The organism is Antrihabitans stalactiti, assembly GCF_012932915.1.
GTDB lineage: Bacteria > Actinomycetota > Actinomycetes > Mycobacteriales > Mycobacteriaceae > Antrihabitans > Antrihabitans stalactiti.
Window position 1 is genome coordinate 457,271 of sequence record NZ_VCQU01000003.1, and the last position, 57,671, is coordinate 514,941.

52 protein-coding genes (2 of these 52 running past the window's edge) are annotated in these 57,671 nt (G+C 64.0%); 18 read left to right on the forward strand and 34 right to left on the reverse strand.

Going from position 1 to position 57,671, the window contains the following annotated elements; translation table 11 throughout:
* Positions 1-1,210, forward strand: partial view of an ABC-F family ATP-binding cassette domain-containing protein gene (locus FGL95_RS11255; protein WP_169586614.1) — the 3' portion only. The gene continues 386 nt to the left of window position 1, outside the view; the window shows 1,210 of its 1,596 coding nt (coding positions 387-1,596); its start codon lies off the left edge, out of view; the stop codon is at positions 1,208-1,210.
* Here FGL95_RS11255 and dnaB read toward each other — a convergent pair whose 3' ends face one another.
* The 5 genes from dnaB to rpsF form a co-directional block, all read right to left on the reverse strand.
* Positions 1,211-3,475, reverse strand: a complete 2,265-nt coding sequence (gene dnaB, locus FGL95_RS11260; RefSeq protein WP_169586616.1) for a replicative DNA helicase — start codon at positions 3,473-3,475, stop codon at positions 1,211-1,213. It abuts the gene before it with no gap.
* Positions 3,476-4,111: 636 nt separating this feature from the next.
* Entirely contained in the window at positions 4,112-4,567 is a 456-nt protein-coding gene (rplI, locus tag FGL95_RS11265; RefSeq protein WP_169586618.1) for a 50S ribosomal protein L9, read from the reverse strand.
* Between the two features lie 17 nt (positions 4,568-4,584).
* Positions 4,585-4,842 carry a 30S ribosomal protein S18 gene (rpsR, locus tag FGL95_RS11270; protein WP_169586620.1) on the reverse strand — a complete coding sequence of 86 codons (258 nt, stop codon included), beginning with the start codon at positions 4,840-4,842 and terminating at the stop codon, positions 4,585-4,587.
* A 39-nt stretch (positions 4,843-4,881) separates the two neighbouring features.
* Complete coding sequence (locus tag FGL95_RS11275) at positions 4,882-5,403, reverse strand: single-stranded DNA-binding protein (RefSeq protein WP_169586622.1); 522 nt, start codon at positions 5,401-5,403, stop codon at positions 4,882-4,884.
* A 75-nt stretch (positions 5,404-5,478) separates the two neighbouring features.
* Positions 5,479-5,766, reverse strand: a complete 288-nt coding sequence (gene rpsF / locus FGL95_RS11280) for a 30S ribosomal protein S6 (protein WP_169586624.1) — start codon at positions 5,764-5,766, stop codon at positions 5,479-5,481.
* Between the two features lie 138 nt (positions 5,767-5,904).
* Between rpsF and FGL95_RS11285 the strand changes: the two genes are divergently transcribed.
* Positions 5,905-7,263 carry a glycosyltransferase 87 family protein gene (locus FGL95_RS11285; protein WP_169586627.1) on the forward strand — a complete coding sequence of 453 codons (1,359 nt, stop codon included), beginning with the start codon at positions 5,905-5,907 and terminating at the stop codon, positions 7,261-7,263.
* Between the two features lie 59 nt (positions 7,264-7,322).
* Here the strand turns inward: FGL95_RS11285 and FGL95_RS11290 are convergent, their stop codons facing one another.
* The 4 genes from FGL95_RS11290 to FGL95_RS11305 are packed head-to-tail and all read right to left on the reverse strand — an operon-like array spanning position 7,323 to position 11,772.
* Positions 7,323-8,447 (reverse strand): cation:proton antiporter, encoded by a 1,125-nt coding sequence (locus FGL95_RS11290; RefSeq protein WP_169586629.1) that lies wholly within the window; start codon positions 8,445-8,447, stop codon positions 7,323-7,325.
* Between the two features lie 10 nt (positions 8,448-8,457).
* Positions 8,458-8,835, reverse strand: a complete 378-nt coding sequence (locus FGL95_RS11295; RefSeq protein ID WP_169586631.1) for a hypothetical protein — start codon at positions 8,833-8,835, stop codon at positions 8,458-8,460.
* Between the two features lie 24 nt (positions 8,836-8,859).
* Positions 8,860-10,422: a TerD family protein gene (locus tag FGL95_RS11300; protein ID WP_169586633.1), complete on the reverse strand. Its 1,563-nt coding sequence runs from the start codon at positions 10,420-10,422 to the stop codon at positions 8,860-8,862.
* A gap of 9 nt (positions 10,423-10,431) precedes the next feature.
* Positions 10,432-11,772, reverse strand: coding sequence for a TerD family protein (locus FGL95_RS11305; protein WP_169586635.1), 1,341 nt, complete (start codon positions 11,770-11,772; stop codon positions 10,432-10,434).
* A 189-nt stretch (positions 11,773-11,961) separates the two neighbouring features.
* Between FGL95_RS11305 and FGL95_RS11310 the strand changes: the two genes are divergently transcribed.
* The 3 genes from FGL95_RS11310 to FGL95_RS11320 are packed head-to-tail and all read left to right on the forward strand — an operon-like array spanning position 11,962 to position 14,049.
* Entirely contained in the window at positions 11,962-12,585 is a 624-nt protein-coding gene (locus FGL95_RS11310) for an AIM24 family protein (protein ID WP_169586637.1), read from the forward strand.
* 7 nt (positions 12,586-12,592) lie between these two features.
* Positions 12,593-13,294, forward strand: coding sequence for an AIM24 family protein (locus FGL95_RS11315; protein WP_169586639.1), 702 nt, complete (start codon positions 12,593-12,595; stop codon positions 13,292-13,294).
* On the forward strand, positions 13,291-14,049 hold the full coding sequence (locus FGL95_RS11320; protein ID WP_169586641.1) for an AIM24 family protein: 759 nt from the start codon (positions 13,291-13,293) through the stop codon (positions 14,047-14,049). Before FGL95_RS11315 ends, FGL95_RS11320 begins: the two co-directional genes overlap by 4 nt.
* Positions 14,050-14,099: 50 nt before the next feature.
* Here the strand turns inward: FGL95_RS11320 and FGL95_RS11325 are convergent, their stop codons facing one another.
* The 10 genes from FGL95_RS11325 to FGL95_RS11370 all read right to left on the reverse strand — a co-directional run bounded on the left by FGL95_RS11325 (position 14,100) and on the right by FGL95_RS11370 (position 25,587).
* Positions 14,100-16,022 (reverse strand): glycoside hydrolase family 15 protein, encoded by a 1,923-nt coding sequence (locus FGL95_RS11325; RefSeq protein ID WP_240962954.1) that lies wholly within the window; start codon positions 16,020-16,022, stop codon positions 14,100-14,102.
* Positions 16,023-16,189: 167 nt separating this feature from the next.
* Positions 16,190-17,884: a hypothetical protein gene (locus FGL95_RS11330; protein ID WP_169586646.1), complete on the reverse strand. Its 1,695-nt coding sequence runs from the start codon at positions 17,882-17,884 to the stop codon at positions 16,190-16,192.
* A gap of 10 nt (positions 17,885-17,894) precedes the next feature.
* The gene (locus FGL95_RS11335; protein ID WP_169586648.1) at positions 17,895-18,308 is read right to left on the reverse strand and encodes a hypothetical protein; all 414 of its coding nucleotides are present in this window, start codon (positions 18,306-18,308) and stop codon (positions 17,895-17,897) included.
* Entirely contained in the window at positions 18,305-18,685 is a 381-nt protein-coding gene (locus FGL95_RS11340) for a cupin domain-containing protein (RefSeq protein ID WP_169586650.1), read from the reverse strand. Before FGL95_RS11340 ends, FGL95_RS11335 begins: the two co-directional genes overlap by 4 nt.
* Positions 18,686-18,771: 86 nt before the next feature.
* The gene (locus tag FGL95_RS11345; RefSeq protein WP_338079816.1) at positions 18,772-20,007 is read right to left on the reverse strand and encodes a vWA domain-containing protein; all 1,236 of its coding nucleotides are present in this window, start codon (positions 20,005-20,007) and stop codon (positions 18,772-18,774) included.
* Positions 20,000-20,812 (reverse strand): HAD family hydrolase, encoded by an 813-nt coding sequence (locus FGL95_RS11350; RefSeq protein ID WP_169586654.1) that lies wholly within the window; start codon positions 20,810-20,812, stop codon positions 20,000-20,002. The genes FGL95_RS11345 and FGL95_RS11350 overlap by 8 nt, the downstream gene beginning before the upstream one ends.
* Positions 20,809-21,921: a cysteine protease StiP family protein gene (locus tag FGL95_RS11355; protein ID WP_169586656.1), complete on the reverse strand. Its 1,113-nt coding sequence runs from the start codon at positions 21,919-21,921 to the stop codon at positions 20,809-20,811. Before FGL95_RS11355 ends, FGL95_RS11350 begins: the two co-directional genes overlap by 4 nt.
* Positions 21,918-23,189, reverse strand: a complete 1,272-nt coding sequence (locus tag FGL95_RS11360) for a phosphoribosyltransferase family protein (protein ID WP_169586658.1) — start codon at positions 23,187-23,189, stop codon at positions 21,918-21,920. The genes FGL95_RS11355 and FGL95_RS11360 overlap by 4 nt, the downstream gene beginning before the upstream one ends.
* Positions 23,186-24,343: an HpcH/HpaI aldolase/citrate lyase family protein gene (locus tag FGL95_RS11365; protein ID WP_169586660.1), complete on the reverse strand. Its 1,158-nt coding sequence runs from the start codon at positions 24,341-24,343 to the stop codon at positions 23,186-23,188. The genes FGL95_RS11360 and FGL95_RS11365 overlap by 4 nt, the downstream gene beginning before the upstream one ends.
* Before the next feature lie 44 nt (positions 24,344-24,387).
* Positions 24,388-25,587, reverse strand: coding sequence for a hypothetical protein (locus tag FGL95_RS11370; protein WP_338079817.1), 1,200 nt, complete (start codon positions 25,585-25,587; stop codon positions 24,388-24,390).
* A 156-nt stretch (positions 25,588-25,743) separates the two neighbouring features.
* On the opposite strand from FGL95_RS11370, the gene FGL95_RS11375 reads away from it, so the two are divergent.
* Positions 25,744-26,319 carry a TerD family protein gene (locus tag FGL95_RS11375; RefSeq protein ID WP_169586662.1) on the forward strand — a complete coding sequence of 192 codons (576 nt, stop codon included), beginning with the start codon at positions 25,744-25,746 and terminating at the stop codon, positions 26,317-26,319.
* A 101-nt stretch (positions 26,320-26,420) separates the two neighbouring features.
* A complete protein-coding gene (locus tag FGL95_RS11380) occupies positions 26,421-27,509 on the forward strand; it encodes a DUF475 domain-containing protein (protein WP_169586664.1) in 1,089 nt (362 codons plus the stop codon).
* Between the two features lie 49 nt (positions 27,510-27,558).
* On the opposite strand, the gene FGL95_RS11385 is transcribed toward FGL95_RS11380, so the two are convergent.
* The 3 genes from FGL95_RS11385 to FGL95_RS11395 all read right to left on the reverse strand — a co-directional run bounded on the left by FGL95_RS11385 (position 27,559) and on the right by FGL95_RS11395 (position 32,257).
* The gene (locus tag FGL95_RS11385; RefSeq protein ID WP_169586666.1) at positions 27,559-29,124 is read right to left on the reverse strand and encodes a glycosyltransferase 87 family protein; all 1,566 of its coding nucleotides are present in this window, start codon (positions 29,122-29,124) and stop codon (positions 27,559-27,561) included.
* Between the two features lie 9 nt (positions 29,125-29,133).
* Positions 29,134-31,650 (reverse strand): transglycosylase domain-containing protein, encoded by a 2,517-nt coding sequence (locus FGL95_RS11390; RefSeq protein WP_169587064.1) that lies wholly within the window; start codon positions 31,648-31,650, stop codon positions 29,134-29,136.
* A 178-nt stretch (positions 31,651-31,828) separates the two neighbouring features.
* The gene (locus FGL95_RS11395) at positions 31,829-32,257 is read right to left on the reverse strand and encodes a DUF5318 domain-containing protein (RefSeq protein ID WP_338079819.1); all 429 of its coding nucleotides are present in this window, start codon (positions 32,255-32,257) and stop codon (positions 31,829-31,831) included.
* 96 nt (positions 32,258-32,353) lie between these two features.
* Between FGL95_RS11395 and FGL95_RS11400 the strand changes: the two genes are divergently transcribed.
* The 4 genes from FGL95_RS11400 to FGL95_RS11415 all read left to right on the forward strand — a co-directional run bounded on the left by FGL95_RS11400 (position 32,354) and on the right by FGL95_RS11415 (position 35,764).
* Positions 32,354-33,139 carry a DUF1707 domain-containing protein gene (locus FGL95_RS11400; protein WP_169586668.1) on the forward strand — a complete coding sequence of 262 codons (786 nt, stop codon included), beginning with the start codon at positions 32,354-32,356 and terminating at the stop codon, positions 33,137-33,139.
* A 9-nt stretch (positions 33,140-33,148) separates the two neighbouring features.
* The gene (locus FGL95_RS11405) at positions 33,149-33,982 is read left to right on the forward strand and encodes a DUF1707 domain-containing protein (protein WP_169586670.1); all 834 of its coding nucleotides are present in this window, start codon (positions 33,149-33,151) and stop codon (positions 33,980-33,982) included.
* A 146-nt stretch (positions 33,983-34,128) separates the two neighbouring features.
* Positions 34,129-34,689, forward strand: a complete 561-nt coding sequence (locus tag FGL95_RS11410) for a helix-turn-helix transcriptional regulator (RefSeq protein WP_169586673.1) — start codon at positions 34,129-34,131, stop codon at positions 34,687-34,689.
* On the forward strand, positions 34,682-35,764 hold the full coding sequence (locus FGL95_RS11415) for an inositol-3-phosphate synthase (protein WP_169586675.1): 1,083 nt from the start codon (positions 34,682-34,684) through the stop codon (positions 35,762-35,764). Before FGL95_RS11410 ends, FGL95_RS11415 begins: the two co-directional genes overlap by 8 nt.
* 2 nt (positions 35,765-35,766) lie before the next feature.
* On the opposite strand, the gene FGL95_RS11420 is transcribed toward FGL95_RS11415, so the two are convergent.
* From FGL95_RS11420 to FGL95_RS11440, 5 genes are all read right to left on the reverse strand, one after another.
* Positions 35,767-36,831 carry an amidohydrolase family protein gene (locus FGL95_RS11420; RefSeq protein ID WP_169586677.1) on the reverse strand — a complete coding sequence of 355 codons (1,065 nt, stop codon included), beginning with the start codon at positions 36,829-36,831 and terminating at the stop codon, positions 35,767-35,769.
* Positions 36,828-38,972, reverse strand: coding sequence for a transglycosylase domain-containing protein (locus FGL95_RS11425; protein ID WP_420838037.1), 2,145 nt, complete (start codon positions 38,970-38,972; stop codon positions 36,828-36,830). The genes FGL95_RS11420 and FGL95_RS11425 overlap by 4 nt, the downstream gene beginning before the upstream one ends.
* A 202-nt stretch (positions 38,973-39,174) precedes the next feature.
* Entirely contained in the window at positions 39,175-40,050 is an 876-nt protein-coding gene (locus tag FGL95_RS11430; protein WP_169586679.1) for a carbohydrate ABC transporter permease, read from the reverse strand.
* Positions 40,047-41,102, reverse strand: a complete 1,056-nt coding sequence (locus tag FGL95_RS11435; RefSeq protein WP_169586681.1) for a carbohydrate ABC transporter permease — start codon at positions 41,100-41,102, stop codon at positions 40,047-40,049. Before FGL95_RS11435 ends, FGL95_RS11430 begins: the two co-directional genes overlap by 4 nt.
* 15 nt (positions 41,103-41,117) lie before the next feature.
* On the reverse strand, positions 41,118-42,404 hold the full coding sequence (locus tag FGL95_RS11440; RefSeq protein WP_169586683.1) for an ABC transporter substrate-binding protein: 1,287 nt from the start codon (positions 42,402-42,404) through the stop codon (positions 41,118-41,120).
* Positions 42,405-42,530: 126 nt separating this feature from the next.
* Here FGL95_RS11440 and FGL95_RS11445 point away from each other — a divergent pair, with 126 nt between their 5' ends.
* The 3 genes from FGL95_RS11445 (at position 42,531) to FGL95_RS11455 (ending at position 45,483) form a co-directional block, all read left to right on the forward strand.
* Positions 42,531-43,286: a DUF2786 domain-containing protein gene (locus tag FGL95_RS11445; protein WP_169586685.1), complete on the forward strand. Its 756-nt coding sequence runs from the start codon at positions 42,531-42,533 to the stop codon at positions 43,284-43,286.
* Positions 43,287-43,311: 25 nt separating this feature from the next.
* Positions 43,312-43,827: a TIGR04338 family metallohydrolase gene (locus FGL95_RS11450; protein ID WP_169586687.1), complete on the forward strand. Its 516-nt coding sequence runs from the start codon at positions 43,312-43,314 to the stop codon at positions 43,825-43,827.
* Positions 43,828-43,902: 75 nt separating this feature from the next.
* Entirely contained in the window at positions 43,903-45,483 is a 1,581-nt protein-coding gene (locus FGL95_RS11455; RefSeq protein WP_169586689.1) for a cation:proton antiporter family protein, read from the forward strand.
* 57 nt (positions 45,484-45,540) lie between these two features.
* Here FGL95_RS11455 and FGL95_RS11460 read toward each other — a convergent pair whose 3' ends face one another.
* Positions 45,541-46,560 (reverse strand): alpha/beta hydrolase, encoded by a 1,020-nt coding sequence (locus tag FGL95_RS11460; protein ID WP_169586691.1) that lies wholly within the window; start codon positions 46,558-46,560, stop codon positions 45,541-45,543.
* Between the two features lie 27 nt (positions 46,561-46,587).
* Entirely contained in the window at positions 46,588-47,664 is a 1,077-nt protein-coding gene (locus FGL95_RS11465; RefSeq protein WP_169586693.1) for an ABC transporter ATP-binding protein, read from the reverse strand.
* 124 nt (positions 47,665-47,788) lie between these two features.
* Between FGL95_RS11465 and FGL95_RS11470 the strand changes: the two genes are divergently transcribed.
* Positions 47,789-48,583 (forward strand): LLM class F420-dependent oxidoreductase, encoded by a 795-nt coding sequence (locus FGL95_RS11470; RefSeq protein ID WP_169586695.1) that lies wholly within the window; start codon positions 47,789-47,791, stop codon positions 48,581-48,583.
* Positions 48,584-48,606: 23 nt separating this feature from the next.
* Here the strand turns inward: FGL95_RS11470 and FGL95_RS11475 are convergent, their stop codons facing one another.
* Positions 48,607-49,572 carry a stage II sporulation protein M gene (locus tag FGL95_RS11475; RefSeq protein WP_169586697.1) on the reverse strand — a complete coding sequence of 322 codons (966 nt, stop codon included), beginning with the start codon at positions 49,570-49,572 and terminating at the stop codon, positions 48,607-48,609.
* A 100-nt stretch (positions 49,573-49,672) separates the two neighbouring features.
* On the opposite strand from FGL95_RS11475, the gene FGL95_RS11480 reads away from it, so the two are divergent.
* Entirely contained in the window at positions 49,673-50,419 is a 747-nt protein-coding gene (locus FGL95_RS11480; RefSeq protein WP_169586699.1) for an RDD family protein, read from the forward strand.
* A gap of 4 nt (positions 50,420-50,423) precedes the next feature.
* Here the strand turns inward: FGL95_RS11480 and FGL95_RS11485 are convergent, their stop codons facing one another.
* The 4 genes from FGL95_RS11485 to FGL95_RS11500 are packed head-to-tail and all read right to left on the reverse strand — an operon-like array spanning position 50,424 to position 54,608.
* Complete coding sequence (locus tag FGL95_RS11485; protein ID WP_338079821.1) at positions 50,424-51,731, reverse strand: DUF58 domain-containing protein; 1,308 nt, start codon at positions 51,729-51,731, stop codon at positions 50,424-50,426.
* Positions 51,731-52,717 carry an AAA family ATPase gene (locus FGL95_RS11490; RefSeq protein WP_169586701.1) on the reverse strand — a complete coding sequence of 329 codons (987 nt, stop codon included), beginning with the start codon at positions 52,715-52,717 and terminating at the stop codon, positions 51,731-51,733. Before FGL95_RS11490 ends, FGL95_RS11485 begins: the two co-directional genes overlap by 1 nt.
* Positions 52,714-53,751, reverse strand: a complete 1,038-nt coding sequence (locus FGL95_RS11495; protein WP_169586703.1) for a DUF4129 domain-containing protein — start codon at positions 53,749-53,751, stop codon at positions 52,714-52,716. Before FGL95_RS11495 ends, FGL95_RS11490 begins: the two co-directional genes overlap by 4 nt.
* Positions 53,748-54,608 (reverse strand): hypothetical protein, encoded by an 861-nt coding sequence (locus tag FGL95_RS11500; RefSeq protein ID WP_169586705.1) that lies wholly within the window; start codon positions 54,606-54,608, stop codon positions 53,748-53,750. The genes FGL95_RS11495 and FGL95_RS11500 overlap by 4 nt, the downstream gene beginning before the upstream one ends.
* Positions 54,609-54,702: 94 nt before the next feature.
* On the opposite strand from FGL95_RS11500, the gene FGL95_RS11505 reads away from it, so the two are divergent.
* Both FGL95_RS11505 and FGL95_RS11510 read left to right on the forward strand, forming a co-directional pair.
* Positions 54,703-56,799: a PhoX family protein gene (locus FGL95_RS11505; protein WP_169586707.1), complete on the forward strand. Its 2,097-nt coding sequence runs from the start codon at positions 54,703-54,705 to the stop codon at positions 56,797-56,799.
* 21 nt (positions 56,800-56,820) lie between these two features.
* A protein-coding gene (locus tag FGL95_RS11510; protein ID WP_169586709.1) for a phospholipase C crosses the window boundary here: on the forward strand, positions 56,821-57,671 show its 5' portion. The gene runs 694 nt beyond the window's last position; the window shows 851 of its 1,545 coding nt (coding positions 1-851); it begins with the start codon at positions 56,821-56,823; its stop codon lies beyond the right edge, outside the window.

Sequence of the window (57,671 nt, forward strand, 5' to 3'; positions counted from 1 at the left end):
CGGACTTGCCCACATCGTCGCCGAGCCAGCCCAGCTGGAGCGGACGATCGAAACACTCTCGGGCGGCGAGGCCGTATTGCTTGGACTCACCGCGGAACTGCTGCGCGATCCCGACGTCTTGCTGCTCGACGAACCGACGAACAATCTGGATCGCGTTGCGCGGGAACGCCTGTACGAGGTCGTCGCGCAGTTCCCCGGCACACTCGTCGTGGTCAGCCACGATCGCGAACTGCTCGATCGGATGGACATCATCGCGGAGTTGCGCGACGGCGGTGTGCGGCTGTTCGGCGGCAACTTCACCGTTTACGAGCAGACCGTTGCCGCCGAGCAGGAGGCAGCGCGTGCGGCGTTCCGGGACGCGAAGAACGACGTCCGCAAGCAGGGCCGCGAGCTCGTCGAGGCGCGCACGAAGCTCGACCGGCGAAAGCGCTACGGCAAGAAGATGTTCGAGCAGAAGCGCGAGCCCAAGATCGTGATGGGGTTGCGCAAGATGCAGGCCGAGGAATCGGCCGGCAAGTTGCGCAACAACCACATCGAGAAGCTCGAGGAAGCCAAGGCGACACTCGACGAGGCGGAGAAGGCGCTGCGTGACGACAGGGAGATACGAGTCGATCTTCCCGCGACGCGGCTGTATCCGGGCCAGGACGTCATCGACCTCGACGACTTCCCGCTCGCGTGCGGACCGGTGGTGACGTTGAAAGTCTCAGGGCCGGAACGGATTGCCCTGACCGGACGCAACGGCATCGGCAAGACGACGCTGCTCGACGCTATCGCTGCGCAAGGTCCGAAGGTGCCATCGCGGACGCTACCCCAGCGCCTCGACATCTTCGACGAGTCGCTGTCGGTATTCGAGAACGTGGCTCACCAAGCGCCGCATGCGCTGCCCGAGGAGATCCGTGCGCAACTCGCGCGCTTCCTCTTCCGCGGCGCCGACGCCGACGTCGCTGCCGCCGCCCTGTCCGGCGGCGAACGGCTGCGCGCCGCACTCGCGATGCTGTTGCTCGCCGAACCCGCGCCACGTCTGCTGATGCTGGACGAGCCGACGAACAACCTCGACCTACCGAGTCTTGCGCACCTGACGCAAGCTCTCGCGAGCTTTCAAGGCGCGCTGATCGTGGTCAGCCACGATCAGCCGTTCTTGCAGCAGATCGGGATCACACGGTGGGTCGAACTCACGGAGGAGGGGTTATCCACTGCGCCGGTCGGATAACTAGCCCCGCGCCATGTCGACGAAGCGGCTCAAATGCAGTTGGTGCGCAACGGTAATGGTGGCGGTGGGACCGTTGCGGTGCTTGCCGAGGATGAGGTCGGCCTCGCCACCGCGGGGGTCGTCGCGTTCGAAGGCGTCGGGGCGGTGGAGCAGGATCACCATGTCGGCGTCCTGCTCGAGCGAGCCGGATTCACGAAGGTCGGACACCATGGGGCGCTTGTCAGTGCGCTGCTCCGGACCACGGTTCAGCTGACTGATCGCCACAACCGGGACCTCGAGCTCTTTGGCCATCAGCTTCAGGCTTCGGGAGAATTCGGAGACTTCTTGCTGGCGTGATTCGACCTTCTTGCCGGAGGTCATCAGCTGAAGGTAGTCCACGACAATGAGTTTCAGGTCGTGCCGTTGCTTGAGCCGCCTTGCCTTGGCGCGGATTTCCATCATCGTCAAATTCGGCGAATCGTCGACGAAGAGCGGGGCTTCGCTGATCTCGCTCATACGGCGCGCGAGGCGAGTCCAGTCGTCGTCATTCATGCGGCCGGACCGCATATCGCCGAGCTTGATCTTCGCCTCGGCAGACAGCAGGCGCATGACGATCTCGGTGCGGCTCATTTCCAGCGAGAAGATGACGCTGGCGAGGCCGTGCTTGACCGAGCATGACCGCATGAAGTCCAGGCCCAACGTGGAGTTGTGGGTGGGCACCATGGCGCGGCTGGCGAGGTAGAGGTGGTCGGGGTTGTCGACCTCGACGCATCGAACGGGGACGCTCTCGATCCGGCGCACGGCGACGATGGTGCGTGACGTGGAACCGGCGCGGACCTTCGCGCGAGTTTCTTTGTGCACCAGCGCCTTTGCATGCAGGTGAAACACGTCGTCGTCGGCGGCGAACATGAGTGAGCCGGAGACGCGGCGGCAGCTGTAGCCGAGGCTGACAATCAGTTCGGCGACCGTGCGAGAGAGGGCCTCCGTCGTGCACGTCACGCAGACCATGCCGTTCTCGAGGACCTCGCCCTCGGCGTCGAGCAGGCCCGCGAGCAGGTCGCGGCGTTGCGCCTCGGAACCGCGCAGATATTCGGTGGGCACGTGCTTGTCGTCGAACACGCCGACCGCACGGAGGTAGCCGCTGCTCAGGATGCCCTCGGCCTCGATGCGGGCGAGGATCTGTTGGTCCGGCGCGGCGAGGTCGGCCGACAGCGGATCGCCACAACCCAGCCAGGCGCCCAATGTGTAGGGCGCGATGAGATATTCACGCGGACGCATATCGAGTGGCCGTACATTCGCGACCACGTGGTGGGCGGATACGGACACGGCGATGTCGCCGGTCGTGCGGACGTCAGGAGAGTCGTTGATTTCGGTGAGCCACTGGTGCTGCTCGTCGGCAACGATAACGGTGCCGTCGGAGAACTCGACCGAGTAGCACGGCCGGTCGGTGAGCACGCCCGTCACGGCTACGACGCGGGTGGGGCGACCTTCTGCATCGAGTAGTTCGTCGCCGACGGTGACTGCGCCCATCGTGGTCCAGCCGCGAGGCGTCGGCAGCGGCGTATCGAGACCGAGCGCTTTACCGACACCGGGACGCGCAGCAACGATGATCATCTGGCCGGGATGCAGACCGTTCGTCACCTCATCGAGCTCGGCGAAACCCGTTGGCACGCCCAGCGAAATGCCGCCGCGCGATGCGATCGAGTCGATTTCGTCCATCGTGGGCTGCAACAGCTCTTCGAGCGGTACGAAGTCCTCCGCAGTACGGCGCTCAGTGACCTCGTAGATCTCCGCCTGAGCCCTATCGACGACCTCGGCGACATCCTGGCCGTCGGCTCCTGCATAGCCGTACTGGACGATCCTGGTGCCTGCTTCGACGAGCCTGCGCAGAATCGCTTTCTCGCTGACGATCTCGGCGTAGAAGCCGGCGTTCGCGGCAGTCGGCACAGTCTGGGTGAGCGTGACGAGGTACGAGGGCCCGCCAATGCGGCGCAGCTGACCGCGACGGTCCAACTCTGCTGAGACGGTGACCGGGTCGGCAGGTTCGCCGCGCGCATACAGATCGAGAATCGCGTCGTAGACGTCCTGATGGGCGGGACGATAGAAATCGCCCGGGCGCAAACGCTCCAGGACGTCGGCGATTGCGTCCTTACTGAGCAACATGCCGCCGAGTACGGACTGTTCGGCAGCCATGTCTTGCGGCGGCTGACGACCGAAATCTTCGCCCGTCGGTGGCTCGGTCTGGTCCGAATAATCCGCGTGACCTCGGTCGTCGACTACCGCCATGCGATCGCCCACCTCTCCGTCAACGCATGCTGCGCACGCACTTGCTCATGCCGCACTACTCGGCAACTTTGCCTCGAACGTAAGTTCTACCCCGACGTACCGACACCATGCTTTGGCAACACTGGCAAAGCGGCCTTCCGGAGACGCTTGGATGACCCTAGGGAGGAACGGTCAGCGATTCAAACTGGCCTGTGTACACAGGTGTGGAGCAAATGTGGAATGTCGTGGACAGCCGTGTGCACATGGTGGGGACAACCTGGGGACAGACCCAAATCACACTGCCATTTATGCTGGAAGAGACCATTTTCCACGAATTTCAGCTGTGGATGGAAAAGGTTGCGGCGTGTCGTAAAAGTGGCGCCTTCGGGCGTGTTGAGTAAACGTGCCCTTAACTTCAATATGACATTCGACACATGATGGGCAGTATGTTTCTGAGTCGGCAAACAGACTCACCATTAGGGGCACGCCCCGAAACTAGTCGCCTAATGTGCGGGAGCAAACAGACGGCGAATGCCTCGCAAATGCACATCCACGCGCAAAATCGGAAACGCGAGTCCAGGGCGACATTGCTGCGGAATTGGCAGACGCGAAACAGCCCCGCGGACATCTGTCCGCGGGGCTGTTCCGAATTTGTGGCTATGCGCCTGCGACGTCCAAATCGAATGTCGCGGTCACGTCGGGATGCAGGTTCACGCTGACCGAATGCTTTCCGGTCGCCTTGATGTGAGCCTTCGGCAACACGATGCTGCGCTTGTCGACGATCGGACCGCCTGCAGCCTTGATGGCGGCGGCAACGTCGGCCGGTGTGACGGAGCCGAAGAGCTTGCCGGATCCACCTGACGTCTTCGCCTTCAGCGTCACCGAACCCAGATTCTGGATGGCCGTCTTGAGCTCGTTAGCGTGCTCGAGTCCACGGACCCGGCGTGCTTCCTGAGCGCGGCGGATGCCGGCGACCTGCTTCTCGGCGCCCTGTGAGGCGACGATCGCAAGACCACGCGGCAAGAGGAAGTTACGGCCGTAGCCGTCCTTCACCTCGACCGTATCGCCGGGCGCACCGAGGTTGTCGACATCAGCAGTGAGGATCAACTTCACGATTGTGTCTCCCTATCTCAGCGAGCCGTCGAAACGTAAGGAAGCAATGCGACCTCACGCGAATTCTTCACTGCGACAGCGACACGACTCTGGTGCTGCACGCAGTTGCCAGTGACTCGACGCGCGCGGATCTTGCCACGGTCGCTGACGTACTTACGCAGCATCGTCGTGTCCTTGTAATCGATCGGTGTGCCACCGGTCTTGGACTTTTCAGCCTTGCAGAACGGGCACGCCTTCTTCTTCAGTACCTTGTCGCGCGCGGGCGGCTTAGGCATGGTCTTTCTCCATAACGGTTGGTTGATCCCCTCCGGGGATCAGAAAGGTGGTTCGTCGTCTGTCCGAGAGCCGCCGAAGGAGCCGGACGCTTGCGGCGCACTGCCCCAAGGGTCGTCTCCTGCGGAACTCTGGGGGCGTCCGCCGGCAGGAGGAGCATTCGATGCTCCGTACCCGCCGCCCGCACCGCCACCACCGCGGCTGGCCTTGTTGACCTTGGCCGTGGCGTACTTCAGCGATGGGCCGATTTCGTCGACCTCGAGCTCCACGACAGTGCGCTTTTCGCCTTCTCGAGTTTCGTACGACCGCTGCTTGAGCCGACCGCTCACGATTACTCGTGAACCGCGGGTCAAGCTTTCCGCAACGTTCTCCGCTGCCTCGCGCCAGATGTTGCAGCGCATGAACAGTGCTTCGCCGTCTTTCCATTCGTTGGAATTACGGTCGAACGTGCGTGGTGTGGACGCGACGGTGAAGTTGGCTACCGCTGCGCCCGCGGGCGTGAATCGAAGCTCGGGATCAGCCGTCAAATTTCCGATGACGGTGATGACTGTGTCGCCTGCCATGTGGGTTCCTCCTGGTTTCGTGTCCTGTTGCGTTAGAGCCTAGGTTGTGTGACCGACAGCACGAACGCGAACAAGTCACTTGTCCTGGCGGATGACCTTCGTGCGCAGCACAGACTCGTTGAGGCTGAGCTGGCGATCCAGTTCGCTGACCGTGGCGGGCTCTGCACTGATATCGATCACTGCGTAGATGCCTTCGGTGTGCTTCAGGATTTCGTAAGCCAGACGACGCTTACCCCAGATGTCGACCTTGTCGACTTTGCCGCCATCCTGGCGAACAACATTGAGGAACGTATCCAGGGACGGGGCGACAGTGCGCTCGTCCAGGTTTGGATCGAGTATGACCATCAATTCGTAATGACGCACGGAACCTCTTCACCTCCTATGGACTAAGAACGGCCACGGACGATCCGTGACAGGAGAGTCGTTGCGTCAGCAACCTGAGATACGGTACACGACAGCCCCTTGACCTGCGAAATTGATGAGACCGCATAGGGTGGCCTGATGCGCCCCGGTCCCCGCGCCCGAAACGCGACACTTGCGGTCGTCGTGCTGCTGTGCGGACTCACGTTGCTGGCCGCATTCTTCAACAAGGCCCGCTGTTCCGGGGCGCCGTTCGACGGTGACGGTCGCAGTGTGGTCTTCGACGAACTCAAGGATCGCGACGCCTGCTACTCCGATATCCAGTTCCTCTGGCTGGGCCGCGACGTCGACAATCACGTCTTTCCCTATATCGACGGAGCGATCACCGACGGTGGTGCGCTCGTCGGCGGCGCAGTCGAATATCCAGTGCTGAGCGGAACTTTGATGTGGATCGGCGCGCTGGGCGCGCACAACGACGCCGAGTTCCTCCTGCATTCGGCCCTGCTGCTCGCGCCCTTCGCATTGCTGATCGCGTGGATGCTGGGGCGTTTGGCCGGCCGCGCGGCGATGCTGTGGTCGATCGGTCCGCCGCTGATTCTGTACGCCTTCCACAACTGGGAGCTGCCGGTCGTCGCCGCGTCGGTCGCGGCGGTGTTCGTCGTCGCGTCGTGGAATCGAGTGTCGTTGCGCCAACGGGCGACCGCAGCGGCAGTGTTGCTCGGGGTCGGTTTCTGCTTGAAGCTCTACCCCGGGCTGTTCGTCCTGCCGCTCATGGCCTACGTCCTCACTGGCGGCATCGGTGGGCGAGAATTCCCTGCCGATTTCCGACGTCGCTACGACGTGCGAGGCGCTATCGGAGTGGGTCTCGCCGCTGCGGGCACGGCCATCGCCATCAACTTGCCGTTCGCCCTCGCCGGGTTCGAGGGGTGGCGCGCGTCGTTCGAGTTCCAGCAGCAGCGGGAAGCCGACATCACGACCAACTCGATTTGGTTCTGGGGCGTTCGGCACCTGTTCGGCACCAGCGGCGCGGCAGAGGCGTCGTTTCAGCACACCGTGAGTGTCTTATCGCCGGTGATGGTGCTGGGGTCGTTCGCGCTCGCTCTGTGGCTGGGGTGGCGGCGCTACGGGGTCGACGGCACTTATCCGTGGGTGGCGGTCAGCGGTTCGATGCTGTGCGGATTCCTGCTTTTTCACAAGGTCCATTCGCCGCAGTACACGCTGTGGCTGATCCCGTTCTTCGTTCTGCTGACGGTGCCGTGGGGGACCGTGCTGTGGTATCTCGTCGCCGACCTCGCCGTCGGTATTGGTGTGTTCCAATACTTTTGGGCCCTGCAGACCGCCGGCGCCGTCGAGTGGACCGAGAACATCGTCCAGTTCGGTGTGTGGGGGCGCGCCGCGTTGCTTGTCTACTTCTTCTTCATGTTCCTCCGCGCGAAGCCGAGGGGTACTCCCGAACCCGTGCCCGTCGAGTCGCCAGGACGGGAACTGGTCGCCATCTGACCCTGTGCGTGAATTTAGCCCCCAGGAGGGCCAAACTCACTCACAGTTGGCGAGAGTGCTCAGCGCTTCTTCGCCGCCAGCGCGCCGGCGCCACCGGCGACGGCCATGGTGACGAGTGCGCCGAGGATCAGCGCGGCGGGTTCACCGGGTTCGAGCAGATGCAACTGGGTGCCGACCGTTACGGCAGCGACGGGGACGCCGAGCTGGGTGGCGGCCAGGGCGGTCAAGGGCAGTGGCTGACCGAGGAACCTCGTTGCCGCATGCGTTGCTACTGCTCCGAACCCGAGGGCCAAACCGAGCAGGATGTACACCGGGTGATCGCCGAACTCCCGCAGGTTGATCTTCGAACCGAGCCATACGAAGAACAGCGGTCCGAGGAAGCCGTCGTTGATGGCGAAGAGCTGTCTGGCAACTCGCCGCGGCTCGCCGATTCCGGCCACCGCTAGCCCGAAGGAGAAGCCCGCCAACATGATCGAGACGTGACTGCTCGTGGCGAGCGCGGCGAGGGCGAACAGCACTGCCAAGCTGACCCGCAATTCGATGGCGAACTTTCGCTCCTCGGACAGCTCGTGCACCTTGCGTCTCAGCCCGGACCCTTCGAGATAGCGCAGCACGAAGAACAACACTGCGGCACAGGCAGATACGGCAACGGCGCCGAGCGCGGCTTTGCCTGCGTTCGCCGAATCGATCACCAACGGCAGTGCGACAATGCATGCTGTATCGGCGATGGCGACTTGCGCCGTCAGCTCGAGAATCGACGTACCGCGCAGGCCGAGCGAGTCGACGATCGGCAATGCCAAGGCCGCCGACGACGATGCCAGCAACACGGCATACAGCGCTGCGTGACCGGTGTCGAAAGCTGTTGCGAGCAACCAACCGAGGACGGCAGCAAGCACCCCGACCGTCACCGCGCGTGCCGCGCCTTTGCCGATCGCACCACGGACAGCGGGATCACGAACGGGGACATGGGTTCCCGCAACGAACATCGTCAGCGCGAAACCGACGTCGCCGAGAAATGCGAATGTTGGCTCCGTCGCGTCGAGTACGGCGAACCCGGTGGCGCCGAACACCGCTCCAGCTGCCAGCTCGCCCAATACGACTGGGACGTGCCAGTTCTGGCGGATTGCCAGAAGCGGGCCGGCTAAGCCGATCACCATGACCAGCGCCAGAGTCGCGAAACTCATGGCGTGGCAATCACTTCCACGATGCGATCTTCGTGGGGATGTCGGTATTCTCGTCGGTGTGGTAACTCGCGCAGACCCGGTGGTATCCGTCTGCGATCTGCAGGGCGACATCGGATTCCAGGTCGCCGCGCACCAGCAGGATCGGTGCAAGCGCCTTGCCGTTCTCGATCTTGTCCAGGTCCGCTTGCACGTGCGGGTTGTCGGCGGGCAGCAATTGGAGCCGGGCTGCGCGGAGGATGTCCTTCGCCTTCTTGTGAAGAATCGGTGCCGACCGCAGTTGCGCGGTCAGGTGATCGACAGTCGCCCGGTCAGCCAGTAGCGCAAGGTAATCCGCTGCGGCCGGATAGTCGTGTTCGTCCGGTTCGTCTTTCCACTTGGTCTGCGGCATATCTCGGTGTACCACAACGGTCTCCTAGCGGCGGGCGAGAACGCCCATAACCTTGGCGAGGCGGTCGGTGTCGTTAGGGACCGCGTCGGGCGTGAATTCCCATTCGTTGTCTGTCCACGGGTCGAATATTTTGAGGTCCCCGACCGTCGGCAGGTGCTGACAATGCCGCGACAACGTCGAGAGTCCACCGTCGCTGGACTGAGACTCGTTGGAGCCCACGATGATCAACGACAAACGAACAGCGGGTCCAATTGCCGCAAGTCGGATGATCCGTTCGATATCGGCCGCCTGGTACCCGTGCGGGAAGTCCGACAGCACGATCACGGGCCCGGCGCCTTCGGGCGGCGCTCCTCGATCCGAGGCTGCCATCTCTTCCAGTTCGACCTCGTTGGTGATGCTTTCGAGCCAAGTCGAGATGTCCGCATGATTCCGAACGACCGGACCGAGCATGAGTCGACCCAATGGACCGGTGATGGCATCGAGCGAGCCGGTCAAGTCGACAGCGGCGAACGACGGCGTCGGCGACGACGCCGAAAGCAGACGCAACACGATCGACGAGACGACGCCCGATGCGGCACTGGGTGATTCGGTATCGATCCACAACGGTCGCAACAACGGCAGTCGGACGCAGAACGGGATGCGCAACGGACCGCGCTCGCTCACACCGACCTCGCCCAGCCGGATTCCATCACTCGGGTCGGGTGTATTGGTAAGCCACGCTGCCGAATTCCACGAAGCCAACGATCGGGGCAGCGCAGGATCTATGGTGACAAGTTCGCGGATCAAGTGGTCGGAGTCGTTGTTATGGCTCGCGGTCGCCTTGGCGACCAGCTCGTCGTAACGTTGTTGCGCGGTCGCGCGCAGCGCGTTGCCTGCGGGTGAGTTGCGGGTCGCAGGATCGGCCACTGCCGCCGAAAGCTCATCGTCGAGCCGCTTCTCAGCGTAATCGCGCGACGATTGCAGCGAGGCGGCCGACCGTGCGGCGTCCTCGAAGATCATCCACATGCGCTCGAACGCGTGGTTTCGGTCCAGCGGTTCGATGGGAATGGTCGACGTGCTGGGTGGGCGCATGACGGAATGCGTTGCGGCAGGCGCAGGTTGATCATCCACCTCGACGCCGTGGGTCGTGATGAGCTGCGCAAGCCCGCCTGCGTAACCCTGCCCGTTTGCGCGGACCTTCCACTCGTGGCCCTTGCGGTACAGCTCGAAGCACAGCACCGCCGATATGCCATTGCTCAACGGAACGTCGAATTCCGCTACGGCGGTGTTGTTTTCGTCGACCAAGCCCGCAGAGAGGCGACCGAACGTTCCGGCGCGGCTCGCAGCGGGATCGACACTCACGATGCAGAGCACCCCGGCCGCGTCGGGGGTGACCGCCGCGAGATCGATCTGCAGTCCGTCGGCTTGCAGCGCGACGCCGGGCGTGTGCGGCTTGTTGTAGAACACGAAGCCGTCAGCACTCAGCGATTCGAGATTCGGACCGACGACGAGCCCTGAAACGTCCAGCGGTGCATCACTGCTCGCGACGAATCGGAGCCGCCGTGCCCGTAGGGGCGCGTTCTGTCCGGGGACGAGGCGCTGAGTCATCTGCCGAGCCTAGGTGTGTTGCAGGAACCGGCCGAGCTGTGGCGCTGCCTCACCGGGGTGCTTGGCCTGCATGCCTTCGCCGATGGCCTGGAGCTTCCACTCGCCGCCTACCCGGTAGATCTTCGTCATGACGATGCCGGTGAACGGCATTCCGCCACCGAGGGTGTAGCGGGCCAGTTCGGAATTCGTGGTGCCGTCGACCAGGCGGCAGAACGCGTTCTGCACCTGCTCGAACGTCTGCCCCTTGTAGGACGTGACAATCAAGATGATCGTCGACACGTGCGCTGGCACGCGCGTCAGATCGATGAGGATCACCTCGTCGTCGCCCTCGCCCGCGCCGGTCAGGTTGTCGCCCTGGTGCCGGACCGAACCGTCCTTGGATGTGAGCTGGCCGTAGTAGGCGACGTCGACAATCCTGTCGTCAGCGCAGAGCACCGCCGAGGCATCGAGATCGATGTCGGGCGTGCGGTTGCCGAACATGCCCTTGGTCTTGACCGGGTCCCAACCGAGGCCCATCGTGAGCAGCGTCAGGGCGACGTTTCCCTCCTTGCGGAGCGTGACCTTCTGCCCCTTCTGGAGGCTGACCGGGCGACCCTTCTGCAGGTTGACCTCGCCGCTGCGCGCCGCCGGTGGCTGTTGCTGAGCCGGGGGCTGCTGATAGGCAGGCGGTTGCTGCGGTGGCGGCGGCTGTTGGTAGGCAGGCGGCGGGGGAACGTAGACGGGGTTCGGCGGCGGTGGGGCGTTGTACGCCGGTGGCGGCGGTTGGTAGGCAGGCGGCTGGGGCGGCGTGTACGCCGGTGGGGCGGGCGGCGGCGGAGTGTAGGCCGGGGGCGGCGGCGCTGGGGCGTCGTCGACGGAGACTCCGTGATCGGTGACCAGCGCAGCGAAACCGCCCGCATAGCCCTGCCCGACCGCGCGGACCTTCCATGCCCCGCCACGGCGATACAGCTCGATGGCGATGACGATCGACTCCGTCGTCAGGCCGTCGATTCGGTAGTCGTACAACGCATTTCCAGCACCGTCACTGACCCTTGCGGATGGTGGAGCGGAGCGGCCGAAGCTGCTCGACGCGTCCTCGAGGGTGATGACGGCACGAATCTGATCGATATCTGCGGGAACCTGGTTCAGCGAGATCGCCAGTGATGCAGGCTGACCAGGCGCACCTGGCTGAAGCCGAACGCCAGGACCGGTCGGCTGGTTGAAGAAGACGAAATCGGCATCGGACCGAACCTTGCCGTTCTCCTTCACCAGGAGCGCCGAGAGGTCGGCGGGGGCCGTCAGTTGGACGGAGACGACGACGTCGTTGACGGCGATCGGACCGTTCTGACCTTTGGTGAGCGGTGCTGACAAGGTGATGACCCTTCACTATGTGGGCGCGGCCGTTCCAAACCAAGGATGGTGCTTCCTGCCACTGTACGAGAGGCGGCCGCGGGGAGGCGAGAGCAGCCGCGTTAACTACACCGCCTTCGCGCGCGATGATCGGTTAAGGTTTCCGCGAGCGAGCAGGTCCGGGACCCGCCTCAACCCGAAAGAGCAGGTATGGGACAACTACTCGAGAAGTCGAAAAAGGTCGTCGAAGCCCAATTATCCGGAACGACGATCCGTGCAATCAGCGGTTCGATGGTGGCCTACGAAGGCAACGTCACCTTCAAGTCGGCAGGGTTCGGCGGCGGCGCCGGCATCCTCGCCGGGCTCAAGCAGAAGGCGACGGGCGAGTCCCTGACTCTGATGGAATGTACCGGCAACGGCCGGGTCTACCTCGCGGTCCAGGGCCAGCACGTCACCGTCATCAATCTGAACAACGAGACGCTGCAAGTCGAGTCGAGGCAGTTACTCGCACTGAACGGCAACCTGCAGACGAATGTGACGTTCGCCGGGCTTCGTGGAGCATCGGCGGGTCAAGGCCTGTTCACGACAACGGTGACGGGGCACGGTCAGGTCGCGTTGCTCTCGGCTGGCGGACCGCTGATCCATCTCGAAGTGTCGCCGCAGTACCCGTTGGTCGTCGACCCGGACGCTTTCGTCTGCGCGAAAGGCAATTTGCAGCAATCGTTCATCACCGATGTGTCCTGGCGAACCGTCGTAGGGCAAGGCAGCGGCGAAGCGTTCTCCTTGCGCTACGAAGGCCAAGGCGTGGTGTCCATTCAACCGGCAGAACGGTAGCGGTCGGATGTCTTTTCAGAAGGTCAATTCGAAGGTCGTCAAGGTCAACGTCGGGCAGGTGGGCGGCGTCGTCGCACGTACCGGCGCGATGCTTTTTTACACCGGCCAAGTCGGGTTCTCGCCCCACCAGGTACCCGGTGCTGCCCAGATGGGCGGCATGGGTGGCCTCGCCCGGATGGCGGGCCGCATGATGCAAGGCGAGCACGAAGCCACGATGATCGCCCAAGGCAACGGCGAGGTGCACTACGGCTTCGCCGGTCTCGAGGTCCATATCGTCGAGCTTCAGCAGGGCGCGTCCTTGAAGGTGGAAGCCTCACGGCTGCTTGCCAATACCGCGGGACTGCAGAGCTCGGTCGTTTCGGTGATGAGTCAGAGCGGTGGCGGACGCGGTGGCGGCTTGATGGGCAGCCTGCGCGGTGCCGCGAGCGGTGCGCTGACCGGTCAGGGCATGTTCACCACACAGCTGTCGGGTTTCGGCGCAGCAGTCTTGCTCGCACACGGTGGGCTGATCGAGTTGCAGGTCGGCGGTCCGGCGCCGGTGGTCGTCGACCCGCAGGCGTTCGTCGCGGCGTACGGAAACGTGACGACCGAGTTGAAGACTGCATTGAGCTGGCGTGACGCGGTCGGCCGCGGAGCAGGCGAGGCTATGCAATTGCAGTGTGTCGGACAGGGAGTCGTGTTCGTGCAGGCCTCGGAGGAGAAGCTATGAGTGTGATTCTGAATCCGCAGACGCTCGTCGGGGACGACAATATTCCCGACAACAGCTACGCCTACAACATCGACCTCCAGTCGCCGTGGTTCATCCGCAAGGGCGCGATGATCGCGTACTACGGCCAGATGGAGTTCCGATCGCTGACCCACGGACTGCAGGGCGGCGTGCTGCAGATGGTCTCGCAGCAGTTCTCCGCTCCGCTGTATACCGGTGACTACGCGGTCGCGGAAGGCTTCGGCAAGCTGATCATCGGCGACCGTGGCTACGACATCAACTCCTACGACCTCGACGATGGCAACCTGACCATCCGGGCCGCGAATCTCCTTGCGTTCCAACCAGGTCTGTCGTTGAACCAGTCGATCGTTCCCGGCTTCCTGACGCTCATCGGGACGGGGAAGTTCCTGGCGTCGTCGAACGGTCCGGTCATGTTCGCCGAGCCACCGCTGCGCGTCGACCCGGAAGCATTGGTCGGCTGGGCGGATTGCCCGTCGCCGAGCCATCACTACGACCAGGGCTGGATCACCACCTTCCTCGCCGCCGGTGCCGCGCGCTTCGGCGTCAACTCCGGGGAGGAGCGCCAGTTCGACTTCACCGGTGCCGGAACGGTTTTGATTCAGTCGAGCGAGAAGATCCTCGACGACAGCATGGTCGTTCGGACCATCGAGGGCCAGCTCCACGGCATCACACCCGTTGGGCTGCAACGCCTGAGTTCGGTCATCGCCAGTCAGATGGGCCAGCAGCAACGCTACTGAGTCGTGAGTCTTTTCGGAGTCCATAGACTCCGAAAAGACTCACGAGGGTGTTAGTGGGCCGGCTTGAATTCGCCCAAGTCAGCGCCTTGTTCCGCGCGGATCACATGCACGACCGCGTTGATCAGGGCGAGGTGCGTGAACGCCTGCGGGAAGTTGCCGAGGTGGCGGCCCGTCTTCGTGTCGATCTCCTCGGCATAGAGCTTCAGTGGGCTGGCGAAGCTGAGCAGCCGTTCGCACAGTTGCTTCGCGCGGACCACCTCGCCGATCTCGACGAGCGCCGACACCAACCAGAACGAGCAGATGGTGAATGTGCCCTCTTCGCCGACGAGACCGTCGTCGGTCTCCTCGACCTTGTAGCGCAACACAAGTCCGTCGACCGTCAGTTCGTCGGCGATCGCCAGGACGGTCGCCCGGACCCGCGGATCGTCGGGCGGCAGGAAGCGAACCAACGGAATCATCAGGTTCGCCGCGTCCAGCGCGTCCGTGCCGTAGTACTGCGTGAAGACGCCACGCTTGTCGAGACCGTTGGCCAGAATGTCGGCCTTGATCTCGTCTGCGATGGCGGCCCACTGCTTGGCGTATTCCTTCTCGCCGTGCATCACTGCGAGCTTGGTGCCACGGTCGAGCGCGACCCAGCACATCATCTTCGAGTTGGTGAAGTGTTTCGGCTCGCCACGGACCTCCCAGATGCCGCGATCAGGCTCCTTCCAATGCGTGATCGCCTTCTCGACCTGCTTTTTCAAGATCGGCCACAACGCCTCCGGCACATGCTCGCGAGAGCGCACGTGCAGGTACACCGAGTCGAGCATCGCGCCCCACACGTCGTGCTGCTTCTGGTTGTAGGCACCGTTGCCGATGCGGACCGGTCGGGCGTCCTCGTAGCCGCGGAGGTGGTCGAGCTCGCTCTCCTCCAACTCCATTTCGCCGCCGAGGCTGTACATGACTTGGAGGTCCGCGTCCTGGGTGACGTCGGAAATGAAGTGGAAGAAGTTGTTGGCCTCACGGTCCAGGCCGAGGGTGTACAGACCCCACAGGGCGAACGTGGAGTCGCGCACCCATGCGTAGCGGTAGTCCCAGTTGCGCACGCCGCCAGGGGTTTCCGGCAGCGATGTCGTCGACGCCGCCATCAGCGCGCCGGTCGGGGCGTAGGTGAGGCCCTTCAGAGCGAGGGCACTCTGCTGCAGGTAGCTCCGCCACGGGTGGTCCGGGAATTTGCCGACTGTGATCCATTGGCGCCAGAACTCGGAGGTCTGCCACATCTTGTCGTCGGCGTCCTGCTGCGACGTCGGCGACGGATTCGGCGACCAGCTCAGCGCGACGAACGCCTCCTGACCTTCGGTCATCCGCGTCCGTGCGAGCGCCGCGCGGCCTTCGATGCCGAGCCGCAGATTCGTGTTCAGTCGCAGCGTCGGGTGGACCGACCCGAGCGGCGTCTCTTTGTTGATCCGGACCCGGTCGACGCTGCCTTCACACGTTGCGGTGGCCTCCTCGTAGGCCTCGCCGGTGTACTCCCACTTCGTCGGTTTGCGGGCGTAATCGAACGCAGGCTCACAGGTGACTTCGACCTCGACGACTCCGCTCACACATTTGATGGTGCGGAGCAGGGTGTGCTCGGCATCCCAGTCGGTGGGTGCACGGCGATGGGTCTTCGACCTGCGATCGGAGTTGTGCCACCGGCCCATGACCAGCGCGTCTGTGACCACCAGCCAGCCGGTCTCGGTCTGCCACGTGGTCTCGACGATCAGCCCGCCGGGTTGGTAATGGCGAGCCGAAGGAACGAATTGCCCGTACGGACCGACGCGGAAGTGCCCGGCACCGCGGTCGAGGATCGCGGCGAAGATGCTCGGTGTGTCCGGACGCGGAATACACATCCATTCGACGGCGCCGCTCGGAGCGATGAGGCAGGTCGTTTCGCAGTCGGAGAGGAATGCGTAATCGTCGATTGGAGGGAACGGGCTGCGAATCGATTGCATCGCTCCGAATGAGCGGGGTGCCGCCGCGAGGTCGGCTCCCTGGCCGTTGTCGGATACCGAGGCGACAGCGGGTTCTTTGTCGGTCGTCGTCATCCACACATCATTGCGGTCGGAGCGTATCGGTGTCCGGCGATTCGCTGGCAAACCGGAGTTCTTCGAGCTGCCGGCTACGACAACCGCCATTCGATCGGTCGGCTCGGGTCCGGCTCGAAACTGCAGACCCGTCCGGTCCGGACGGCGTCCCGCAGCAGTCGTGCGAAGGTCGGGTCTTGCTGGGCAATGCGGTCGAGAGCGGCTGAGATCGCTTTGCGTACGGCGACTCTCGCGCGTTCGGAGTTCGACAGTGCCACGCGGCCTCGCCCGCCGAGCCCAGCGGCGGCCGCGAGCTGGTCGAGCAAGGCGTCGCGCTCCAGTTCCAGCCTCGCCGCGCGTTCGGTATCCGACCACGCTGACGCCTCGGCGATCTCCTCGTCGAGGTCCGCCAGTCGTCGCCGATATGCGCTCTTGGCGGCTGCGTCGAGGACTTCACCGGCGTCCGAGTCGACGAGGGCAGTGCCGCTGTGGCCCTCGACCACCGCTGTCAGGTCCAGTGCCGAAATTTCCTTGCCCGCGTTGCCGACAAGTTCGCGCAGGTAACGAAGTCCCTTCGAATCGCGTAGGACGCAAGACGATCCGTCGTAGCCGACGATCCAGAGGTCGCCGCCGGTCGCACGGAGGTGCACCACCCGCGACAGCGCTGACCGTTGGACGGTCGGTTCGCCGAGTCGCTCGAGCCACCACACGGCGCCGAGGCGTCGATACTCGTCGGCGGCCGCTGCACGATACCGGGCGGCGTCGTCGGTACGGCCCAAGGCGGCACTGGCTCGATAGAGCACGTCCGACACGACTCCATGGAACATGACCGCACCTGCGTCGATAATTGCGCGTCCGGAATACGGTGCGAGCAGCCCGATTCCACGGTCGAGCAGGTCGGTCCGGCCGACTTTGGTTGCAGTCCAGACGAGTAACGCAACGGTCGGCAGCCAATCGACATCACGTGCAAGGTCAGGAATCGTATCCGTCGTGAGACGATCGAGAACCGTGCCTGCTCGAGCGAGATCGCCTGCGTAGCAGAACAAGTTGGAGCCAACTGCTGCGATGATCGGGACCCCGGTAGCCAGGCCGTGTTCGCAGTGCTGGGCAGCTTCGTCCGCGAGCGCAGCGGTGTCGCTCGTCTGCACCGCCAAACCTGCATGCAAACAATGAGTTACGGCCTCCAGATCGACAACTTCGGCGGCCGCGCCGGACCGAAGGGCGGTCTCTGCGAGTCGCCTGGCCGTGTCGACATCCCCGGTGACCAAGGCGTGCACTGCGCCGCGGGAATCGGCGAAAAACCGTACGAGAGGCGAATCCGTTTCGATAGCAAGGGAATCGAGCACGCGAAGCTGGCGGGCGACCGCGAGTCCGTCGAGTGATTCCAACGACACGGTCAGGCGCCACATGCTCGCCATCATCCGCGCATGAACGTCGTCGAGATGGGCTGCCACATCGGACAGTCGTTCGGTGATAGCCCGGCGCTCGGCGAGCTGGTCAGGACCCCACGTCGCGAGGAGGGCGGCCTCCAGTGCGTCGGCCAGAATGGCGGGGTCGGCGATCCGCTCGGCCAGGTCCACCGCTTCCGCAGCAAACCTGGTCGCGCGGTCCGCCTCGCCGCCGTACACCCAGGACCGGACCAGTGCGGCGGCAACGCGGGCGCGCGTTCGATCGTCGGTCGCGGTCGCGTAGACGGTATGCAGTTGCGCGGCGACGCGGCCGGGGTGGGCACCCCACTGCTGCTCACGGACTCGCCGCAGTAGCTCCTCGACGTCGACAGAATCTGCCACGTCGATGATCCTATGGCCGGATCAGCGTCACCGCCCGTGCATGTTCGGCCCGCCGCGCGCGGTCCCAGTCGCCGGTGCAATACACCGAGAGGTCCGTGATCTCGCCGTCGACGACGACTGCCCACATGAGCTCGCGGCATGTCCAATCCTCGCCGCCGCTGGACCAGCTTTCGGTCAACTCGAGGACGAAGCCGCTCGGCGTCGGCTCCCACCTCGTGGCCCGCGCGCTGCCGAGATCGGGGTGGGTGGTGGTGCGGAGGGCGACGACATCGTCATGACCACGAGCTTGAATGCGCCACAAGGGAATAGTGAGGTCGCAGAACGCGTCTGCGGCGAACAATCCGTCGGCCGCCTCGCCGGTCTCGAGAAACGCGATCACGTCGTGCACGAGTTGTTCGTTCGTCTTCACGGCTGCAGTGGTCATGACGCACTCTCCATCATGCTCATGTTCTGCGCGAGAACAGCGTTCGTCTTCGCCAGCTCGTCGGTCGGGCTGAATTCGACGACCTCGGTGCCCGCCGTGACGATCGGGGTGTGGCCGGGACGACCGTAGAACGCGTCGCCCGCGTTGTAGACCTCGTCGTGGTCGGCGTATCTGAAGGTCACGCTGCCGGTGAGGACCACGCCCCAATGCGGGCATTGGCAACGATCGTCAGGCAGACCGCGGAACAACGGCGCTGGATCGGCGTCGGCGTGAAAATTTGCGAAGCTGACCGTGTACTCGCCCAGTTCGGCTTCGCGGCTCGTGATCTGGGGCGCGTCCATCGTGACCGGCGCTTCCGACTTGCTTACCCGTGGCATTGCTCTCGTCCAATCCGTTCGTGGGGCTCGCGGCGTGCGTGCCCTTCACAAAGAAGGCGTGAGTTTCGACGGAACAATGTGACGTTTCACCCTGTGACGCCGGCACCTCGCGCAGCACGGAGCCAATCGGGGAATTCGCTGAGCAGGCGACGGTAGAGCTCGGTGTCGTCGATACGGTCGATGTCGTCGACTGCGAAGAAGCCCGCATTGTCGACCACTCTGCCGTCCATCTCGTCGAGTTGGATGAGTACGCCGTAGTTGGCATTCCCGAGCCCGATGAACTGCCAGAACGCCGGGAGCGACGACGCCTGTTGGATCAGGCGGGTGATCTCGGCGCGCTTGCTGAAGCCGCCGTCGGTGAAGAACAGCACCAGCGTCGGGTTTGCATCACCGCGTCGCACAGTCGAGATGATGTGATCCATGATCGGGATTTCGTCGTTCAACCCGCCGATGCTGCGGTAATCGATACCCTCGTGCACCCCGTTCAGGTGCAGGTACGTGTCCGACCACTGCTCCACCTCGTGGACCGCGATGTCGGGCAGCCGCGCAAAGCTCTTGGCGTAGAGGTACGGCTCGATCTGGCCGTCGTCGTCGATCTGGGTCGCGACCGGAACCATGCGCTCGACGACTCGATGCACCACGCGCTGCTTGTACAGGCGATTCATACTGCCGGTCTTGTCGATGACGACGATGACGCGGGCGCGAACGCCCGCCGCTCCGCCTTTGTGCAGAACCTCGGCAACGACTCGCTTACGCAGATTCAGCTTCTGCCGCTTCTCGAGCGACAGCTTCGCCTCGTCCGGAACCGTTCTTACAGTCGGGGTTTCGGCGGGCTCGTCGTCGACCGAAACGCCATGATCAGTGACGAGGGCTGCGAATCCACCTGCGTAACCCTGGCCGACGGCCCGCACCTTCCAGGCGTCGCCGCGGCGGTAGATCTCGACGGCGATCACAATGGATTCGCTGCTCAATCCGTCGATTCGATACTCGTACAACAGATTTCCCGCCGCATCGGCGACGCGAGCGGTCGGCGCTGCCGAGCCGCCGAAAGTAGCTGCCGTGTCGGCGAGGGTGATGACGGTCCGTACCTGATCGATGTCGCCGGGTACCTGGTCGAGTGCCAGCGATAGTGCGCCGTCGTGCAGGCGCGCACCCGGGGCCGTCGGCTGGTTGAAGAACACGAAGTCGTTGTCGGAGCGGACTTTTCCGTCCGCCTTGACCAGAAGGGCGGAGAGGTCGGCAGCTGCGGTCAACGCGACGGTCACGATGATGTCGTTGGTGGCGAGGGCACCGTTCTGGCCCTTGGTGAGCGAGCTAGGCACGGTCGGCGAACCACCGGACGATCTCTTCGCCCGCATCGACGCCGCTGCGATCGGTCAGGGCGACGGTCGGGTATTGCCAGTTCAGTGCCTCGAGTTCGCCGTGCCGTGGGCGGATACCGGCATCCGCGGCCATCAACATCTCGGCGTCCAATGCTCCGTCGCCCGCTGCCACGACTGTCGCGCTGGCGTCGAGCCGTCCTTCGGCGATCAATCGCTTTCGAACCTCGGCGACGGCACGGCTCTTGCACACCGTCGACGGCATCGAGTAGATCTTGCGACCTTGCTGCGAGGCGGCCCAGCCGTGGTCGGCGCACCAGGTTCCCCACTCGGTGAGGAAGCTCGGTGGCAATCGGTCGAGTTGGACGACGAGGTAGCAGAACAGGTCGTCGGCGATGCGGAACTTGTCGACCCACTCGTCGCTGATGCGCGACTGCAGTTCGGCGGCGACCTCGGCGAGCGAGGCACCGGCTGCACGGGTGGCATCGATAACGGCACCGAGCCACTCGGGATCCGGCGTCCCATCGACGAGGATATTGCCGCCGTTGCTCGTGATCGCGTAGCGCCACGGCTCACCGGGAAGATGAATTCGCTTGAACTGAGCGATGGTTCGGGTGGTCGTCGGAATGAGCGGGGTCTGTGCGGACACCTCTGCGAGCAGATCCGCCGCTGCGACGGTCATGAAGGAGACCGGCTTGTGCTTGGCGAGTTCGACGCAACGCAGGTCGGCCGTAGAGGGTGCGGCCTTCAGGGCTGCCTTCGAATAGATCATGGTGCGATCGAGGTCGGTCGCGATCAGCGTCTTCATTCGAGAATGTCCTTCACGAGGCCCATGCACGAGTAGGCGAGGTCCGGGACCTCGTCGACAGGAACACCGCGCGCCTGCGCCAGCATTCGAATGTGTGCGTGTTCTGGCGCGTCGGCGTCTCGGACGAGAACGCGCCACGGTACGCGACGCAACAGCACTCGCGTGGTTTCGCCGACGCCGGGCTTGACGAAGTTGACGGTCGAGATGCCGTACTCCGCGCGGACCTTCTCGACCGAGCGCCAACCGGCCCAGGTCGGCGTGCGGTCTGTGGCGAGGAGGGTGGCGAGTTCGGTCGGAACCTGTTTGCGCACAGCAGGAAATGCGGCGGTGACGGTGTCGAGCAAGTAGTTCGAGACGTCGTCACCGGCGAGTTCGCGATAGAACTTTGCGCCATGGAACTCGCCCGGACCGATCACGGTGTCGTTGAGCACCGTGCGTGAAACCAGCCCGGACACAGTGGAATTGAGGCATGCAGACGCGATGAGGAAGTCGTCGCGGGTTCCGTAGGTGGTCACGCAATAGCCCGGATCGGCCAGCACGGCGAGGTCGTCGTTGAACGACGCACCGCCGGCGGCTCGGTATTCTTCCAGCGCCGCTGTGAGTTCCTTGGCGATGGCGCCCTTGCCGGTCCAGCCGTCGACGAACACAATGGTCGACGGATCATGATGGCGAGCAAGGTAATCCAACGCGGCGGCGTCGATTCCGCGGTCGCGGACGATGGACACGGCGTAGTGGGGGAGGGTCAAGCCGCGTTCGGCCTGTGCCCAGCGCCGCATGAGCACCCCGATGGGAGTGCCCGCGCGAGCCAAGGAGACGAGGACGACGTCGTGGCCGCGCTCGCGCAGAACCAGTTCGGTCACCACCCCGACCGCCAGCGCCAGTCGCTCGGCGCTGGTCTGCAACACCGTGTCGAACAGCTCACGATATGCCGCATCGGGCTGGAACTCGATCGGCAGTGACTCCGCGTAATGCGCCTCGCCGGACTGAATCCGCTTCTCGCGGTAAGTGATATCGGCTTCGAGCTGATAGTCCGAGAGGTCCTTGAGCAACCACGTCACTTCATCGGGTGCATACGAGCCGAACTGTGGACCGTTGAGCGGCTGCGTCATTGGGCAATCCTTCGCGAATCATGCAACGCCACGACATCGGCGCCGGTAACCACGGCGACCACGACATCGCCGCCTGAGGCGGTGAGCACATCGACCAGCCCGCCGTCGGCGGTCAGCGCCGGGGTGTCGGCTGGCTCGTCGATCACCACGACGATCAGCGGATCGACTTCCGACGTGTGCGCGTTGTACAGGAACCTTGGTGCATCCGGATCGAGTTCCGGTGCGGTGAAACGGAATCCGCGCCGCAGCGGATAGCCCGGCACGTCACGAACGTAGGCCGGCGAGCGCGTCGTCGTCTGAAATGTGACTTCGTGCCCGGATTTCGAGAGAGCGTCCGCCAGTCGTAGCGGGAGGTACATCAACTCTTCGTGACCGACGACCACAAGCGGACGGGCCGGCAAGTATTTCGCGAGTTCTACTGCGGCGGAATCGATTGCGCGGTCGAACGCGTCGCTGTCTGATCGCAGGAAGCCGTGGCGTCCGCCGTCGGGAACTGTCGAGGGCCAACTCAATTCGACCCGCGAAATCGTTCCTCGGACCTCGGCGCGCGGGTTCAGCACCGGATCGGGCAGCGCGGCGACGGCGTCGGTCAGGCCATCCGGCAAGACTGCGTGACCGGTTGCCAGGCTGACGAATTCGATGACGGTGCCGAGCTCGTCCGCGGCAGCGGCGGTGGCCTCGCGGTGGCGCTCTGTCCGCATATCGACCAACGATGCGACAACGTAGCGACTACGCCGGTCGTGTGCGTGCAACGACCGTATCGCATCGATTGCCGTTGCGCCGGTCGATATTTCGTCGTCGACCAGCACAAGCGGGTGATCGTTTGCGAACAGGTCCGGCGACGTCGGCATCAGCAGATGGCTCGTCGCGTGCGAGTGCCCTTCCTCGAACGCAGCATGCACCGATGCGTCGGCAACCGCGCGTCGCGTCGAATGCAGATAGCACTGCGCGCCGATGCGAGCAGCGACACAATGGCCGAGTCCTGTTGCCGTTTCCGCGAATCCGAGGACGACGACATCACCCACATCCGGTCCGAGTGCGTCGACGACGAGGTCGCCCAATGCATTGCCTGCGCCGATCACCGCATCGGGCGGGGTCGGAATGTGTTTCCCGAGCACCGTCGAGACGAGCAGGTGCGCGCGTTTCGGGTTGCGTCGCAGCCCGGGAAGGACCAACTCTGGGACCGTGGCGCTGATCGATGATCCGGAGTCGACCAGTTCGAAGCCGAGTTCGCTGGTCGCCCAGGGTGTTGTGGCCGAACGCGTCACCGGTCGACCAGTGCAGTCAGCAGATCGACGAACGTCACACCCTTGTTGGTCACGCCGAAAACCCTGGCGCGCAACAGTGTTTGTTCGGCCCAGCTGCGGTGCGGCTTCGTTTCGTTCATCTTGTTGCGATAGCCCGACGCTTGAGCTCCGCCGGAAGCGGCGCCGACGATGTCCTGCGCGTCGTGAAACTCCTCGTGCGTGACTGCAGACAACGCGTTCACAGCTGCGACGTGCGACGGATGGATGACCGTCTTGCCCTGGATACCGTTGGCGCGGTCCAGCGCGATCTCGCGAAGCAAACCGTCGAGGTCGCGGCTCACCAAGTGCTGCCGGAAGCGGACGGCATCGTGCTCGACGAACGGCGTCGCACGCAGCATGGGCCGGAACATGCGCTCGTGGTCGGCGAAGTACTCCCAGACCGGTCCGGTGATGACGAAGCCAGTGCCGTCGGACCGGCCGAGGTAGTTGACGATGCCGGCGATCACGTCCGCCACGACGCGCACGTCGTAGATCGTGAGGTCGCGGTCGCGGCGGATACCGAAGGTTCCGCACATGTCGGTCGCGCCGATACGGACCGCCAACACGCGGTCGCGGTGCTCGGCGAGCAGTAGCGCGATCTCACGAAGTTCGTGATCCCGCGTCTCGCGGTGCACGAGTTCCGGTGACTCGAGGACCGGCATCGCGTACAGATGCTTACCCAGCAATTCGGAAGCTGACGCGATCTCCTGAAGGAACTTGCCGCCTGTTTCGCTGTTGAACTTGGGGATGACGAACCCGGTCAGCGCGCCGACGCCCGTCGTCAGGCGCTCGGCGATCGATCGAATTGCGTCGGCGGTCCGCACGCGGACGAACAGCAGAACCTCGGCAGCGTCGGTCCCTGCGAGCGTGTCCAGCGATGCGATCGCATTCGTCATCGCGTCGTCGACCTGATGATCGGCGACGGCGTCCTCGAGGTCGATCACCATCGAGCACACGCCTTCGGCCGCGCGTTTGCGCACCGCGTCGACAAGGTCCGGCCGGGTCGCCGGAACATAGAGCGTCGCGCCGAGTGCGACCGCTAGCAGCCGACGATCGGTACGGTCGTCGAATTGTTCAGGCACGTGCAGAAACAGTTCCTGCTTGCGCGCTGCTTCGAGTTGTCGAAAATGTTTCAAGCTGCGCTCTTTCCTACGGCCGCGTGTGCGGTGCTCCGCGCGTTCTACTGTGACCCGGTTTGCTTCTTCATCCGTTGGACCACACCCGAAATGAATGTCTTGACGGCATCGAGGCCGGTAACGTACGCCCAATAATCGGGGTGCCTACCGTTAAGCCCACCGGCGATGCGGTCTATTCGATCGAGCTGTGCGTCGAGTACTGACCCCCATTCCGACGTCAACCCTCGACTTACTGCAAGCATCTGCGCGTCACGCAGCCGGAAGCGGACCTCGTTCTCTTTCGCTTTCGGGTTGTCGCGGACCTCCCGGAGCAACACAAGTCTATCCGTGACTGCGTCGACGTGCTGTTCGGCGCTGCTCAGATGCGCACGAACCGACGCCGTGAGTTCGAGGGCAAGATCCGGATTTCCTGAGGTCAGAGCAGTGGTCGCCTGCTCGAGCTTGGCTTCGGCCGCCGCGATCTCCCGACGGCTGGCAGCCTCGTTCCCTGACACGTCCGACGAACTCGCCGCGTTGAACTCCCGCAGCAACGCCGAGTACGCGGGGGCGAGTCCCTCGGCGCGAGTTCGGGCAGCAGCCATTCGGGTCTGCACCGAACTCAGTGCCTTCTTCGCGTCCTGCGCCCGCGTGGGCGCCGCCGAAATTGCGTCGTCGAGGGCGGTGACCGCCGACCGAACTCGAGCAGCAGCCTCCCGTTTGGCATTGGCGCTGCCTGCTGTTTCGAGAGCGACGACGGCATCGACGAGCGCGCTCCTCTTCGACTGCACCGACGGGTACTCGAGGTAAGCCGAAGCTTCCCCAGCGAGACGCGCCATCACTGTGTCGGCGGCGGTGTGAGCTTGCGCGACCACTGCGGGGACTGCAGCCAGAGTCGATGAAGCGTTGTCGAGCTGGGGGCGATGAGCGTCGTAGAACTGGTCGACCGCATGTGCGGCGTCGGCCAGTTGCCGAATCGTCAGATCGAGTTCACCGGGCGGCCGTCGCGTCGGGGTCGGCGTTTGAGCTTGCTCGGTCACGGCTAGATACGCCGCGGACGCCCGATAGCAGAGCTGCGCAACGGGGTCCCAGAGTTGACGCATCCTGCGCTCGGGAAACAGCTGATCGGACGCCTGCACCGCGGACTCGACCGCCGATTGCCGTTTGTCCATGTCGAGGAAGGCCGCCGTCAGCGCATCCAGTGCGCTGCGGTCCGGCGCTAGGTTGCGGGACCGTCGAAACAGTCGGCCCGGCCATTTGCTCGTCACCGCAAAATCGTACTTGCACGTCCGTCGTGCAGCCGTTCTGAACTTGTTTCGACCACTCCGGCGAAACCGGCATTAGAGTCGGTGGTGTCGACAGGGGTACGGAGTACGCCGGTCGTCCAGGCTTCATAACAACCATCTCCAACGAAAGGGCCCCAAATGGGTGTCAGCTTGAGCAAGGGCGGCAACGTTTCACTGACGAAGGCAGCGCCGAACCTCACCGCGGTCGCAGTCGGACTCGGATGGGACATCCGTTCGACGACCGGGACCGACTTCGACCTCGACGCGAGCGCCATCGCAACCGGCGAGGACAAGAAGGTGCTCTCCGACCAGCACTTCGTGTTCTTCAACAACCTCAAGTCACCCGACGGCGCGATCGAGCACACGGGCGACAACACCACCGGTGAAGGTGAAGGCGACGACGAGGTCATCAACGTCGACCTCGCTGCAGCACCGCCGACCATCACCAGCATCTTCTTCCCCGTCTCGATCTACGACGCCGACACCCGCGCGCAGTCGTTCGGTCAGGTCCGCAACGCGTACATCCGCGTCGTCGATCGTGCGAACGGAAGCGAGCTCGCTCGCTACGACCTGAGCGAGGACGCGTCGACCGAAACCGCCATGGTGTTCGGTGAGCTCTACCGCAACGGCGCCGAGTGGAAGTTCCGCGCAATCGGTCAGGGCTATGCCTCCGGTCTCGCCGGAATCGCACGCGACTACGGTGTGAACGTCTAGTTTGTCTGTTTCGATACGTAGGTCCTGACATTGTTGCGGGACCTACGTATCGTCACGTCATGTCGAACACCACGTTCTGCCCATAGAAAGGCCACGATTCCGTGTTGCGCATATTCGGCGCGTCCATCGTCGTCACCGTCATATCGCTGATAGTCGCGTTCCTGTACGGCGGACCCGAGGCGCTGGCGCTCTGCGCAATCCTCGGCATCCTCGAGGTCTCGCTCTCCTTCGACAACGCGGTCATCAATGCGACCGTCCTGCAACGGATGAGCGAGTTCTGGCAGAGAATCTTCCTTACTGTCGGCATCCTCATCGCCGTCTTCGGTATGCGGCTCGTCTTCCCGCTCGCAATCGTCTGGGTCACCGCTGGTCTGGACCCGTTCAGGGCCTTCGACCTGGCGCTGAACCCGCCGGCCAACGATGCTGCGAACTTCCCGAACGGCGATCCGAGTTACGAGACCCTGTTGACCGACGCGCATCCGCAGATCGCGGCGTTCGGTGGAGCGTTCCTGTTGATGCTGTTCCTCAACTTCATCTTCGAAGAGCGTGACATCACCTGGTTGTCGTGGCTGGAGAAGCCGCTCGCCAAGGTCGGCAAGCTGGACATGATCCCGGTTGTCGTCACCGGTATTGCACTGATCCTGGCTGCCGAATTGCTCGCCGCCGACGACAAGGTCGCGACCGTTATGGTCAGCGGCATTCTCGGCATGGTCGTCTACATCACGGTCGACGGACTCGGCTCGATGTTCCACCCCGAAGACCACCAAGGTCCGTCGGGTGCGGCGCTCGCGACCGGCAAGGCAGGGTTCTTCCTGTTCCTGTACCTCGAAGTGCTCGATGCATCGTTCTCGTTCGATGGCGTCATCGGCGCATTCGCGATCACCGCAGATCCGATCCTCATCGCCCTGGGCCTCGGCTTCATCGGCGCGATGTTCGTCCGGTCGATCACCGTGTACCTCGTTCGCAAGGGCACGCTGTCGGAGTACGTCTACCTGGAGCACGGTGCACATTGGGCGATCGGCGCGCTGGCCGTCATCCTGATCATCACCGTCGGAAATATCCACATCCCGGAGGTAGTCACCGGTCTGGTCGGTGTGTTCCTGATCGGCGCAGCATTCATCACCAGCGTCATCCGCAACCGACGCGAAGATGCCCGCGAGGTTGAGTTGGAGAAGTCGTCGGCTAGCTAGCTCGAACGGTTCGAAACAGCCGCACCCATCTCGATGGGTGCGGCTGTTGCTATCTGGCGGTCGCCATGTCGAGGTCGACGCGGGGCCGGAGCCACGCGGGTAGCCAGGTCGGCGGGTTGTCGGGAGCCTGGTCGAGATCGCCGCCGGCGGGGTCGTCGATGAATCCGTACCGCACGAGGTCTTCCTGTGGGCGGTAGATCTGGCGGATCACCAAGGCGCAGAGGGCAATAACAGCGAGGTCGCGAATGACGACGGTGCCGGTGAACCACTGCTCGGGCAGCCCTTTGTTGCTTTCGCCGAGGTAGTAATACATCCGCGGCGCCCATAACACGGCGTCGATGCCCATCCAGGCCAACAGAATTCGGCGATGGGGGAGAGCCAGCACGGCGAGCGGCACCAACCACAGCGAATACTGCGGGCTCCACACCTTGTTGGTCAGCAGGAAGCCGGCGACGACGAGTAGACAGAGTTGCGCGACGCGAGGTCGGCGCGGAGCGGTCAGTGCGATCCAGACGACGACCGCGCACACCGCTACGAACGCCACGAGCGAGACCAGGTTGAGTAGGACAGGCTTTTCGCCGTCAGCCAACTGACCGTCGAAGCCGGCCCAGCCGGTGAACGAGGTGACCACGTTGTAGAGGGAATCGGGATCGGCGTGGCGGTCGGTGTTGAATCGGAAGAACTCGGACCAGCCTGTCGGAAACAGTGCAGCGATCGGCAGATTCACGAGCACCCATGCGCCGATCGCTGCCCCGAATGCCGGTAGCCAGGACCGTATCTTGCCCGCGCGTAAGCACAGCACGAGTAGCGGTCCGAGCAGAAGTAATGGATACAGCTTCGTGGCTCCGCCGATGCCCAGCAAGACGCCTGCGAGTACCGGTTGCCGTCGTGCCCAGGCCAACATTCCCCCGGCGGCGAACGCCGTGGCCAGGGGATCGAAATTGGTGAAGGCGTGGACGATGACAAGCGGCGAACACGCAACCAACGCTGCATCCCACACCCGTCGACCTGCCAAAAGCGCAGTCGCCCACACGGTTACGAGCCAGGCCATTGCGAGGCCGAAGGCCACGATGTTGAAGTAGATCGCAACTTCGATCGCACCGGGCAACCATGATGCGGATCGCCACGCCTTCGTGAGCCCCATCGACGCGTACTGGTAGAGCCCGGAAACGACGGGGTACTCCATGTACCGCACCTGGGGCTGACCGCCGGGCCCGTCTTCGGTCCATGACTTCTTGTACGGAAATGCGCCCTCGATCAAGCGCTCGGCGCCATAGAGCGGCACCGTGTCGGAATAGCACAACGCCGTGTACTGCCGGTTTCCACTCCAGTCGAGGCCGAGTTCACCGTGCGGACCGTTCGGCGCCTGCTGAATACACCCTGCTTTGGTGAACCAGCCGAGGCTGAGGAACACGACGGCAAGCAGCATCAACACCCGCATCGGCGTGAAGAACCGGGTACGGCCGACGAGCGCGTGCGCACCCACCGGACCGCCGACGACCTTGGACAGCTCGCTTGTCAGTGGGTCGGTGCGGCCGGGAAGATCACGCCACTCGGCCGACCGCAGGTCACCGGCGATCGGTGCAGGACCGATCCACGTCCGTTCGTCTGTCACCGGTCGAGGCTACCGTTGCGGCTGCAACTGCCCGCCGTTGTAGTTGTACTGCGGCACGTTGTTCGGGGCCACGTTGTTGGGTGCCACGTAGTTCGGTGCAACTCGGTTGGGCGCCACGTTGTTCGGTACGACGGGTTGACCAGGCAGCGGCCCAGGTTGTGTCGTCGTCGCAGCTGGTGGCTGTGTCGTCGGCTGTGGTTGCGTCGTCTGCGGTTGCCCACCGGGGACCGGAATCGTGATGCCCGGGAGGATCTCGATCGACGGTGGCAGGTTCAAGGTCGGCGGTGCCTGCGTCGTCACCGTCGGCGTGGTCGTCTTCGGCGGAACATACGGCGCGGTGTAGTCGGGAACACCTGCCTGACCGGCGATCTCACCGGGCACGGGGAAGCTCTCGATGTCGGTGCCCTCCAGCGCGCCGTTCATCGTTTCCTGCCAGATGTCGGACGGCAGGCCGGAGCCGTAGATGGGTCCGCCACCCTTGTTGCGGAGCGGCAGTCCTTGCGGAGTACCGACCCAGACCGCGGTCGACAGTGACGGCGTGTAGCCGACCATCCACGCGTCCTTGTTCTCGCCGGTGTCGCCGAGCTGGCTGGTGCCTGTCTTGGCGGCTGACGGCCGTCCGTTGGCGAGCTGGTGGCGGTTCGAGTACGCGGCGATGGGCTTCATCGCCGACGTGACGTTGTCCGCGACAGCGGCGTCTATCCGCTTCTCACCCGACGGATTGCCGCGGTCGAGCAGGACGTTGCCGTCTGCGGTCACGACCTTCTGGACGAAGTGCGGCGTGTGATAGGTGCCGGACGCGGCAAGCGTGGCGTACGCAGATGCCATGTCGATCACGCGAGATTGGTACTGACCGAGCACGATTCCGTTGTTGGGACCGGCGCCGTCGGGTTCGGTGAGCGTCTTGCCGACACCGGGAATCTCCTCCGGAATGCCCGCACGGTGGGCGACGTCGGCGATCTTTGCCGGTCCGTCGGTCAGCGCGATTTCCATCCGGTAGAAGCTGGTGTTGAGCGATCGCTTCAAGGCCTCGGCGATCGTGCAGGTGCCGCAGGATTCACCTTCGACGTTGCCGATGCTGATGCCGTTGACCGTCAACGGCGAGCTGTCGTACATCTTCGACAGCGGAATGCCGGCCTCGAGGTTTGCGGCCAGACCGAAGACCTTGAAGGACGAGCCGGTCTGCAGGCCGGAGTTCGCGAAGTCGAAGCCCTTGCCGTCGGCGCCGCCGTAATACGCGCGGACCGCACCGGTCTTGGGGTCGATCGACACGACAGCAGTGCGAAGATCTTCCGGCTGGTTCTCCATGGTCGACGTCGCCGCGTCGACAGCTGCGGTCTGTGCCTTCGGATCGATCGTCGTGGTGATCTGCAGTCCCTCGGTGTTGAGGGCCTGCTCGCTGATGCCAGCGTCGGTGAGCTCACGCAACACCTGCGCCTTGATCAAGCCCTCTGGACCGTTGTCCTGATTAGGGTTCGGCAAGCTCGCGAGTGGGACCGGCATCGGGTAGTTGGCGATCTTGCCGTCCACCTTTGCGACCAGCGTGTCTCGTTCGGCCGAAGGGAGCGTGCCGCTCTCGACCATGCCGTCGAGTACGTAGAGCCAGCGAGCCTGCGCTTCGGCCAGGTTGGTTTCCGGGTCGAGCTGCGACGGCCGCTGAATCGACGACGCCAGGACCGCGCCTTCTGCGACGGTGAGCGCCTCGACCGGCTTGTCGAAGTACGCCTTCGACGCTGCCGCAATTCCGTAGGCGCCGCGACCGAAGTAGATGGTGTTGAGGTAGGCAGCGAGGATCTCGTCCTTGCTCCACTCCCTGGTCATCTTCGATGAGATGACGAGCTCGTGCATCTTTCGCGTGATGGTCCGGTCGTTGCCGACCAGCGCGTTCTTGACATACTGCTGCGTGATGGTGGAGCCACCGCCGGCGCTTTCCTTGCCGAGGATGTTGTCGCGGGCAGCGCGGGCGAATCCGGAGATCGAGAAGCCCGGGTTCGAGTAGAAGTCGCGGTCTTCGGCGGAGATGACGGCATTGCGAACGTGAACGGGTACCTGATCGATGTTCACGTCGGTGCGGTTGCCCTCGGGCGGCACGACCTTGCTGATGACTGAGGTGCCGTCGTCGGCGTAGATGGTCGCCACCTGGTTGGTCTTGATGTCGCGAGGTACGTCGACGATCACGTAGGCGACGAGGAACGCGACCATCGGCAGCACGAGGAACAGGGCGACGAGGGTGTAGAGCACGCGCCGTACGGTCCGCCAGCGGGACTTCTTGTTGCGGGGCGGTTTGCCGCCTCCCGACCCGCCGTTCTTCGACACTCCTAGCGGACCGCGCGGCGGCGGTGGGGTCGAAGCGGTGCGTGGGCGTTCCGGCGTCTTGCGGACCACGGGAGCAGGCTCCTGGCGCGGACCGTCGGAGATTGCGCCGAACTGAACCGTCGCAGCTTCCGAATCAGGTCGCTGGGGCGGCAAGGGCGGGATTCTTTCGCTCGCGTGACGCGCCGGACCGGCTGTGCGCGGGAGCGGCATGTTCGGCGGCGGAGTCACGTTGCGCCCAGAGCCCCGAGGCGGTCCGGACGGTCGGCGGGGTTGCCCGCTGTTTTCCGGCAGGTCGTCGTGGGGAAAAGTCACTGAGCAAACTCCCGTGGTCGTGAACGGTCTTCGGCCCGGTTCAGGACAAAGTCCTGGAACCGCCGATGTATGTGGGCTATTCGATCGCGGTGCGCCGGCTCGCTTCGTGGGCTTGCGACGAGCGGCGTGTGCGCTTTGGCGCGGGGGCGACCCCGAGGACGTACGACTGAACCAAATGGTTCCAGCTGCATGTCCTGCACACTTCGACGACGTGCACGGAGAATTCTTCGTGCGTAGCCGCGAGTCGGACCAATTCTTCGGACGTTCGAGCCGATCCGGAGACCGGTCCGAGCCTGTCGCCGAACACCCAGGATACGAGAGTCAGCTGTTCTTTTCGGCAAATGGGACACACGACACTGCTGGCCCGGCCGTGGAACTTGGCGGCACGAAGCAGGTACGGACCCGCGTCACACACCTCGGATACACCCGTTCGTCCGGCGTATACCTCGGCCAGCAGGGACCGACGCTGAAGCGCGTAGTCCACGACCTGCCGCTGTATTCGCACGAGAACCAGAGTACGTCCGTTGCCTTTCGGTGGGGGCCGTTGGGCCTTCTGCCGTGTCGGTTCCCAGGGCGTGTCCGGAAAAACTAAGCTGTGCGCGTGCCGCCCTCGCTCTCCCCGAAGAAGCGCGCGAACGACAACGATCGCGCAGATACCGCCAGGCGCCTGGACGAGGCGTATGCCGACGGTCAGCTTTCTCCGGGCGAACACGAAGAGCGGCTGACCACCGCGTTGCACGCCACCACCTTGGGCCAGCTGGCGGCACTCACCGTGGACCTGCAGTCCGGGACCGTGCTGCCGTCGATGACGAAGCCACGTGCCCGCAAACAGCACAACATCGTTCGTTTTCTGGTTCCAGCCATCGTGACGTTGCTGGTCATGGGTCTACTCATCTGGGCTGCCGGCGGCAGAAACGAATCCGACGACGAGGTGAATACCGCTGGTGAGCAATACAGCTATCTGACCCCGCGCGGACTGGCCGAGGTGATCGCGGCGATTCGCGCCAAGTTCGGCAACGCAACGGTCGACGATCTGACCGTTTACCCCGGGTACGCGGTGGTTTTCCGTGCAGCTGAAGATGCTCCGCTGCAGCAACTGAGCTACTACTACAACGGCGAGTTCCGCGAGCCGACCGACTCGGGCACGCGCAAGGACCTTCCGATGGTCGATCTGAAGACGGTGGACATCATGAAGGTCGCGTCCGTTATCGCTGGTGCCGGCACCAGCCTGAACCTGAGCCGAGTCGACCAGAGCTACCTCGTCATCAGGGCGGGCGAGGAGGAACCTGAAGTGCTGGTCTTTGCGAGCAACGACAAAAAGGAGAGCGGCCACCTCGCGCTCGACATCCACGGCTCGTTCCTGGCCGTGTACCCATCCGGACAATAGGAGCGGACCGTGGCATACAGAGCTGAGCCGCAAGTCCGGGCGCGCGACCTCGATCGGTCGACGACGATTGCCGTATTGGACAACGCTCGCGCAGACGGTCAGCTCGATTACGGCGAGCACCAGTCGCGCGTCGAACGTGCGAGGAACGCGGTCACATTGACGCAGCTGGATGCGTTGGTAACCGATCTGCAAACAGCGCCAGGCTCAATGGCGCCGCCCGTTGCGGCGCCGCGTGCATCGCAATTCCCGTGGTTTCTCGTCGTGCTGATCGCCGTCGGCATCGCCCTCGCTGCGTGGTTGGTGCTCTCCGGGAAGCCACCGAAGGCGGATGTCACCGACACCGCGACCACGTCGACCGCGCCGACGACGCTGCTCCCCACCGAGGCCGTACCCATCGTCGCGCCGAAGGTGAACCTGACAACAGCAGACGGTCTGCGGACCTTCACCGAGCTGTACCGGGCGAAGTTCGGCGACACCTTGGGCGATCAATGGCTGTTCTACCCCGATGGGCCGTATGCGATCGTCACTCGCGCTGAGCAGGCGAACCGGGACCGCGACTACACCTTCCGCGGTGGCTTCGAGCCAGGCTCACTCGACTCCAGAGACCCGAATACCCAGGTCATCGACTTCGGCGCGGTCAACGTCGACGCGATGGCAGGCCTGATGGCGAGTGCTCCGCAGCTGCTCGGCGTGCCCGACGCGAAGGTGGGTCACGTGGCGGTCCGCACAGAACGTGGCGGTCCCGCGATCTACGTCTTTGCCGACAACGAGGTGCACGAAGGCGGCTATATCAAGGCCGCGCTGGCCGGTGACATCATTTCGCTGCAGAAGAGCGGTCGGTAGTAAGCCCAACTTCGCTCGACCAGCCAGTCTCGGCACACTATGTCCGTCGACTGTGTTGAGCAGCACTATGTGAAACTATATCGGTGCGATATAGTTAGCCATCGCATCAAGTAGTTATGGTTGTCGACTCGAAAGGGGTGTGGTCCGTGCTTGAACTGGCAATTCTCGGGCTACTCCTGGAGTCGCCAATGCACGGTTATGAATTGCGGAAACGATTGACCGGTCTCCTCGGGGCCTTCCGCGCTTTCTCTTATGGGTCGCTCTATCCGACGCTGCGCCGTATGCAGGCCGACGGATTGATCGCCGATGAGGAAGGCGTTGTGGGTCCGATCAAACGCCGTGCGCGGCGTGTGTACGAGTTGACTCCGCTCGGCAGGAAACGCTTTGCCGAGCTTGTTGCCGACACCGGTCCGCAGAACTACACCGACGATGGCTTCGGCGTTCACCTCGCCTTCTTCAGCCGCACGCCCGCCGAGGCGCGCATGCGGATTCTCGAAGGCAGGCGACGTCAGGTCGAGGAGCGCCGCGAAGGGCTCCGTGAGGCCGTCGGGCGCGCCAGTGGCTCGCTCGATCGCTACACCAAGCAGCTCCACCAGCTCGGCCTCGAATCCAGCGAGCGCGAAGTGCGTTGGCTCAACGAACTGATTGCCGCCGAGCAATCAACGACATCAGCATTACCTAAAGAAGGAGAGCCCGACCATGGGTGAGAACAGCAGCACGGTGCGCGTAGCCATTGTGGGCGTGGGTAACTGCGCTTCCTCCCTGGTGCAGGGCGTGCAGTACTACAAGGACGCCGACGAGACCGCCACGGTCCCCGGTCTGATGCACGTGAAGTTCGGTCAGTACCACGTTCGCGACGTCAAGTTCGTTGCGGCCTTCGATGTGGACGCGAAGAAGGTCGGCTTCGACCTCTCCGAGGCGATCTTCGCGAGCGAGAACAACACGATCAAGATCTCCGACGTGCCGCCGGCCAACGTCGTCGTCCAGCGTGGCCCGACGCTCGACGGCATCGGCAAGTACTACGCCGAGACCATCGAGCTGTCCGACGCCGAGCCGGTCGACATGGTCAAGGCGCTCAAGGATGCCAAGGTCGACGTGCTCGTCTCCTACCTGCCCGTCGGTTCGGAGCAGGCTGACAAGTTCTACGCACAGGCGTGCATCGACGCCGGCGTCGCGTTCGTCAACGCGCTCCCCGTCTTCATCGCTTCGGACCCGGTCTGGGCCCAGAAGTTCAAGGACGCGGGCGTCCCGATCGTCGGCGACGACATCAAGAGCCAGGTCGGCGCCACCATCACCCACCGCGTGATGGCGAAGCTGTTCGAAGACCGCGGCGTGCTCCTCGAGCGCACCATGCAGCTCAACGTCGGCGGAAACATGGACTTCAAAAACATGCTCGAGCGCGAGCGCTTGGAGTCGAAGAAGATCTCCAAGACTCAGGCCGTCACGTCGAACCTGACGCGCGAGCTCGGTGCAGGCAACGTCCACATCGGTCCGTCCGATCACGTCGGCTGGCTCGACGACCGCAAGTGGGCCTACGTCCGCCTCGAAGGCCGTGCCTTCGGTGACGTTCCGTTGAACCTCGAGTACAAGCTCGAAGTGTGGGACTCGCCGAACTCGGCAGGCATCATCATCGACGCGGTCCGTGCGGCGAAGATCGCGCTCGACCGTGGCGTCGGCGGACCGGTGTACCCGGCCTCGGCGTACCTGATGAAGTCGCCTCCGATCCAGATGGCCGACGACAAGGCACGCGCCGAGCTCGAAGCCTTCATCATCGACGCATAGCCCTAAGGCGCGATGCGGTAGATCCGTTCGGCGGTCGCAGCGAATATGTCTGCGACCGCGGCGGAACCGCGATCCCGTACCAACTCGACCATGGTCGCGACATTTGCGGCCATGGTCGATACTGGTTTCTCCAGCGGTGAGTTCGAGCCCCACATGCTGCGGCCGCTGCCGAACACGTCGATGACGTGGTCCGCAAGTGGCTGCAGGCGTGCCACGAGTTCGGGGACTGCGACCGACTGGCCCCGCAGCGGAAGCTGATGGCCGAGCACCGGCAGCGTCAGGCCGGACACCTTCACGACCACGTTCGAGTGTTGCGCTACGGCGGAGAGGTCGTCACGCCAGGCGTCGAAGAGCCCGCGTCGTTCGGCTTCGGACCGTCCCGTGCTCCGACCCACTGGCCCGAGCACGCCTGCGGGTGTGCCGAAGTGGTCGAGCACGATCGTCGTGTCGGGGAACCTTCGTGCAAGCTCGGTGACATCCGGTAGATCGTGCGAATAGACCCAGGTCTCGAACACCAGGTCGCGCTCGGCGAGTTGTCCGAAGCCGTCCAAGAATCGCGGTTGCATCAGCAGCCGGTTTCTCGTCGTCCAGGAACGAACGCCCTTGTCCTGGTGATGTGCTGCCAGACAACGGATTCCACGAAACAACGGTGACGCGTCCGCGTGCGCATCCAGCACGCTTCCGAAGCGCGGCGAGGACGGGTCGGCGGCGCCGATGATCGCCCCCAGCCTCGGCGCGCCGTCGCCGAACGGCAATCCTGCAATCCATCTCGTCTCGTCCACGGGTGCCAGCTCGCCACGACCGTGCCAACCCGAGTCGACGTGAACGACAGTGTCGATCGGCAGATCGCCTGCGTCGAATCCGTATTCGTCGAGCAGATACGGGTTGACCAGATATGCCGGATCGGCGATGGATTCCCGGTCCGAGCGCGAGACGAACTTGAATGCGAGATCCAGCAGCGGCGGCACGTAGACCAGCGGGTTCAGGGTCAATCGCCAGTCACGTGGGGTCGTACGCGGATCCCACTGATGCATGTGCGCATCAACGATCCGAGTCGGTGCGGTCATCCTGGAAGAGGTATCACGATGCCTGGGAAGATCTCGACATTTCGCAGCGGCGGCAGCTGCGGTATGACGATCGGCGGAACGTCTGGTGGCGGCGGAGCCTCGGAAGTCGTGGGCTTCGCGGGAGCGGTATAGGTCGGAACGCCTGCTTGGCCGCCGATCGGATCCGGCCACGGGAACTTCTCGTTCTCGGTTCCCTCCAGCGCGGAGTTCATCGTCTTCTGCCAGATGTCGCTGGGCAGGCCCGAGCCGTAGATGCTCGCACCGTTGAGATTGGTGATCGCCTGAGCTTGCTCGGTCCCCATCCACACCGCGGTCGACAGCGACGGCGTGTAGCCGACCATCCAGGCATCTTTGTTGAGGCCCGAGTCGCCGAATTGCGCAGTACCGGTCTTGGACGCGGATTGCCGCCCACCCGCGAGCTGGTGATTGCGGGAGTATGCCGCGATCGGCAGCATCGCCTGTGTGACGTTCTCAGCGACGGCCTTCGGGATTCGCTGTTCGCCCGGGTCGGGTGTGCGATCGAAGAGTACGTTGCCGTCCGCGGTCACGACCTTCTGCACGAAATGGGGAGCGTGGTAGACGCCGGATGCGGCGATCGTGGCGTACGCCGATGCCATATCGATGGCCCGCACCTGGTACTGGCCGAGGACGATGCCGTTCTCCGGCGGCCCTCCGTCCTGCGTCAGAGTCTTGACCGGCAAGCCGGGAATGTTCTCCGGGATGCCCGCATCGTGCGCAGCCTGTGCGACCTTCTCCGCGCCGTTGACCATGTCCAGCTCGAGGCGGTAGAAGCTGGTGTTCAGTGACTGCTTGAGTGCCTGCGCGATGGTGCACGTACCGCACGTCTCGCCACCGACGTTCGTGATGGTCAGACCGTTCCCGACATTCAACGGCGCGCTGCTGTACATCGCCGAGAGCGGGATGCCTTCCTTCAGCGCGGCGATCAGGCCGAACACCTTGAATGCCGAACCGGTCTGCAATGGAGCTTGGGCGAAGTCGAAGCCGGCTCCGTCGAAGCCGCCGAAGTAGGCGCGGACCGCGCCCGACCGCGGATCGATCGACACGACAGCCGTGCGTAGCTCGGCAGGCTCACCCTCCATCACGCTGTTGACCGAATCGATCGCTGCGGCTTGCGCCTTCGGATCGATCGTGGTCGTGATCTGCAGACCGCCGGTGTTCAGATCCGAATCGCTGATACCCAGCGCGGTCAGTTCGTTCTTGACCTGAGTCCGAATGAGTCCCTCAGGGCCGCGCGCGGCGTTCTCGTCGCCGACCTCCGCAGCGGGAACGATCGGCGGAAAGGCGATGCCCGCGCGTTCGTCCGACTTGAGGACGCCCATCTCGACCATTCCGTCCAACACGTAGTTGAAGCGTTCGGTGAGCTGGGGTAGGTGCGTTTCCGGATCGAGGCGCGACGGGCTGCGTACGACCGAGGCGAGGATGGCGCCCTCGGCAAGCGTCAGGTCGCGCGGAGCTTTGTTGAAGTAGGACTTAGCGGCAGCCGCGATTCCGTACGTGCCGCGACCGAAGTAGATGGTGTTGAAGTACGCGGCGAGGATGTCGTCCTTGCTCCACTCGCGGGCCATCTTCGCGGAGATGACGAACTCGCGCCATTTGCGGCCGACCGTGCGGTCGTTGCCGACGAGTGCGTTCTTGACGTACTGCTGCGTGATGGTGGAACCGCCGCCGGCGCTTTCCTTGCCCTGAATGTTGTCGCGGGCCGCGCGCAGGAAGCCGGTGATCGAAAAGCCGGGGTTGCCGTAGAAGTTGCGGTCTTCGGCCGACAGCATCGCGTTGCGGACATGAACGGGGACTTCGGACAGCGGAACCTCGGTCCGGTTGCCCTCGGGAGGCACGATCTTGCTGAGCACGCTGGTGCCGTCCGAGGCGAAGATCGTCGCTACCTGATTGGTCCGCATGTCGGATGGGCGTGGCACTTCGACGTTGCGGTACGTCCATGCAAAAATCGATGCTGGAACGACGATCGACAACACGATGAGGAATGCGAGCGTCCGGCGCACGTAGCGCCACTTGGACTTCGGCTTCTTTTTCTTACGGTGCCCGCTTGCGTCCGGCGAAGCGGCGGTTTCAGTATCGGACACAGCGGAATCCGAATCGCTCGAAGGCGTCTCGGGCCGCACGGCCGTCGACCGCGATGCGGTCAGCGTCGTGTTCTGCTGCGAACTCACGAGTAATAGCCTCCGGACTCCAGGACGCCTCCCACCTGGATCCTGCGTCGGGTCGAGACTTCACCCTAACGGTTACACGCCGCAAAAGCACAGGATCGCGCAAGCAACGGTTGCATACCGGCTCGGCAAATCTGAAAATCCGCGAACCGCGGCGTCAGCTCTTGACGCCGCCCGCAGTCAGCCCGGAAATGATGCGGCGCTGGAACAACAGCACCATGATCACCAGCGGAATCGTCACGATCGTGCCCGCCGCCATGATCGCGGCGTACGGAATGTCGTGCGGGTCGTTGCCCGAGAAACGAGCAATCGCGACTGTGACCGGCTCGGTTTTGTCCGAGGACAACAGGCTTGCAAGCAGGAACTCGTTCACCGCGGCGATGAAGGCGAGGATCGCTGTCGTGAACACCGCGGGTGCCGCTAGTGGCAGCATCACCAGGCGAAATGCCTGCGGACGGCTCGCGCCGTCGATGCGTGCGGCCTCCTCGAGTTCCCACGGCAACTCAGCGAAGAACGACGCGAGGATGTAGACCGTCATCGGCAGGACGAAGGAGATGTTCGGAATGATCATCGCCTGGTATTTGCCGATCCAGCCGACCTCGGTGAACAGCTGGAACAACGGCGTGACGAGGGCGACCACGGGAAACATCGAGGCGCTCAAGATCAGCCCAGCGACGACGTACCTGCCGCGGAAAGTGATGCGCGCCAGCGCATATGCAGCGAACACTCCGATGGTGAGCGCGATCAGCGTCGTCACTCCGCCGATGATCACGCTGTTCACGAGCGCGCGACCGAAGTTGCTGCCCTTCTCGGTGTCGAAGGCGTTCTCGAAGTTCTTCGTCGTCACGTGGGTCGGCCACGGGGTCGTGTCGTAGGTGTGCGACGCATCCCGGAACGCAGTGACCGCCATCCAGTAGAACGGCGCGAGCCCCCAGACCAAAATGATGACGACGCCGACGTACACGCGTAGCGAGCCGAGCTTGAACTTGCGCGCAGGGACTGCGGCAGCGGTCTCCGGTTTGCGGTGCGTCATTTTCGTTGCCCCCGGCGCTGGTCTTCCTGCGTGCGAACGACGTTGGCGCCGAAGCCTTTCACGAGCAGGAAGGCGATGATGAAGATCATCACGAAGGTGATAGTCGACAGTGCCGAGGCGCTGTTGGCCGCATTCGGTTGCCGCAGTTGATCGATGACGAGGATCGAAATGGTCTGCGTCGCGTCGTTTCCGCTGGTCAAAATCGCAGGCAGGTCGTACATCCGCAGCGCGTCCATGGTGCGGAACAGAATCGCGACCATCAGAGCGGGCTTGACCAAAGGAAGCGTGATCTGGAAGAAGCGTTGCCGGGCCGACGCGCCGTCGACGCGGGCAGCCTCGTAGACGTCTTGGGGAATCATCTGCAGGCCCGCGAGGATCAGGAGCGCCATGAAGGGCGTCGTCTTCCAGACATCGGCGATGATGACCGCGAAGCGCGATGGCCATTCGTCGGACGTCCACAGAATGTGGGTGCCGAACACCCGGTTGACCACGCCGTCGTAGGCGAACATGTACTCCCACAACCGCGACGTCACAGCGGTCGGGATAGCCCACGGAATCAGGACTGCTGCGCGAAGCAGTGCACGGCCCTTGAACGTCTTACCCATGACGATCGCCATGCCGAGACCGATGACTGCCTCCAGCGACACGGTCACGACGGTGAAGAACAGCGTCACGCCGACAGCAGCCCAGAACTGGGATCCCGTCGTTCCGGGCGGGCACGCAGCCGTTCCCCCAGAGGGCGAGGCGCATTCCTGAAGGAGCCAATGCGTGTAGTTCGAGAACCCGGCGTTCCCACCTTCGACGAACAACTGCGTCACGGGGTCGAGGCCCTTGTCCTTCGAGAAGGACATCGTGATCGCGCGGACGATCGGGTAACCGATGACGACCGCGAGCGCGATCATCGCGGGCCCGATCAGCAGCCACGCCCGCAAGTCGAGGCTCGCGAGCCGCGCTTTCGCGCTGCCCGAACGCGCACCACGGCCGGGAGACTTGCTCCCGGCCGTAGTGGGTTCTAGCTCGGCTCCGCTGGCTTTACCAGCAGGAACAGCCATAGAAATTCTCCCGATTTACTTGCCTGCAGAAGCGATGCCTGCCTGCATGTCCTTGATCGCCTGATCGACCGACTTGTCACCTTTGAGAGCAGCGTAGGCGTTGTCCTGGATTGCCTTCGACACGGCGGGGTAGAACGGCGTGACGGGTCGCGGCACGGCGTTGAGGATTCCTTCCTTCAACGTCGGCAGGTAGCCCATCTTCTCGATCAGTGCCGGATCGTCGTAGAGCGACGTGAGGACCGGCGGGAGCGAGCTCTCGCCGATGATTCGCTGCGCCTGCTCGCCGATGAGGTATCGGAGGAAATCGAGCGCGGTCGCCTTGTTCTTCGAGAACGCACTGATGGCGACGTTGTAACCGCCGAGCGTCGAGGTGCCCTTGCCGTTGACGCCTGGCAGCGGTGCAACGCCGACCTTGCCCTTGACCGCTGAGCCGTCGGCTTCTGCGGAGGCGTAGACGTTCGGCCAGTTGCGCAGGAACAGCAGCTGGCCCTTTTCGAATGCCTCTTGGCTCTTCGGCTCGTCGTATTCGATCGCCTGTGCCGGGATGTCGCCGCTCTTGAAGCCGTCGACGAGGGCTTGCAGGCCTGCTCGCGATTCGGGGCTGTCGACCACCGGCGTCTTGCCGTCGGGGCCGACGAACTTGCCGCCTGCTGAGTTGATCGCCTCGGCGGTGTTCACGGTCAGACCCTCGTACTGCTTGAACTGACCCGAGTAGCAGCCGATGTTGTTCTGCTTCGCGACCGGGCACGACGCGATCATTTCGGCCCACGTCGCCGGTGCGTTCGGGACGAGGTCCTTGCGGTAGTACAGCAGGCCGCCGTTGGTGTTCTTGGGTGCCGCGTACAGCGTGCCGTTGTAGGTGGCGCTCGCGACGGTCGCCGGAATCAGCGCCGAGGTGTTGAGCTCGAACGCTTCCTTGAGCGGCTGAATCCACTGGTTGGCCGCGAACTCCGCGGTCCAGGGCACATCGAGCGCGACGACGTCGTAATCGGACAGCTTCGCCTGTAGGTGCTGGACGAGGTCGTCATGCTGCTGATCGGCGCTGTTGGTCTGCTCCTTGAACGTGACCTTCTCGTTCGGGTGCGTCGAGTTCCACTGGTCGATCAGCTGCTTCACGACACCGGTCTCGGTCGTGTCCTTGCCCTCGACGTACGTGATCGGCCCGCGGCCTTCGGCCTTGCTGGTGTCGGTACTTCCCGTAGACGTGCCCGAGTCGCTGGAACACCCGGTGACGGCGAGGAGGGCGGCTGCGGCTGCGGCCACCAAAGCCTTCGGAAGCAATGCATTGTTCTTTGACGACATAAATTCTCCATCGGGTAAAGGGTCCGGCGGCAGCAGCGAGCAGACGCCCGAGGCACATCGCACGATACTTTGGCACGGAACCGACAGGAACGGAATCTGTCGGACATTCCCATTAGTCTCGGCGCGGTGAGTTCAGACAAGATGCTCAGCCGAATCGGAGGGCTGCTGCGGCAGGCAGAGTCGACCGACAATCCGCACGAGGCAGATGCTTTCATGGCCGCCGCGCAACGGTTGGCCACACAATCATCGATCGACCTCGCCGTCGCCCGCTCGCACGCGGCGAACCGAGAACGCCGAGCGGTTCCCGCGCAACGCATGATCCGTATCGGCGAGCCTGGACGAAAAGGCCTGCGGACCTACGTCCAGTTGTTCGTCAACATCGCGACGCCCAACGACGTGAAATGCGACGTCGCGCAATCGTCGGCTCAGGTCTACGCGTACGGCTTCGACACCGACATCGACGCGTGCGAGGCGCTGTATTCGAGCTTGCTGGTCCAAATGGTGAAGGCGTCCGACGCCTACATCAAGTCCGGGAAGTATCGCGAGAAGGAGCAGGTCGCGGGCGTCACGGCGCGGCTGAATTTCCAGCTCGCCTTCGCGGCGCGGATCGGTGCGCGGCTGACGTCGGCGAAGGACGAGGCGACGGCGGAGAACCTGGCTGCCTCGGCGACATCGGCAGGCACCGCGCTGGCTTTGCGCGACAAGGAAATCGAGCTGCGCGACTTCTACTCGGAGACTTCCAAGGCACGTGGCACCTGGCGAGGATCGAGGGCGAGCGCCGGTTACTCCGATGCCGCGCGGCGGGCGGGGGACCGCGCTGGACGGTCCGCGCGGTTGGGCACGGCGCCCGAATTGGGTGCGGCGCGGGGGCAGCTGAAGTGACAGGGGCGAGCGAAGCGACGGGGGAGTGACGCAGACTCGGGACAGTCAGCGGGCCCGGGTCTACGACGCGGACCAGCTGGTTCGCCGCGTGTTCGACGGCGCCGACGAGCACGGCGTGCGGGAGTTGGAGCTGTTCGGTTCGAAGATCACGCTGCCGGTGGAGCGAAAGTTTGCATCGGTTGAGTCGATCCAGACGTACGTCGATGCCGTGCTGGGCCTGAACTGGGTGCGAGCGCAGTGGGAGCGGGCGTCGGTACCGGTGACGGTCCGGGCGCGTGGGGGTGAGCGCGCCGCGCATTACGAGGGCAGCACCGCGACCATCGCGGTCCCATTGCACCGCGGTGGGACTGCATGGGCACTGCGGGAGTTCGTCGTACTGCACGAAATTGCCCACCACCTCGCACCACCCGATGTCGAGTTGGCGCCGCACGGTCCGGAGTTCGTGGGTCGCTACGTCGAACTGGTCGGTGAGATCGTCGGTGCAGAAGCTGGATTGGTTTTGCGGACGACGATGTCGGAGTGCGGCGTACGCATCGGTTGAACTCAGCGTGTCCGCTGGCGGCGTGAAAGACTGAGCGACCCAGGTACTCTCGGACACCGATAGGGAGGGCACACTTTGGAGACCGCATACTTCCTGGTGCCGTTTGCGGGCGGTCTCGTGGCCATGATCTTGCGGTTGCCTCCGCTCGTCGGATTCCTCGGCGCCGGCTTCGTGCTCAATGCCATGGGCTACAAGGAAACCGAAGCACTGGAGACGATCGCCGATCTCGGCGTGACACTGCTGTTGTTCACGATCGGTCTCAAGCTGAATGTGCGGACCCTGCTGCGACGCGAGGTCTGGGGTTCGTCGAGCATCCACATGGTCGCCTCGACCAGCGTCATCGTCGGTTTGGTGCTGATCCTGAAATTCACCGGCATCGCACTGCTCGCGGACTCGACGTGGAAAACCGTTCTGGTGCTGGCGTTTGCACTGTCGTTCTCCAGCACGGTCTTCGCGATCAAGGCGTTGGAGGAACGCAGCGAGACGAGGTCGTTGTACGGCCGTATCGCGATCGGTGTCCTCGTTATGCAAGACATCTTCGCCGTCGTATTCATCACCGCATCGACGGGCCACATCCCCAGCCCGTGGGCTTTTCTCCTGCTCGGGCTCATCCCCGCCGCTCCGATCATGCGCGCGTTGTTGCCCCGAGTCGGTCACGGGGAGATGCAAATCCTCTACGGCGTGGTGCTGGCACTCGTTGTCGGCTACGCGCTGTTCACCCACTTCGGGTTGAAGGGTGATCTCGGCGCGCTGATCGTCGGCATGCTGCTCGCCTCGCATCCATCTGCGGGTGGTCTGTCGAAGTCGCTGTTCGAGATGAAGGAACTGTTTCTTGTCGGCTTCTTCGTGTCGATCGGGCTTACCGGCTTGCCGACGTGGGGATCGCTCGGCATCGCGTTGCTGCTGCTCATCGCGCTTCCGTTCAAGGGCGTGCTTTTCGCGCTCATCTTCTCCGGCTTCCGGCTGCGGTACCGGACCTCGACGCTGGCAGCACTCAATCTGACGAACTACTCCGAGTTCGGTCTGATCGTCGCCGCGATCGCCGCAACCAACGGCTGGCTGAGCGACGAATGGCTGGTGGTCGTATCGCTGACCGTCGCGTTGAGCCTCGTCGTTGCTGCGTTGCTCGACACCTTCAGCGACGCCATCTACGAGAAGGCCGCCGACGTCCTCCCGAAACAGATCCCGGCCAAGTTGCATCCGGGGGATCAGCCGATCGATCTCGACGATGCACGTGCGGTCGTCCTCGGGATGGGCCGTGTCGGACGAGGCGCCTACGACCGCCTCGTCAACCACTACGGGGTCAACACACTGGGCATCGAGGTCGACGAAGACAAGGTGCGCGAGCTGAAACGCGACGGCTACCACGTCGTCGAAGCCGACGCGACCGACTCCGATTTCTGGGACAAGTTGACCATTACCGGCACGGTCGAGCTGGTCATGCTTTCCATGCCAGACCACTCCGGAAACATCTTCGCGATGGAGCAACTGCACCATCGCAAGTTCGCCGGCAAGATCGCCGCCATCGTCAAGTACGCCGAGGAGATGGCTCCGCTACGCGAGTTCGGCGTCGACGCGGTCTACCACATCTACGACGAAGCTGGTCAGGAGTTCGCCGACAAGGCCGCCGAGTCCGTCGGCCTCGGCCCGGTCTGAATCACCCCTCGTGAGTCTTTTTGGAGTCCCTGGACTCCAAAAAGACTCACAAGCAGGTCAGAGGCCTAGCGACCCGGCGATGAACGGCCAGGACTTGTGGAGGTCTTCCTCCCAGTAGGCCCATGAGTGAGTGCCGGTGGCGCGGAAGTCGACGACCGCGGGGATTGCGAGTTCACGTAACCGGTTCGCCATGTTCGCCGTGCAAAAGTTCGTGGCCGCTTCAATGGGGGCACCGACTGCGATGAGTGAAGGCAGGTTGATACGGCCGTCGGCAACCCGCGGATTTGCGGGTGTGTCGTTGATTCCGGGGATGCCGCTGCCGGTCGACATGTAGATCTGCGTGCCGCGCAGCTTCTCCGCGTTGACCACCGGATCGTGTTCACGCCAGCCCGGACCGTTCAGCGGGCCCCACATGTTTTCGACCGAACCGCCGCCACCCCAGGTTTCGACGGTCAGTTTGATCGCGTTCTGACCCAAGGGATCGCTGGACTGCACGCACCCGCTGTATGCCGCGATCGACTTGTACTGGCCAGGATTGTCGATCGCGAGGTTGAAGATCGACGTCGCGGAGCTCGAGATTGCTGCCAGGGCTCGCGAGCCGTTGGTGTTCAACTCCTTGTCGAGCAACGGTGGCAGTTCCTTGCCCAGGAACGTCGCCCACTTGTTGCGGCCCACGCGCGGATCGTCACGGATCCAGTCCGTGTAATAGGAGAAACGTCCACCGATCGGGACGGCGACGTTCACGTTCTTGTCGCGAAAGAAGTCGACGTAGTCGGTGTTTCTGGCCCAGGTCGCGCCGTCGACGCCACCGCCAGCCCCATTGAGCAGGTACAGCAACGGACGAGGCTGCGACCGGTCGGCGGGAAGCACGACCTCGATCGGGAAAGTTTGATTCATCGCCGCAGAGTGGACGTTGACGACCATCTGACGGTCGTTGACGTGCTCGACAGACTCGACGTAGGACCCGCCTGGCTCAGCTTGCGCGACGTTCGGACCGGTCACCGCGCACGCGGCAATAATCGGCACCGCTACCGCGATACGCCTCCATCGAGCAATCCTGCTGAGCATTGTGTTCATCTCTCCGTTGTGCGGCCGGTAGCGATCCTACGCGAGGCGTCGACCGTCCGACGTTGCGAAGAAATGGATGTGACCGGTATCCGCATAGAGGTGCACCCGCGCGCCTTTCGCCGGCGGATTGCGCCAATCGGCGCGCGAAACGATCTGATGATCGGTGACGCCCTCGCCGACCGTGCGGCCGTAAACGTAAGCGTCAGAACCGAGTTCCTCGACAACGTCGACTTCCATCTCGACTCCGAGTGAACCGATATCGAAGTGTTCGGGGCGAATTCCGACGACGACCGATCCGTCGAGCGACGCGTCGACGACGTCACGTGAGACCGGAATCTGCCAATCGCCGATCTTGACTGAATCGTTGTTGATTTGCAGCGTGAACAAGTTCATTCCCGGCGAACCCATGAACCCGGCAACGAAAACGTTGACCGGCTTCGCATACAGCTCACGCGGCGTCGCGCACTGCTGCAGCAGCCCGTCCTTGAGGACCGCGACGCGGTCGCCCATCGTCATCGCCTCGACTTGGTCGTGGGTGACGTACACCGTCGTGGTGTCGAGTCGGCGCTGGAGCTGGGCGATCTGCGTCCGCGTCTGCACGCGCAACTTCGCATCGAGATTCGACAGCGGCTCGTCCATGAGGAACACCTGCGGCTGCCGGACGATCGCGCGGCCCATCGCGACGCGCTGCCGCTGACCGCCGGAGAGTGCTTTCGGTTTGCGGTCGAGGTACTCCTCGAGGTCGAGCAGTCGGGCTGCCTCGAGCACCCGCTGAGTGAGGACGTCCTTCTTGACCTTCTGCAGCTTGAGTGCGAAACCCATGTTTTCGGCGACGGTCATGTGCGGGTACAGCGCGTAGTTCTGAAAGACCATCGCGATGTCGCGCTCTTTCGGTTCCTTGCGGGTGACGTCGTTCTCGCCGATCAAGATCCGACCGGCGTCGACGTCTTCGAGGCCGGCGAGCATGCGCAGGGACGTGGATTTTCCGCAGCCCGAGGGTCCGACGAGTACGAGGAACTCACCGTCTTCGATGTGGAGGTCGAGTTGGTCGACGGCGGGGGTGTCGGACCCTGGATAGAGCCTCGTCGCGCGGTCGAAAGTCACTGAAGCCATGAAGAACCGGTCCCTTCACCGGCAGGAACGTGCCGGACGATCCGAAATAAAGGCGCTGCGGGCGCAGCCCGTGCAGTATGGCGCACACGGGCGCACGGTGCCCAACGCCGGTAGCCTCGAACGCATGACTCACCCGATCCGCATCGGAGTTCAGCTTCAGCCACAACATGCACCGGATTACGGCCTGATTCGTGACGCGGTGTTGCGCGCCGAGGACGCGGGCGTCGACATCGTCTTCAACTGGGACCACTTCTATCCGCTGACCGGCGACGCGGACGGTGCGCATTTCGAGTGTTGGACCATGCTCGGCGCGTTCGCCGAGCAGACCGAGCGAGTGCAGATCGGCGCGCTTGTCACCGGCGGCGGCTACCGCAACCCGGACCTCTTGGCAGACATGGCCCGGACCGTCGACCACATCAGCGGCGGACGGCTGATTCTCGGTATCGGTGCAGGTTGGTTCGCCAAGGACTACGCCGAGTATGGCTACGATTTCGGCACCCCTGGAACACGATTGGCGCTGCTCAAGGAGTATCTGGCACGAATCACCGCGCGATTTGCGGTGTTGAATCCCGCGCCGACTCGGGAGATCCCGATCTTGATCGGCGGCGGCGGTGAGCGAAAAACGCTGCGACTGGTCGCGGAATATGCCCACATCTGGCACAGCTTCTCCAATCGTGAGGTGCTGGCACACAAGTCGGAGGTCCTCGCGGAGCACTGCGCGACGGTCGGTCGCGACCCCCGCCGGATCGAGCGGTCCGTGAGTTGGCCCGGTGCCGAGGGTGCACAGGCATTCGTCGATCAAGGCGTCTCGCTGTTCACGATCGGCAGCAGCGGCCCGAAATACGACTTGTCGAAAGTGATCGAAGCGGTCCGCTGGCGCGACGAGCGCGAACCCGAGGCAGTCACCGGATTGGCGTAGGGCGCTCCGTAAGCTCCGCGCCGCTAGGTGATCGACACTTGCCAGCGGTCGTCGAGCGAGCGGTGGGCACCGCTGAAACCTTCGTCCGCCGCACGCCGACCGAGCACGGCGACATAGGTGAGGAAGACTCCTTCAGCGGCGAGCCCGATGAGGATCTTGAGTGCGGTGGGCATGCTGCTCGGCGTGACGAAGGCTTCGATCGCGCCTGAGAAGAGCAACACGACGACGAGGCCGAGGGCGACCGCGCCGGTCGTCTGGCCTTGCTTCGCCAATGCTTGCACTCGGCTCAGCCTGCCGGGGTCGATCAACGTCCAGCCGAGCTTCAAACCCGCGCCGCCTGCAACGAATATCGCCGTGAGTTCGAGAATTCCGTGCGGTGCGAGGAAGCCGAAGAAGGCGTCGAGGCGATCGGCGTGCGCCATCAAACCGCCCGTGACACCGACGTTGAGCGCGTTCATCACCAGGACGTAGACCGCGGGCAAGATCAGAAACCCGAGGAACAACGCGATCGCAGCGACCCATGCGTTGTTGGTCCACACCTTCGCCGCGAACGACGACGCCGGGTACTCGGAGTAATAGGTCTCGAATTCCCCGCCGGGTTCGGTCACGCGCGCGATCTTGGCAGGGCTACCCAGCGTGGACCGTGCGGCGGCATCGTTGGCGACCCACACGCCGACGACTGTTGCGGTTACGAAGAAGACCGCAGCAACGGCCGCCGCCCAGCGCCACGCGCCGTACACAGCAGCGGGAAATCGGTGGGTGAAGAAGAGGACGATTTCGGGCCACAACTCTGACCTTGCGCCCATCGCCCGTGCCCTCGCGCGGGCGACGAGGTCAGTGAGCGGGCCGACGACGCCTTGGTCCGGCGCGACCGCCTGCAGATGCACGAGATCCGCTGACGCGCGCTGATACAGCGCGACCAATTCGTCGGATTCCGAACCGGTCAGCCGACGGCGTCGCGCGAGTTGATCGAGGCGGTACCACGCCATGATTCGACCGTGTACGAACGAATCGAGTTCCACCGCTGACGCCCCCTCTACCGATCGATTCGAATGTTACCCTCGGGCTTTCGGAGGGGGTGGGCACGAGATGGCGGGATTCGTTACTGGCGAAGCGGTAGCGCTCGACCTCCCGATCGCGCGCGTGCCGACTCGGTGTTTCGCGTTTCTGCTCGACCTCATGGCACAGATCATCTTGTTCATCGGCATCGAAACTGTGTTGGCACTGACCTTCTCGCGTGCAGATCCCGCCTTGGTCGCCGCGCTGACGTTGATCGTCATCGTGGCGGTGCTGGTCGGCTATCCGGTCGCGTTCGAGACGCTGACGGCAGGCCGCACTCCGGGGAAGATGGCGCTCGGACTACGCGTGATTCGGGCCGACGGCGGACCGATCGAGTTCCGGCACGCCCTCACGCGCGGACTATGCGGCGTCATCGTCGATTTCTGGATGCTCGGGATGTTCGGGTTCGTCGCGGTCGTGTCGTCGACCGCCTCGGAACGGGGTCGCCGGGTCGGTGACCTGTTGGCCGGAACCGTCGTGATCCGGGCCGAGCGGGTGTTCATCTCGACTGCGCTTGTCTATCCGCCACCGCGAATGCGAGCGTGGGTTGCGACGCTCGACGTCAACGCAGTGCCAGATGATGTCGCCTTCGAGCTAAGGCAATATGTTCGGCGGCTGAAGGAAATGTCGCCGCGAGTGCAGTACGAGCTGGGAGTGATTCTGGCGCAACGAGTGTGCGCCGAGATGCGCACCGCTGTGCCGTTGTACGTACACCCGAGCGAGGTGCTCGCAGGCGTCCTTGCCGAGCGGCAGCGGCGAGCGTTGATCGCGGCCTGACGGGTTACATCGTCCCGATGCGTTTGAGTTCGAGATATTCGTCGGCCAGTGCGGCCGGTAGTCGATCTGGCGGCGCCGCAACAACACCCACGCCGACTCGCCGCAGCGCCTCGGTGAGGCGATCACGCTCTGCCAGGGACCGCTCCGCCGCCGCAGCGTCGTACAGGGCTGCGGGCGATCCGCGTTGACCGGCCAGTCGCGTGACCTCCGGGTCGGTGACCGACACCAGCAACACGTGATGGCGGTGCGCCAGGATGCGGATCGCTGCGAGTAGATCTGCTGCAGGCCAACCACTTTCGAGGCTGGTGCACCACACGACCAGGCTGCGACGCTTGGTCCGTCGTACCGCGGCCTCGACCAAGCCACGGCAGTCGGTCTCCGCCAGTGTCGGTGCGAGTGGAGCCATGGCATGCATCAGCTTCTGCTGCAAGCGTTTACCCGCAATTCCGGTAACCTCGGCGCGGACCGCACGGTCGTAGGCGAGCAGGTCCACGGTGTCGCCCGCTCGCGAGGCCAGGCCGCCCAGCAGCAGCGCTGCTTCCATGCAGGTGTCGAGCCGAGTGCCGTCGCCCGTTCGACCCGCGCTGGCCCGTCCGGTATCGAGGATGAGTAGAACGTGCCGATTGCGTTCGGGCCGCCACGTGCGGACGATGACGTCGCGGGCGCGGGCGGTGGCACGCCAGTCGATGGACCGCACGTCGTCACCCACCGTGTATTCGCGAAACGAATCGAACTCCGTGCCCTGACCGCGCACCGAGGCGACGTTGCGGCCTTCCAGATGCTGCAATTGCTTGACCTTGGAGGGCAATTGGCGTTCGCTTCGGAACGCAGGCAACGCGCGGACCGTGGCGGGGACGGTGTGGCGAAGCTGCCGCCCTGCGAGCCCGAGCGGTCCGATGACCCGCACGGTCACCTCACCGGCGTTGCGATCGCCGCGACGGTCAGGCTCGGTATCGGCGACGAATGTGGCACTGGCGGCTGGCGGAAGGTCGGCGCGCTGGGCCTGCTGCTTCACGCCCGCACTCGGTGGCCAGTCGTCCCACACCGTCGCGCGTACCCGTCGACTGCTCGTGTTCACCACTGTCAGCGGGACCTCGACGCGTCTGCCGAGCCGCACCGTCGTTATCCGCGGGCGAGACACCGTGACCTCACGAATGTTGCCCGCATCGTGGATGTCACCGGCGGCAATGGCCAGCACCAACGCGGTGACGACGATGACACCGATCCACGACGGCAGCGCGACCGCGACGATCAGCGCGCCGGCCGCTGCGAGGACGGCCAAACGTCCGGTGACGACCAGTTGCGTTCGCACTACACCGGCACCGGAACGCCATGCAGTAGGGCGGCGAGCACGGCTTCGGGTGTGGCGCCGTCGAGTTCGGCTTCCGGCCGCAGGAAGAGTCGATGCCGCAGCACCGGCACCGCAACCGCCTTGACGTCGTCGGGCGTGACGTACCCGCGACCGTTCAGCCATGCGAACGCGCGCGCCGCCTTGAGCAGAGCGGTCGCCCCGCGTGGGGAGGCACCGTGCTGGACCGCGGGTGACAACCGCGTCGCGCGTGCGACATCGACTGTGTAAGCGATGACCTGCGGCGCGAGCGTCACCGTTGTGACCGCCTTGCGTGCGGCCTTGATGTGACCCGCAGTGGCGACAGCTTCGACGCCGGCCGCTGCGAGGTCGCGTGGGTCGAAACCCGCCGCGTGGCGTTCGAGAATGCGGTATTCGTCGTCGCGTCCTGGCAGTTCCACGTCGACCTTGAACAGGAAGCGGTCCAGCTGCGCCTCGGGCAGCGGATATGTCCCCTCCTGCTCGATGGGGTTCTGGGTCGCGACGACGACGAACGGGTCCGGCAGCAACAGCGCCTGACCGTCGACCGAGACCTGTCGCTCCTCCATCGCTTCCAGCAGTGACGATTGCGTCTTCGGGGGCGTCCGGTTGATCTCGTCAGCGAGCAAGAGGTTTGTGAAAACCGGCCCTCGACGGAACGTGAACTCAGCGGAATGCGGATCGTAGATCTGTGATCCGGTGACGTCGCCCGGCATCAGATCGGGCGTGAACTGCACCCGGGCGTATTCGACGTCCAGCGATTTCGACAGCGCGCGTACCAGCAGCGTCTTCGCGACACCTGGCACACCCTCGAGCAACACATGCCCTTCGCACAGCAATGCAAGGACGAGGTAGAGGACGGCGTTGTGGTTGCCGACGACGGCCTTCCCGATCTCGTGACGGACCGCGCCCAATGCCGCGACTGCGTCGGCGGCACCTACTTCCTTCGAGACATTCACTGAATCCGTCATCGTGCGCGAATTTCCCCCTCTATCGAGTCCAGCCCGTCGGCGATCGCGATCAAGCGCTCGTCGTCGTCGACGGATCCGTACAGTACGAACGAAACGTGGTCCGGTGTGTGACCTGTCTGTGCGGCAACAGCTTTCACGATCTGGTCGCCGGGTGAATCGAGCGTCAGGCCTAGCCTCGGCAGCAATCGGCGCAGCGTCGAGGTTCGCAGGACCGAGGCAACGTGCTCACGATCGCGCGATCGTCGATACAGACGGGCGTGGGCGTTCGTCAGCTCCGTCGCGGGCGCCTCGACCGGCAGCTCGGGCGGCACCAATGCGCCACGTCGCCGAGCGCGCCACAGCGCCAGCAATACCGCGGCGACCAACAGCTGCAACCCGCCGTACTTGACGGCTGCCGGGACGTGGTCGAACAGCGTGTCTTGGTCTTCGCGGTCGGACGATTTGTCGTCACCGTCGGACGGATAGCCCGAACGCGGGTTTCCGCTGTTGTCGTGTTGGGACTTGTCGGGTGGTGTGGCCGGTTCGGGCACCGAGCAGCTGCGCGGGAGGACAAGCAGAACGAGCAGCAGGACCGCGATTATCGCCACCACCGTCCACAGCTTGGGCGATTTGAGAAAGTCCGGCGGATCGAATCGTCTACGCCTGCCACCGGGTTCGCGGTCCGTGGCGGTATCGGCGACGACATCGGCCGGCGGCGGAGCGTTCGGGGAGAATCGGTCTACCTTCGCTATCAGTGCGTAGTCGTAGTCCGATGCCTGCTTGCCGCCGTAGACGACCTCGTCGAAAACGACTGCCGACGCGGTCAATCCGACGGCCTCGTCGGGCAGTTGCTCCGCAGCCGCGGCTGCGGTCTCGTCGGCCGTGCGCGACCGGCGAAGCTCGACCACCCCGCCTTGTTCGAGCCCGCGCACGACCGCGCGGAAGCGTTCGCGTACCGCGCTGTTGTAGTCGGCGTTGGCTGCGGCCTGTTCCGCGGCGTCGCGATGTGCGATTGCTGGACCGAGCGGCTCCGGTTCGGGTGTGCGGTCGGTCATGCGTTCGCCTTGCCTGGCACTACGGCGGTATACAGGTCGAGCGCCTCACGGCGGCAGCGTCGATCGATGTAAGCGACTGCACGCGTCGATGATTCGACGAGGATGCATCCGGCGGCCACAACGAGGAACGAGACGCTCGCCAGCAGCAATTCGCCCCACTCCATGCCATCGACCGCGACGTCGACATACTGCGGACCGAACCACAGTGGCAGGGCTAGAACGGTCAGCACGGTGTACATCGAAGCCCAGACCGCGAGCAGTTGCCCGGTTGCGCCGGTGGTCAATTCTCTGGACCGGCGAACCGCGTCGTATGCCGACCGGTTCTCGTCGACAAGCACCCCGCTCGCCACGAACCCGCGTGCTGCGAAGTAGGCGAACGCACCCAGGGCGAGAAGCAAACCGAGGATCACCAGCGTCGCCGCGGGCGCCCGATCGGACGCAAACAGTACAACCACCAACGCGACACCTGCGGCGAGCACGAGTTGCCAGAGCTGCAGTGCTGCATTTCCCACGACGTGACCACGCGCCCGAACGAGGACGGCCCGGGTAGTGACCGTCGAGCCATGGATTGTCATGCTTGCCGCCGTCGCCGCGATACTCCCGAGCACGACGCGGACCAGCCACCCGGCCACGAATGTGGCTATCAGAACGCTCAACTCGACATCCGAATCGACTGCTCCCGACGATCCGGCAGCGATCAGTCCGACCAGCGCGACCAATACTTCGGCGGCAACGACGGCGATCAACATCGACGTTGCGAGCAGCCGCAGGTTCGCCTGGATGAGAGCGAACGGTAGGTCCAGGATTTCGCGGTACCCCAAAGGTCTGATTGGGACGGTCGCCTTCCCCCGGAGCATCGAACAAGTCTACCGGCGGCCCCTCCAACTAAGTTGTTTCCGCGTTCACCGGGACTTTGGTTCGTCATAGTGTGGGGCTCATAGGTTGCGCGATGTGAGCCTGAAACCCTTGTCGCTTTTCGTCCGCCCCAGCGGCGAATCCCCCTCGCTGCGCTCGACCGTCGGTCACTCGTCGCGACAGTCCGTGACGTGCGAGTACAAGTGCGGCAACGCGTGCTTCCACGAGGTGCCGAACACGTCGGACGGTGAGTACTTCGGCGACATCGTTGCCGCCGCCATGACCAGGCGTGGTGTGCTGAAAGGCAGCGCGGCGGCCGTTCTGGCCGTCGGCGCGGGCAGCCTCCTCGCGGCATGTGGCGACGACAAGAAGGCGTCGAGTTCAGCTTCGCCGACGGAGACGCCGGCTGGCACCCAGTTCACGGCCGTCACACCGAATGCCGAAGACGCCGTTGTCATCCCGGAAGGCTACGAGCAGGCGGTCGTCATCAAGTGGGGCGACCCGATCTTGCCCGACACGCCCGCATTCGACTTCGACAATCAGACGCCGCAAGCGCAGGAGCGGCAGTTCGGGTTCAACAACGATTTCGCGGGCCTGTTGCCGATCGAGGGCAAGCCAAACGCGTTCCTGCTGGTCTGCAATCACGAGTACTCGACCGAGACGTTCATGTTCTCCGGTTACGACCCGAATTCCCCGACCCTGCAACAGTTTCAGGTGGGTGTGACGACGCACGGACTGTCGGTCGTACAGGTCAAGGGCGAGTCGGGTTCGGGCAAGCTGACGCCCGAATTCGGTCCGTACAACCGGCGGATCACCGGCAACAGCGAGTTTCTCGTCACCGGTCCCGCGGCAGGCAGCGATCTCCTCAAGACCACGGCAGACCCGACGGCCACCAAGGTGATCGGCACGCTCAACAATTGCTCGGGCGGCGTAACTCCCTGGGGAACAATTCTTTCCGGCGAAGAGAACTTCAACCAGTACTTCGCGAACTTCGACACCGTTGCCGACCCAGCCGCGAAAGATCGGCTGAAGCGATACGGCTTTGTCGGCGCCGCGTCCTTACGGCGGTGGGAGAACTTCGACCCCCGATTCGACCTGGCAGTCGAACCGAACGAGGCGAATCGCTTCGGCTACATCGTCGAGGTCAACCCGTGGGACGCGACGTCGACGCCGATCAAGCACACCGCGATGGGTCGCTTCAAGCACGAGTCGGCGAACATCTACGTCACCGCCGACGGCACGGTCGTTGCGTATTCGGGCGACGACGAGAAGTTCGACTACATGTACAAGTTCGTGTCGTCGCGCAAGATGCAGCCGGGCAATGGTCAGGCGAGCATGCGCCATAACCTCACCCTGTTGGACGCCGGCACGCTGTACGTCGCGAAGTTGACCGGCAACGAGCCGGACCAGATCGATGGCACCGGAAAAATTCCGTCCGACAAGGGATTCAGCGGTACCGGCGAATGGATCGCGATCCTGAAGACCGGCGAAGACGGCAAGGGTCAGTCGCTCGTCGACGGCATGAGCGCCGAAGAGGTCGCAGTCTTCACGCGCTTCGCGGGCGACAAGGTCGGTGCCACGAAGATGGACCGGCCCGAAGATTTCCAGCCGAACCCGAATACCGGCAAGGTCTACGTCGCGCTGACCAACAACGACAAGCGCGGCACCGAAGGCAAGGCGAAGGCCGACGAAGCCAATCCACGCAACACGAACAAGAACGGCCAAATCCTCGAGATCACCGACGACCACGCCGGCACCGCATTCACCTGGACCTTGTTGTTGGTGTGCGGCGATCCCCAAGCCGCCGACACCTACTTCGGCGGCTTCGACAAATCGAAGGTCAGCCCGATCTCGTGCCCGGACAACCTCGCGTTCGACTCGTACGGCAACTTGTGGATTTCGACCGACGGCAACGCGCTGAAGTCGAACGACGGCCTGTTCTCGGTCGTATTGGAGGGCCCGAACCGTGGCGAGACCAAGCAATTCCTGACCGTCCCCAAAGGCGCGGAAACGTGCGGTCCGATCATCACCGACGAGCGCGTGACCGTCTGCGTGCAGCATCCAGGTGAGGAGGACGACGCGAGCGCTGACAAGCCGGCGTCGCATTGGCCCGATGGTGGTGCCACACAGCCTCGTCCGGCGGTCGTGGCGGTCTGGAAAACAGGTGGCGGTCGGATCGGCATTCAGGCCTGACAACCCTTAGGCTCTCAGCCCATGACACAGAGCAGGCCCGCCGGTTCGGCGGAGTGGATCTCGCGACGTAATTTCCTCTCCAAGGCCGCGGCGGCGACGGGTGCCGCAGTCATGGCGTCGTGGGCGGGCCCGATCATCGAGCGGGCCTATGCCGCCGACCCGAGCGGCACCGGATCGCTGAAAGACATCGAGCACTTCGTCTTTCTGATGCAGGAGAACCGCTCGTTCGACCACTACTTCGGCACCTTGTCCGGTGTTCGCGGCTTCGACGATCCGTCACCGGTGTGGCGGCAGTACGGGTACGAACCCGGTATCGGTCCGACGCCGACGGGGTACCAGCTGCCGTTCCGCCTCGACACGAATGCGGGCGTCAACCTCGACGGCGAGTGCATCAACGACCCGACGCACAGTTGGGGCCCGATGCACCAGGCGTGGAACGGGGGTGCGAACGACATGCACATGGTGGTCCACCTGGAGCACGAAGGTCCGGGGAACGGTCCGGCTGCGATGGGCTACTACACACGCGCCGACATCCCGACTCACTACGACCTCGCCGACGCCTTCACCATTCTCGATGGCTACCACTGTTCGGTCCTCGGTCCGACGGACCCGAACCGGTTGTACTGGATCAGCGCGACGATCGACCCGGACGGTCGGGGCGGCGGTCCGTTGCTGGAGACTCCGCTGCTGATTCCGAAGAACGTCTACACCTGGCGGACGATGCCGGAGAACCTCGAAGAGGCCGGAGTCAGCTGGAAGGTGTACCAGAACAAGGACGTCGGTCCGATCTCCAGCGTGGCGCTCGATGGAATGCTCGGCTGTTTCAAGCAGTTCAACGCACCCGGCACCAGCTTGTACGCGCGTGGCATCGA

Excerpts from the sequence above, each read along its gene's own strand:
- dnaB (WP_169586616.1), bottom strand. The coding sequence starts at position 3,475 with ATGGCGGTAGTCGACGACCGAGGTCACGCGGATTATTCGGACCAGACC.
- rpsR (WP_169586620.1), bottom strand. The coding sequence starts at position 4,842 with ATGCCTAAGCCGCCCGCGCGCGACAAGGTACTGAAGAAGAAGGCGTGC.
- FGL95_RS11275 (WP_169586622.1), bottom strand. The coding sequence starts at position 5,403 with ATGGCAGGCGACACAGTCATCACCGTCATCGGAAATTTGACGGCTGAT.
- FGL95_RS11285 (WP_169586627.1), top strand. The coding sequence starts at position 5,905 with ATGCGCCCCGGTCCCCGCGCCCGAAACGCGACACTTGCGGTCGTCGTG.
- FGL95_RS11290 (WP_169586629.1), bottom strand. The coding sequence starts at position 8,447 with ATGAGTTTCGCGACTCTGGCGCTGGTCATGGTGATCGGCTTAGCCGGC.
- FGL95_RS11295 (WP_169586631.1), bottom strand. The coding sequence starts at position 8,835 with ATGCCGCAGACCAAGTGGAAAGACGAACCGGACGAACACGACTATCCG.
- FGL95_RS11300 (WP_169586633.1), bottom strand. The coding sequence starts at position 10,422 with ATGACTCAGCGCCTCGTCCCCGGACAGAACGCGCCCCTACGGGCACGG.
- FGL95_RS11310 (WP_169586637.1), top strand. The coding sequence starts at position 11,962 with ATGGGACAACTACTCGAGAAGTCGAAAAAGGTCGTCGAAGCCCAATTA.
- FGL95_RS11315 (WP_169586639.1), top strand. The coding sequence starts at position 12,593 with ATGTCTTTTCAGAAGGTCAATTCGAAGGTCGTCAAGGTCAACGTCGGG.
- FGL95_RS11320 (WP_169586641.1), top strand. The coding sequence starts at position 13,291 with ATGAGTGTGATTCTGAATCCGCAGACGCTCGTCGGGGACGACAATATT.
- FGL95_RS11325 (WP_240962954.1), bottom strand. The coding sequence starts at position 16,022 with ATGCAATCGATTCGCAGCCCGTTCCCTCCAATCGACGATTACGCATTC.
- FGL95_RS11335 (WP_169586648.1), bottom strand. The coding sequence starts at position 18,308 with ATGACCACTGCAGCCGTGAAGACGAACGAACAACTCGTGCACGACGTG.
- FGL95_RS11340 (WP_169586650.1), bottom strand. The coding sequence starts at position 18,685 with ATGCCACGGGTAAGCAAGTCGGAAGCGCCGGTCACGATGGACGCGCCC.
- FGL95_RS11350 (WP_169586654.1), bottom strand. The coding sequence starts at position 20,812 with ATGAAGACGCTGATCGCGACCGACCTCGATCGCACCATGATCTATTCG.
- FGL95_RS11355 (WP_169586656.1), bottom strand. The coding sequence starts at position 21,921 with ATGACGCAGCCGCTCAACGGTCCACAGTTCGGCTCGTATGCACCCGAT.
- FGL95_RS11375 (WP_169586662.1), top strand. The coding sequence starts at position 25,744 with ATGGGTGTCAGCTTGAGCAAGGGCGGCAACGTTTCACTGACGAAGGCA.
- FGL95_RS11390 (WP_169587064.1), bottom strand. The coding sequence starts at position 31,650 with ATGCCGCTCCCGCGCACAGCCGGTCCGGCGCGTCACGCGAGCGAAAGA.
- FGL95_RS11415 (WP_169586675.1), top strand. The coding sequence starts at position 34,682 with ATGGGTGAGAACAGCAGCACGGTGCGCGTAGCCATTGTGGGCGTGGGT.
- FGL95_RS11420 (WP_169586677.1), bottom strand. The coding sequence starts at position 36,831 with ATGACCGCACCGACTCGGATCGTTGATGCGCACATGCATCAGTGGGAT.
- FGL95_RS11430 (WP_169586679.1), bottom strand. The coding sequence starts at position 40,050 with ATGACGCACCGCAAACCGGAGACCGCTGCCGCAGTCCCTGCGCGCAAG.
- FGL95_RS11435 (WP_169586681.1), bottom strand. The coding sequence starts at position 41,102 with ATGGCTGTTCCTGCTGGTAAAGCCAGCGGAGCCGAGCTAGAACCCACT.
- FGL95_RS11440 (WP_169586683.1), bottom strand. The coding sequence starts at position 42,404 with ATGTCGTCAAAGAACAATGCATTGCTTCCGAAGGCTTTGGTGGCCGCA.
- FGL95_RS11460 (WP_169586691.1), bottom strand. The coding sequence starts at position 46,560 with ATGAACACAATGCTCAGCAGGATTGCTCGATGGAGGCGTATCGCGGTA.
- FGL95_RS11465 (WP_169586693.1), bottom strand. The coding sequence starts at position 47,664 with ATGGCTTCAGTGACTTTCGACCGCGCGACGAGGCTCTATCCAGGGTCC.
- FGL95_RS11470 (WP_169586695.1), top strand. The coding sequence starts at position 47,789 with ATGACTCACCCGATCCGCATCGGAGTTCAGCTTCAGCCACAACATGCA.
- FGL95_RS11475 (WP_169586697.1), bottom strand. The coding sequence starts at position 49,572 with ATGGCGTGGTACCGCCTCGATCAACTCGCGCGACGCCGTCGGCTGACC.
- FGL95_RS11480 (WP_169586699.1), top strand. The coding sequence starts at position 49,673 with ATGGCGGGATTCGTTACTGGCGAAGCGGTAGCGCTCGACCTCCCGATC.
- FGL95_RS11490 (WP_169586701.1), bottom strand. The coding sequence starts at position 52,717 with ATGACGGATTCAGTGAATGTCTCGAAGGAAGTAGGTGCCGCCGACGCA.
- FGL95_RS11495 (WP_169586703.1), bottom strand. The coding sequence starts at position 53,751 with ATGACCGACCGCACACCCGAACCGGAGCCGCTCGGTCCAGCAATCGCA.
- FGL95_RS11500 (WP_169586705.1), bottom strand. The coding sequence starts at position 54,608 with ATGCTCCGGGGGAAGGCGACCGTCCCAATCAGACCTTTGGGGTACCGC.